Here is a 51,460-nt window from a genome sequence, read left to right on the forward strand (position 1 = left end):
CCCCGTTTCCGGTCCCGGGCGGACGCGTGTCATGCGCGTGATCCTCACCGACGCGGAGCTCGACCACACGCTGGGGCTGCCCCGGCTGCGCGAGGCCGACGAACTGGAGATCGTCGCCACGGCCACGGTCAGGGAGGCGCTCACGCGCGGGCTCAGGCTGCAGGAGGTGCTCTCCCCCTACGCCGACCTCCGCTGGCGCGACCTGCCGCAGGACGGCTCCGTGTCCCTCACGGGCGGGGTGCGTGTCCAGGCGGTCCCGGTTTCCGATAAGCGGCCCCGCTACGCGGCCGCAGAGGCGTCCGCCTCCGGCTGGGTGGTCGCCCTGCGGTTCACCGACCCGGTAACCGGCGGGACGTGCCTGTACGCCCCCGCCTTCGGTGTCTGGTCCGCCGCGCTCGAGGAGGCCATGGCCGAGGCCGACTGCGTGATCGTCGACGGCACTTTCTGGGACGACGAGGAGCCCCGCCGTACCGGGATCTCCTCCCGCACCGCGACCGAGATGGGGCACCTGCCCATCGAGGCGACGGCCGAACGGCTCGCCCGGCTTCCCGGGCGGTGTCTCTACACGCATCTGAACAACACCAACCCCCTCGTCGATCCGGATGCGCCCCAGCACAAGAGGCTGGCCGAACTGGGCGTCGAGGTTGCCGCCGACGGAATGGTGATCGAGCTTTGAACGCCGAATCCTGGACACCCGCCGAGTTCGAGGCCCACCTGCGGGCCGTGCCCGAGGCGCGTTACCACCACCTCCACCCCTTCAACGTGCGCATGCACGCCGGAGAGCTGACTCCGGAGGAGATCCGCCGGTGGATCCTGAACCGCTTCCACTACCAGCGGCACATCCCGATCAAGGACGCGCTCATCCTCGCCAAGCTTGAGACGTCCGAACTGCGCCGCATGTGGATCCGCCGCATCCAGGACCACGACGGCAGGCGCGCGGGCGAGGGCGGCATCGAGCGCTGGCTCCGCCTGGGCGAGGCCGCGGGCCTGGACCGCAAGGACCTGCTCTCCGGGGAGGGCGTCCTGCCCGGTGTACGGCTCGCAGTCGAGGGATATGTGAACCTCTGCAGGCTGGGAACGCCCCTCGAGGCCGTCGCCGCGTCGCTGACCGAGCTGTTCGCACCCGACATCATGCGGACCAGGATCGACGCCTTCGAACGGCACTACACCTGGCTCGACTCGGACGGGCTGCAGTACTTCAGGGGCAGGATCAGCCAGGGAAGGCAGGACAGCGGGGAGGCGCTCGAACTGGTCCTCGACTGGGCGCGCGGACGGGCGGAGCAGGAGCGGGCCGTGGCCGCGCTCTCCTACAAGTGCGACGTGCTGTGGGCGCTGCTCGACGCCGTGGACCAGGCGTGAGCGGCGGGGCGGAGACGGCCCCCGGCGGGACGGGCGTCGTGACCGGTGGGGCGGAGACGGCCTCCAGCGGGACGGGCGTCGTGACCGGCGAATGGCGGCCGGCCCTCGCTCCCGCGATCATCCTGCGGCACGACCCGGTGCGCGGTGCGGACCTGCTGGTCATGCCGGAGCGGATCGTGCTGCTGAAGGGCGAGGCCGCGGCCGTGCTGCGTTTGTGTGACGGTGCCAGGACCGTGGCGGAGATCGTCGGCGAGCTGCGCGACGGCTTCCCCGGGGCGCCGGTCGCCGACGACGTCGCCGAGTTCCTCGGCCAGGTGCGTGCCGAGGGGTGGGTGCGATGAGCGACCCGACCAGCACGGGTGGGCCGACCGCGCCGGATGACCGGGTGATCCCGGATGAGCCGGTTACGGCGGGTGCTCCCGGGGTCGCGGGCGAGCGGTCCGCCGTATCGGGGGATCCGGGGACCGCGGGCGAGTCGTCTGCCGTACCGGGGAGTCGTGGGACCGCGGGTGAGCGGTCCGCCGTACCGGGAGATCGTGGTGCCGCGGGCGAGCCCGCGCCGCCGTGGGCCATGCTTGCCGAACTCACGCACGGCTGCCCGCTGCACTGCCCCTACTGCTCGAACCCGGTCGGCCTCATCCCGCGTTCCCGCGAACTGGCCACCGCCGACTGGGTGCGGGTCATGGAGGAGGCGGCCGCCCTCGGGGTCGTCCACGCCCACCTGTCGGGCGGCGAGCCGCTGCTCCGCGCCGACCTGACGGAGATCACGGCCGCCGCGGCGCGCGCCGGGATCTACACCCAGCTCGTGACCAGCGGTGTCGGGCTCGACCAGGCGCGGCTCGCCGAGCTGGTCGAGGCGGGGCTGCACAGCGTCCAGCTCTCGGTGCAGGACGCGACGGCCGCGGCGTCCGACCTCATCGCCGGAACCCGTTCTTTCGCCGCGAAGGAGCGGGCTGCGGAGCTGGTCCGCGAGGCCGGGCTGCCGCTTGGCCTCAACGTCGTGCTCCACCGGCGCAACCTCGACTCCATCGAGGGAATCGTTGAGCTGGCCGTCGCCTGGGGCGCCGAGCGCGTCGAGCTGGCCAACACCCAGTTCTACGGCTGGGCGCTGCGCAACCGGCGCGCGTTGCTGCCCACCCGAGACCAGCTCGCCCGCGCCAGGGAGAGCGTCGAGCAGCTGCGCGAACGGGTCAAGGGCGTCGAGCTGATCTGGGTCGTCCCCGACTACTTCGACGGCGTGCCGAAACCGTGCATGGGCGGCTGGGGGGCGATCTCGCTGACCGTCGGTCCCGACGGCTCCGTGCTTCCCTGCCCCGCCGCCTACGACCTGCCGCTGGAGTTCCCGAACGTCCGTGAGCACTCGCTGGCGTGGATCTGGGAGCGATCGCAGGCCTTCGACGCCTACCGGGGCACGGCCTGGATGAGCGATCCCTGCATGAGCTGCTCACGCCGTGACGTCGACTTCGGCGGCTGCCGCTGCCAGGCGTACGCGCTCACCGGTGATGCGCGCCGTACGGACCCGGCGTGCAAGCTCTCACCCGACCACCACCTGATCACCGAGCTGGTCGAGTCCGCAGGCGAAGGAGAACTGGTCTACCGACGCCCCGAACGCCCCGCACGCTCCCCAGCCCACTCCTGACCCGCCCCCTCAGCTGCGCAGTCGTGACTCCGCCGCGTTCCAGAAGCGGATGAGCGCCGCCGCCGTCGTCTCTGGCGCCTCGACCGCGGGAGAGTGGGCGGCGCCGGGGACGACCACGCATTCGGCGTTCAGTCTGTCGGCCATCTCGGCCTGTGTCTCCGGCGGCCAGCCGTCGTCGTGCTCGCCGAACAGGACCAGGATCGCGACGCCGACCTGGGTGAGTTCGTCACAGCGGTCGGGGGCGGAGAGCACCTCCCTGGTCATCATGGACATCCCGGTCGGGGAGTTGGAGAAGAGGCGCTTGCGCAGGAACGCCACGATTTCATCGGGCACCCCGGAGGCCAGCGCCTCGGGCTCCAGCCGGGTGTCCCACATCTGCTCGAGGCCCGCCTCGGGAAGGCTGTCCAGCATGGCCCGGCCCGCGTGCTCCCTGGGGCCGACGATCGCGGCGGGTCCGGTGCTCATCATCGTGTAGGACGCGAACTTGGTGCGGCCGTCGATGACCGCCTCCCGGGTGACCAGCCCGCCGAAGGAATGCCCGACCAGGTGGATGGGCTCGCCCTTGCCGATCAGCTGTGCCAGCACGTCGACGTCGTTGCCGAGCGCCGCGCGAGTGTAGGCCTGGGGGTCCTCGGGGCCGCTTGTTTCGAACTGCCCCCGCATGTCGATCGCGACGACCTGGCGGCCCGACTGGGCGAGCGTCTGCAGGACCGCGATGAAGTCTTCCTTACTACCGGTGAGACCAGGCACCAGCAGGGCGGGCCAGCGTTCGGCGATGCCGCTGCCCGGCATCGCCTCCAACACGGAGAACGCGCCAACCGCCGTTTCCAACCGGCGGACGCGGACGCCTGGAGGCAGGGTCAGAAATCGCGGCGTACTCACGTGGCCCCACGATACCTCTCTTGGTGACATGACTCCGCGCGTCTTGGGGCGTGCGTCCCAGGACGCGAAAAGGGGCGCCACCATCACGGTCGCGCCCCTTTCCTCATGGTACGGCTAGCCCTGGCGGCGGGGACCCCGCTGCTGGCCCCTGACCTGCGGGCGGCGACGGCTCTGCATCCGCTCGGAGGCCGCGGACGGCGCGATCTCGTCGTCGTCGGTCGCCAGGTCCGGCGACTGGAAGATCACCGCGAACGGGCTGGGCGGGATGATCTTCTCCGGCTGGGGGCCGGGCGCGGGCGCCTCGGCGGCCTGCTCGTCCTCCCAGTGGTCCGGCTCGTCATCCCACAGCGGAACCTCGGCAACCGGCTCACGCCTGCGGCGCGGCCTTTCTGCCTCCCCGGTCGCGGGCTCCCTGTGAGCCTGGACCGTCTCCTCCTCGGTGAGGCTCACCTCGGGGTTCAGCCCTGCCTTCCGGGACCGGCCCCTGCGGGACGCGGTCTCGGCGGGCCGGTCGTCACGGATGTCCTTGCGGGGCGTCACATCCACGTCCACCTCCAGCTCGGCGGGTTCGACGATCGGGCTCTGGACCTCCTGCGCCGCGATCGGCGCCGGGGTCTCCTCGACGATGCGGCCCCCCCGTGAACGGTGACGCCTTGGCTCCTCTGCCTGCGGTGCCTCGGTGACGGCCGTCTCCACCGCTTCGACTGCTCTCACGGTCTCCACGGTCTCCGCCTCCGCGCCGGTCCGGCCGCCGCGGGTGCGGCGCCTTTCCCTGGGAGTGCGGGCGGGACGCTCACGGCGCTCCTCCCGCTCCTCGTCGCGACCCCTGCGGGGACCGCGCGAGCGGATGCGGCCCGTCTCGCCGAGATCCTCGACCTCTTCGGCCGCCAGACCCGCCCTGGACCGATTGGCATGCGGTAGCACGCCCTTCGTGCCCTCGGGGATGCCCAGCGCGCTGAAAATGTGCGGGGAGGTCGAGTAGGTCTCGACCGGCTCGGCGAAGTCGAGCGAGAGCGCGTTGTTGATGACCTTCCAGCGAGTGAGGTCCTCCCACTCCACGAAGGTCACCGCGACGCCGGTCTTGCCCGCCCTGCCCGTGCGCCCGATCCGGTGCACGTAGGCCTTCTCGTCCTGCGGGCAGTCGTAGTTGACGACGTGGGTGACGTCGTCGACGTCGATGCCGCGCGCCGCGACGTCGGTCGCGACCAGGACGTCGATCTTGCCGTTCCTGAAGGCGCGCAGAGCCTGCTCACGCTGGCCCTGACCGAGGTCTCCGTGGACGGCCGCGGCGGCGAAGCCGCGCTCCTTGAGTTGCTCGACGACCATGTCGCAGGCGCGCTTGGTCTCACAGAAGATCATCGTGAGTCCGCGCCCCTCGCACTGGAGCAGACGACCCACGATCTCGATCTTGTCCATCCGGTGCGCGCGCCAGACGAACTGGGTCGTCTGCGGTGTCGCCTCGGCCTCGGCGTCGTTGTTCTCCGCCCGCACGTGCGTCGGACGGTTGAGGTAACGCCGGGACAGCGCGACGATCTCGCCCGGCAGCGTCGCGGAGAACAGCATCGTCTGCCGCTTGGCCGGGATGAGCTTGATGATGCGCTCGATGTCGGGCAGGAAGCCCAGGTCGAGCATGCGGTCTGCCTCGTCGAGGACGAGCGCGTCGATCTGGCCGAGGTCGAGGTGCTTCTGCTTGACCAGGTCGAGCAGGCGGCCGGGAGTGCCGACGATCACGTCGACGCCCTGCTTGAGCGCCTCGATCTGGGGTTCGTACGCGCGCCCGCCGTACACGGTGAGAATCCGTGAGCCGAGCTTGCCCGCGGCCGTCACCAGGTCCTCGGTGACCTGTACGGCCAGCTCACGGGTCGGCACGACGACCAGCCCGCGGGGCTTCTTGCGGTTCTTCCTGGGCTTGCCGACACGCTGCAGCATCGCCACGCCGAAGGCGTAGGTCTTGCCGGTGCCGGTTCGTGCCTGGCCGATGATGTCCTGGCCGTTCAGGGCCAGGGGAAGGGCCATTTCCTGGATCGGAAACGGCGTGGTGATGCCCTCGGTCTCGAGGGCGTCTGCGATCTCTGGTGTGACTCCGAGGTCTCGGAACGTCGTCAGCTTGGCCTGCCTAATCTCCGTTGAAGGCAGTCCTGCCGGGACCACGGGCGCAAAAGTTTCCCCGTGCCGTGTCCTCGCGGAAGGGCTAGCCCTCTCAATGCCATCAGCGACCGCTGCGGCGTCATGCCGACTTTGGGGGCTTCCAGGAGCAGATCTCCTGGATTAACACAGGGCGGTCGCACTTTCACAGAGCAGTGTACTCGATACCACAACGCGGAACCGATTTCTTAGTATTCCAGCTGAATCGGCAGGCGCCGCAACTCATAGGCTGCCTGCATGAGTGATTCCCCTCCCGGCGTCGCCGACCTGCTCGGAGTGCTCGCCTACGCCGAGCTGACCGCGTTCCTCAGACTGGCCGAGGACGCCACCCGGCATGCCCCGACACTGACCGACAGGGCCGCGCTCGGCGACCTGGCCGCGACCGAGTACGCCCACTTCCGCCTTCTTCATGACAGGATCGCCTCGCTCGGGGTCGACCCGGAGGAGGCGATGGCTCCCTTCGTCAAGCCGCTGGACGCCTGGCACGCCCAGACATCGCCGGGAGACTGGCTCGAGGCCCTGGTCAAGGCCTATGTCGGCACGGGGATCGCGCTCGACTTCTACCGGGAGGCGGCCGCCCACGTGGACGAGGAGACGCGCGCGCTCGTCGACGAGGTGCTCGTGGACGAGGGACGCTCCCAGTTCGCGGTCGACCGCGTCGGCACGGCGATCAGGGCGGACCCCAGGCAGGCGGGACGGCTCGCCCTGTGGGCCAGGCGGCTGGTCGGTGAGGCGCTGAGCCAGGGGCAGCACGTGGTGACCGCCAGGCCCGAGCTCGCCGCGCTGTTGGTCGAGGCGGCGGGGGAGGACATCACCCGGATGTTCGGCAGGCTCACCGAGGCGCACGGCAAGCGGATGGCCGCGCTCGGCCTGACCCCCGGTCCCTGAGAATGTGGCCGTGCTCGGTCTGACCCCTCCCTGAGGGGGGTCGCGTTCGGCCTGCCCCCGGTCCCTGAGGGTTTCGTGTCCCGGGCCCGGGGGCCCGGGACCGCAGTGGGCGACGCGGGCGGGCGGAGAGTGAAGCGTCCCGGTGAGACCCGCGCGTCGGGGCACCAAACGGTTGTACCGTGCGAGGCATGAGGGCCTCGCGCCGCTACGGCAGTTCCTTGACGAGATGTGGACCGAATCTCTGGACGTCGCGTCCGGTGTTGCGCAGGGGGAGCACCGACTGTCCGGCGATCCCCGCGGAGGGGCATCCCGCCCGCAGAGCCCGCCGCCCGCGTGGCTGCGGGCTCGGGGAACGGGACGAATGCCCCGGTGGGTGCTGAGACGTCGCCGAAGCCGGCGGGTGTCACGGCCTGCGGTCGCCGGAAGCGGGTGACGTCACGGTGTGGCGGGTCCGAGGACGGGCGACGGGCTCACCGGGTTTCCTGAACGGCCGGTCCACGGGCCGCGCCATGGTCGATGTGGGGGCACGACCTGGCGCGAGCCGTATCGGGACCGTCAGAGAGTGCCGCCGAACCCGACGGGGCGTGTCTCCTCTTCGCCGATCTCGATGAAGCCGAGTGAGATGATCGGGACGATGACCCTGCGGCCCTTGCTGTCGGTGATGGAGAAGATTCCACGGTCGGCGGCGAGGGCCTTGCCGAGCTCCTCCTCGACCTGGTCGGCCGAGAGGTCCGTCTCCACCACGAGCTCACGATGCACCGAGCGCACACCGATCTTGATTTCCATGTTGCTCCCTTTCGACGAGGGTTGCTCGTCCCATGGTCGCCCCATCGGGGGCACGACGCGCCGGTTGATCGCGTCAAGCGAACAGCCGGATCAGTGATCGGTGGTCGTCCGGGGGAATCCGGAGATGCCACGCCAGGACAGACGGGCGATGAGCTGGGTCGCGGCGTCCTTGGGAATGGAGCCGTTGCTGCTGATCCAGTATCGCGCGCTGACCTCGGCCATGCCGACCAGGCCGACGCCGAGCAGGCGGGCCTCGTCGCTGGAGCAGCCGGTGTCCTCCTGGATCACCTGGCTGATCATCTCGGCGCTCTCGCGCAGGTTGCGCTCGATGCGCTGGCGGACCGGGGCGACGTTGCGCAGGTCGGACTCGAAGACCAGGCGAAAGGCCTCGCCCTGGCCGGAGACGAAGTCGAAGAAGGCGCCGATCGCGGCCTGGACGCGCTGTTTGTTGTCCGTGGTCGAGGCGAGGGCGTCGCGGCAGCGGGCGATCATGTCGTCGACGTGCAGGTCGAGCAGAGCCAGATAGAGCTCCTGCTTGCCGGGGAAGTGCTGATAGAGGACCGGCTTGCTCACTCCGGCGCGCTCGGCGATCTCGTCCATCGCCGCCGCGTGGTAACCGTTCTCGACGAACACTTCCTGTGCCGCGCTCAGCAACTGGCGGCGGCGGGCCAGTCGGGGCAGCCGGGTGCCCCGGGGCTTGGCGTCCGGGGTAGTCGTCACGGCGTTCTCCTCGCGGGTGCTCATGCTGTCTCGCAACATCCTACGCGCGGGTAATCCAGGTCAGCGATAATCCTCCTCGTCAAGGCCCACGGCGCGGCTCTGCTCCGTCGCGTCCGCCGGATTGGCGTCCTGTGGGATGTGGTCGGGCCAGTCGTCGCCGTCGTCGCGCAGGGGGCGGTGCTGCTCGGCCGCGTCCGCCTCCGGCGCCTCGATGTCGAGCTCCTCAGCGAGGGTCTCGTCGGGCTCCTCTTCCGCGCCCTCGCCACGAACATCCATCTCTGACATTCGCCCTCCCTGACCGTTCTTCGCCGCTCTTCCGCGAACGTCGGACATCGTCAGCGTACGACCTCGCACACCGCCTGCCGAGAAAGGCAGGGCATCGGATCCCCCATGGCGGGTACCTGGCCCATTGGTAAGTGTTTGCATCCACCCGGCAATATTTCCGAACGTGAGTGCGAAACTTGAGGGGAAGCTCCAAACCAGGGAGACGCCATGCGGAGCATCTGGAACGGCGCGGTCTCGTTCGGTCTGGTCACGATCCCGGTCAGGATGTACACCGCGACCGAGCAGCGCAACGTCACCTTCAACCTGGTGCACCGGGAGGACGCGGGCCGGATCAGGTTCCGCCGGTTCTGCTCCGCCTGTGAGGAGGAGGTCCCCTACTCCGACGTGGCCAAGGGATACGAACTCCCGACCGGCGACATGGTGGTGCTCGACGGTGACGACTTCGAGGACCTGCCGCTGTCCACCTCGCACCGGATCGAGGTCCTCCAGTTCAGTCCTGTGAGCCAGATCGACCCGATCCTGCTGGGCAGGTCCTACTACCTGGAGCCCGAACCGGGGGCCGCCGGGCCGTACACCCTGCTGCGCGACGCGCTCGAACGCTCGGGGCGGGTGGGGATCGTGAAGGTCGCGCTGCGGCAGCGCGAGTCGCTCGCGGCGCTGCGCGTCAGGGACGGGGTCTTCGTGCTGGAGACCATGCTTTGGCCCGACGAGGTGCGTCCCGCCGACTTCGCGTTCCTTGAGGAGGAGGCTGAGGTCAGGCCACAGGAGCTGAGGATGGCCGAGTCGCTGATCGAGAGCATGGTCGCCGACTTCGACCCCTCGCGCTACCGCGACGCCTATCGGGAGGCGCTTCAGGAGGTCATCGAGGCGAAGGTCGCGGGAAGGGAGGTCGTCTCCACGGGGCCGCCGCCTGAGCAGGGGCCGACCGCCGACCTGATGGCCGCGCTGCGGGCCAGCGTCGAGGCCGCCAAGCGAGAACGTCCCGCCTCCCGTGACGCCGGGCGGGAGCCTCCCGCCGTGTCCCGGGGGGACAGGGGCGCTGCAGCGGGGGCGGGCCGTGACGCCGGGTCCGGGGGAAAGGGCGGCGGGCGGGAAAAGCCCCCGGGAGGAAGAAGGGCGCCCCGTACGGCGTGAAAGGCCGCGCGAGAAAGCTGTCCGCGCACGGCGAGGGCCCCGGGGACTTCGAGAGTCCCCGGGGCCTTCGCCGAATTTCCGCGAGAATCACATTTCACGTTTATCCGGAAAGCGAAGTTTAGAGTTCGGCTCCCGAGTGCCCGCGTTCCCTTTTCGGCCTTTGCTCTCCGTGGAGAAACGTGGTCGTGGTGAACGCGGGCACCGTGCCCCTCCGCCATGGGCCAGGAGCTTGTCGCGACCGTGAATCCGGATGCGCGCGGTCAGGTGGTGCGGCCGCGCGCCGCGGTCAGGGTAGAGCGCGTCCCGGTTCGTCGGTCAGACGTCCCGAGAGTTACTGGAGCGCACCGCGCTCCCGCTCGTGCTCCCTCTCGTTGTCGTTGTCGTTGTCGTTGCGGTTCCGTGCGGCGCCGCCGCCACCGCCACCGCCACCGCCGGCGCCGACGTTGTTGGTGTTGATGATGACGAGCCTGCGGTGGTTGCGCCTGCAGTTGCGGCCCCAGCCGCCGCCCCAGCCCCAGCCGTGCCGACGCCAGCCGCAGCCGCCGCCGCTGACGAAGCCGATGCTGGTCTGGAAGCCGGAGACGACGGTGCCGGCGCTGGCGCCGGTCGCCGTGGTCGCCGCGCCCAGGGCGACAACTCCGCCCGACAGTGCGGTGCTGATCGCGAGCCCTGCCAGAACGCTCTTGAACTTGGGCATTGCGTTTCCCCCTTGAAAGGATCGGTTGCCCCTGCTCTCAACATTTTCCGGAGTAGTTGGAAAATGTCCCGGATGGCCGTTAATGGGTCATCCTTCGCACTCTTGATTTCCGCCGGTGTCGGGCAGTAAACGATGATCGGCGGCTTTTACCCTCTCCTTATCTCTTTATTGACGACGTTGGACTCTTATTAATTGTTTTGATGCGATAAGTCTTTAATGTCGCTTTTGTGGGCATGTTGTACGGCGGGGAGCTATCGTCAGAACGGAGGACGAACAAGGGGGGAAGCGTGGTTGCCGAGCCGATTCCGAGCTGGCCGGGAGAGATGGTCGACCTGTCGGTTGACCAGGGGAACCAGGGGAAACAGCGTGTCCACGTGCGGTCGACCCCGCACGGGTCCACGGAGTCACCCAGGGAGACCGCCGTCTACGTGCACGGTCTGGCGGGCTCGGCGACCAACTGGACCGACCTGATGGGCGAGCTGTCCGACGTGGTCATCGGCCACGCGATCGACCTGCCGGGCGCCGGGCACTCGCCGGAGCCGCCCGACGGCGACTACTCCGTCGCCGCCCACGCCAGAACCGTCGTCGCGCTGATCGAACGCGTCTCGGACACTCCGGTGCACCTGTTCGGTAACTCCCTCGGCGGGGCGGTCTCCGTGCGGGTCGCCGCGGCCAGGCCCGACTTGGTCCGCTCGCTCACGCTCGTCTCCCCGGCCCTGCCCGACCTGCTTCCCCGGTACGGCCCCGCGCGGGTGGCCCTGTCCGCCGTGCCCAGGCTGGGTGAGTGGGTCGCCGACCGGCTGCGGGCCGTGCCCGCCGAGCGCAGGCTCAACGCCACGCTCGGTCTGTGCTACGCCGATCTCGACAGGATCCACCCGACGCGGCTCAGGGAGGCGCAGGAGGAACTGCGACGCAGGGACGGCCTGCCGTACGCCGCGGGCGCGATGATCGGCTCGGCGCGCGGCATCGTGGCCGAGTACTTCAGGCGTGGGGAGGAGAACCTGTGGCACCAGGCGGCTCTGGTCCTCGCGCCGACGCTGGTGATCCACGGCCGCCACGACCGGCTCGTCAATCCGCGGATGGCCGCCCGAGCGGGGCGGACGTTCCCGCACGTCAGGCTGGTGCTGCTGCCGGACGCCGGGCACGTGGCGCAGATGGAACTGCCCGGCAGGGTCGCCAGGGAGGCCCGCCGCCTGATCGCCGAGACTGCCCTTGTCCCGATTGGGGAATGAGCGGGGCACCAGACTAGGTTGTGAGTGGTGCGTGCTGTGCTAGCCGTACCATCAAGACCCCCTGAAACGGGAGCAGAACTGTGTCGTTGCCACCGCTGGTAGAGCCGGCAGCCGAGCTGACCGTCGACGAGGTGCGCCGCTACTCGCGGCACCTGATCATCCCCGACGTGGGCATGGCCGGGCAGAAGCGTCTGAAGAACGCCAAGGTGCTCTGTGTGGGCGCCGGCGGCCTTGGTTCTCCCGCTCTGCTGTACCTCGCGGCCGCGGGTGTGGGAACGCTCGGCATCATCGACTTCGACGTCGTGGACGAGTCCAACCTGCAGCGTCAGGTCATCCACGGCCAGTCCGACATCGGCCGCCTGAAGGCCGAGAGCGCCGCGGCCAGCGTCAAGGAGATCAACCCGCTGGTCAACGTGATCGTCCACAACGTGGCGCTCACCACCGACAACGTCATGGAGATCTTCTCCGGCTACGACCTGATCGTGGACGGCACCGACAACTTCGCCACCCGCTACATGGTGAACGACGCGGCCGTCCTGCTCGGCAAGCCGTACGTCTGGGGTTCGATCTACCGCTTCGACGGGCAGGCCAGCGTGTTCTGGGCCGAGCACGGCCCCTGCTACCGCTGCCTCTACCCCGAGCCCCCGCCCCCCGGCATGGTCCCCTCGTGCGCCGAGGGCGGTGTGCTCGGCGTGCTGTGCGCGTCGATCGGCTCCATCCAGGTCAACGAGGCCATCAAGCTGCTCGCCGGCATCGGCGAGCCCCTGGTCGGCCGCCTGATGATCTACGACGCCCTGGAGATGAACTACCGCTCGGTCAAGGTCCGCAAGGACCCCGAGTGCGTGCTCTGCGGCAAGAACCCGACCGTCACCCAGCTCCTCGACGACTACGAGGCGTTCTGCGGAGCGGTCTCCCAGGAGGCCCAGGAGGCCGCCTCCGGGGCCACGATCACCGCGGCCGAGCTCAAGTCCCTGCAGGACGCGGGCGAGAACATCTACGTGATCGACGTCCGCGAGCCGAACGAGTACGAGATCGTCTCCATCCCCGGCGCCGTGCTCATCCCCAAGGGTGAGTTCCTCAACGGCTCCGCGCTGGAGAGGCTCCCGCAGGACAAGCGCATCGTGCTGCACTGCAAGTCCGGCGCGCGTTCCGCCGAGGTCCTGGCGATCGTCAAGAACGCCGGCTTCTCCGACGCGGTCCACGTGGGCGGCGGTGTGCTGAGCTGGATCAAGACCGTCGACCCCAGCCTGCCGACCTACTAGGGCGACCGGCGCCCGACGGCCACGCCCCGCTGAGCCAGGTGCTCCGCGGGGCGTCCGCTATTTGGGGATCAGACGGATGAGATCTCCGGTGACCGGATTAAGGTCGAGGGTGTGAACGAGGACCCAGGTCAGCGGCGGCTTGCGTGGCCGATGCTGATCATGGCGTCCACACTGGCGCTGATGTGCGCGGCCGTGGCGGGGGTCGCCTCCAGCACCGCGGTCGCCGAGCTCACACGCGGCCCCGACCGGGCGGAGCTCGACCGGGCCGCCGCGACCGAGATGGCCGGGCGCTGGCTCTCCTGGCCCGCTGAGCGGATCTTCCCCGAGAGCATCGGCTACGCGGCCGAGCAGGGCGGCGAGGAGCGGGCGCGCCGGGTGGGCATCTCGCCGCAGACGCGGTGCGACAGGGCCGTTGACCCCGGGCTGCGCGAGGTGCTGCGCGGGGCGGGCTGCCGGGGGATCCTGCGCGCCACCTATCTCGACGCGCTCCAGGGAGTCGTCGTCACCGTCGGCGTCGCGGCCTTCGCGCGGGAGGAGGACGCCGCCACGGCCAAGGCCGCGCTGCCCAGGACGGGACGCCCCTCGCCGGGCCTGCGGGCGCTGGGTTTCCGGGGCACGGTCACCGACCGGTTCACCGCGGAGGGCAGGCAGGGCAGCCTGGTACGGCAGGCGGGGCCGTACGTGGTGATGACGACGGTCGGCCAGGTCGACGGCAGGCCGGGGAAGGCCGTCGGGGAGCAGCGGCCGACCATCTTCGCCTTCACCGGCGACATCGCCGACCGGATCCTCGCCGCCCTGTCGACCCCAGCACGACCCGTCTGCGGCTCGGGACAGTGGCGATGCTGAGAAGAAGGGCGGCCCCAAGGGGCGCCGTCGCGCTCGCCCTCGTCGCGCTCTGGCTCGCCCCCGCCGTTCCCGCCGCGCACGCCGACGACGTGCGCGGCAGCCAGCGGCAGGTGCTGCGGACCCTGGACCTGCCCGGCGCGTGGCGTGTCTCCAGGGGCCGGAACGTCGTCGTCGCGGTGCTGGACTCCGGGGTCGACTCCCACCACCGCGACCTGGTGGGCTCCGTCACCGAGGGCAGGGATTTCACCGCAGGGGCCAACCCGCCGGGGGTCGCCCCCCCACGGCTGCACGGCACCTACATGGCCTCGCTCATCGCGGGGCACGGCCACGGCCCCGGCGGGGCGAGCGGCGTGATCGGCGTCGCTCCGAAGGCGAAGATCCTGTCCGTACGGGTGATCCTGGAGGACGAGGAACCCGGCTTCCGCGAGTTCAACACCGCGGAGCGGTTCGAGAACGTGGTCGCCAGGGGCATCAGGTACGCCGTCGACCACGGCGCGGACGTGATCAACATGTCGATCTCCAAGGAACTGGCGACCAAGGAGGAACGGGCGGCGATCCGCTACGCGATCTCAAAGGGGGTCGTGCTCGTCGCAGCGGCGGGGAACGAGGGGGCGGGCAAGCCCGGCTCGACCGGCTATGCCCCCTACTCCTATCCGGCGGCCTTTCCCGGCGTGGTCTCGGTCGCCGCGGCGGACCGCCGACTGCGCAGGGCCTCGTTCTCGAACTGGAACCCCTCGGTCCTGGTCGCCGCGCCCGGGGTCGACATCCTCGGCGCCGGGCCCGGCGACGAGTACTGGGTCGGCCGGGGCACCTCGCAGGCGACCGCGTTGGTCTCCGGGGTGGCTGCCCTAATTAAAGCGAAATATCCAAAAATGTCGCCTGCGTTGGTCGTGCAGGCGCTGACCGCGGGCGCGACCGGGCGGCCGAGCGGAGGCTACGACACCGGCATGGGCTTCGGCGTCGTCAACGCCTCCGGGGCGCTCGCGGAGGCCGCCAGGATCTCCCGGCACACCCTCACCGCGAAGGGGACGGGCACCCACGACCCCGCCCGCCCGATGGGGGAGGCGGCCGGGCCGATACAGGTGGTCGACCGGGACCGCGACAGGATCACCTTCTACGGCGTGGTCGCCGTGGTCGCCGTGCTCTGCGCCGTCGCGTCCCTGACGGTGGCCGGACTCTCCGTCCGCCGGATACGCTCGGTGAGCACGCACGTCCGGGCCGGGGCCGTATCGGAGGGCCAGGACGACGAACGCAACGCGACCGCATAAACACACTCCGGCGATAGGGCGGCGGAGCCCCGCGACGTAGCATCGAACTATGTCGAAGCCCGGGCGGTCCCAGGAGCCTGACCGGCGACTGGAAGCCTCGGGACCGCGCACCGGCGGTGACCGGCCTCAGGGCGGTTCCCAGGCGTCGCGCACCGGAGGCTGGCCCCCTCAGGGCGGCTCCCGGGTGCCGCGCGTCACGGGCGTGCGAGCGCGGCGGGCCGTGGGGCCGGGGGCTGTGGGGAGTCCGGGCGGCCCCGCCGAGTCTTCCAGACGGACCAGGGTCCGTGCCTGGCCCGCGGCGGGCCGCGACCGGTTGGCGATCGAGCGCGCCGAGTTGGCGACCCTGGAAGAGGGGATCCGCCTGCGGGTGATCTTCCTGATCCTGATGGGCACCATCCTGGCGATCGCCGCGACCAACGTGCTCGCGGGCGCGGTCGGGCTGTTCCGCGAGACGAGGGCACGCCCGCTGACCGCCGCCGAGCAGGCCCGTTACATCCAGGACGACATCGCGGGACGCTGGCACACGTGGTCAGCGGACCTGATCTTCCCCACCGAGCTGCAGTACGTCGGCCTCGGCCGCGCGCAGCAGTACGCCAGGCGGATCGGGCTCGCCCCCGAGACCTCCTGCAGGTCGGGTCTGGACGCCCCGGTCGGCTCCGTGCTCGCCGAGCACGACTGCCGCACCCTGCTGCGGGCGACCTACGCCGACCAGACGTCCACGTTCGTCTTCACGATCGGCGTCGCCGTGCTCGAGAACGAGGAGAGACGGATCACCGCGACCGGGCAACTGGCGATCGACGACCGGGTGGGGGTGCGGCCCGTCGCGTTCTCCGGAACGGCGAGTGAGCTGTTCGGCGCCGCCCAGCGGCAGCGCAACTCCTGGCTCGGGATCGGCCCCTACATCGTCTTCTCGACGGCCGGTTACGCCGACGGGCGCACCCGCCAGGCGATTCCCTCCGAGGAGATCCTGCACAGCGAGCTGTGGCCGACCGCGCAGGCGATCGCCGGGCGCATCGCCCGTGCCTTGGGCGACGAGCCGAGCGCCGTGCCCCAGTGCACCCAGGGAAACGTGTGTTGAGGCGGAGGCTGTGGGTCGTCGGGGCCGTCGGGGCCGTGGTCGCGGTCTGCCTGGGGGTCTGCGCCCCCGCGGGCGCGGCCGACGTGCGTCAGGACCAGCACTGGGTGCTGGAGAAGATGAAGATCGAGCAGGCGTGGAAGGTCACCAAGGGGGCGGGGGTGACCGTCGCGCTGATCGACGGCGGGGTTGACGATCGGGTTCCCGAGCTGCGCGGCAAGGTGGTCGCCGGGCCCGACATGGGCTCGGCGGCCCTGGACGGGGACGACCAGAGGGCGAACTGGCACGGCACCGCGATGGCCTCGCTCATCGCGGGGGCGGGAAAGGGGAAGGGCGGTCTTCTCGGGACCGCGCCCGAGGCCAGGATCCTGTCCCTGCCGCTGGTCCTGGCGGAGACCACGCCCGAGGGTGAGTTCGTGCCGCCGGAGGCGGACCAGAGGACGCGCGAGGACAGCCCGGTCGCCCGCGCGATCCGCTACGCGGCGGGCCACGGGGCGAAGGTCATCAGCATGTCGCTCGGCGCGTACGGCCCGCACAAGGCCGAGCGCGAGGCGGTCGCCTACGCGCTCTCCCGGGGGGTCGTGCTGGTCGCGGCCGTCGGCAACGACGGCAGCTCCGCGTACACCGTCAACCATGACACCTCCTTTTGGAGCTTCCCCGCGGGCTACTCGGGGGTCATCGGCGTCGGCGCGGTCGACGCGGCGAGCCAGCCCGCCGGGTTCAGCAGTGACAACCTGTCGGTCCTGGTCTCCGCGCCGGGCGTCGACGTGCCCGTGGTGACCCCCGGAGGGAAGTACGACTCCTCGGACGGGACCAGCTCGGCGGCTGCGCTGGTTGCCGGGGTCGCTGCACTCATAAAAGCGAAATATCCGGACATCCCGCCGCATCTGGTCTCGCGGGCGCTGACCTCGACCGCCTCCTCCTCCCCGGCCGCCGGATACGACGACCACGTCGGCTTCGGCGTGGTCGACGCGGGCGCCGCCCTCGCCAAAGCCGGAGAGCTCATGCGCGGCGCGGCGGGGGCGCCGCCCGCCGAGGACCGGCACTTCGGTCAGGGCTCCCTGGACGGAGAACCCGCGAGGCCCGGTGCCGACAGCCTCAGGCTCTGGCTGTACGGCACCGGCCTGGCCGTCGGGCTGCTCGCGTTCGGCTGGGCCGTGGTGACGCTCACCCGCCGCTCGGAACAGACCGGGCGGTTCCCCGGAGAGATCCCCGGGCTGCCCGGCCTCGGGCGGGAAAGGCGCCCTGGGCGGGCCCGAGACACACGCTGGCGGGCATAGGGTGAGCATGAGAGCCGCGGGAGCCCGTGGGGACTGCGAGGCCCGTGGGGGCTGCAGGGCCGCTGTCCGTGCCGCCGCCATCGCGACTACGAGCCGAATTTAATTCGATTCGAACGCTTTTTGGACACTGTTCGGATGCTGTTGGTCTGAAGTCGGTCTTCATGGTCCGGCAACCGTCAAACATTCGCTAAGGTCGCGCATCATGGGGTACGAGTTGCGCGTGGAGCGCCCGGCGCCTCTCGCCTTCGCGGAACTCGCGACTGTGCTGGGGCAGGCGGGGTTCGAGTTCCGTGGTTCGCAGGAAAAGGGCGAAATCCTCGCTCGCTACGGCGACGGGGTCCACGCCATCGCCATATGGGACGGCAATCTCTCGGGCACGCCCGGGTCCGACTGGCAGGTGGCACAGCTCGCCAGGGTCTCCGCGCTGCTGGGTGCCCGCCTGGTCGGCGAGGACGGCGAGTACTACGCGATCCGTGACGGCCTCGTCGAGCAGCTGAACGGCTCGGCGGCCTACGAGTTCGGGAAGATCGACGAGATCCTCGCGGCCGGGCCCTCCGTATGGAGTCAGTAGGTCATCCGACCCCGTACGCCGAGCGGGTGCTCGACCTGGTTGAGCGCATCCCGCGCGGCAGGGTGATGTCCTACGGCGACATCGCCGAGTACCTCGGCGAGGGAGGCCCTCGCCAGGTCGGCAGGGTCATGTCGACCTGGGGCGGCGGCGTGCCCTGGTGGCGTGTCGTGCACGCGGACGGGACCCCTCCTCCCGGCCACGAGGCACGCTGCCTGACCAGGTGGCGCGAGGAGGAGACGCCACTGCGGGGAGAACGCGCCGACATGCGATCGGCAAGGTGGGACGGTCTACCGGAAATCACTACGTAACCGGCTTCTGCGTGGCCCACTAACATTGCCTAGGACAGCGCTCTGTCCGAAAGGCGGTGCCTTCCCCATGGCCACCGGCGTCACGCCCGCCCGCGCAGGCGGCGACCCCGTCGTCGACCGTCTTCGAGCTGTTCAGGATCTCTGCGACCGGGGAGAGCCACTCGAATCGATCGTCTCGGCGGTGCTGGCCGAGGGGCTGACGCCCGCGCAGCGCCGCCGCTTCGACGCCAAGGTGCTGTCCGGTCCGCTCGGCTCCCGCCTGGACCTGGCGGCCAAGCGCGGCGCCGCCCGCCGCCGCGAGTTCGTCACGCTCTTCAAGCCCTACGTCACAGGGGTCGACGCCAAGGTCAAACGCGACCTGCCCGTCGCCCGCAGGATCGCCTTCCACCTGGTGGAGCACCGTACGGTCGACGACCTCGCGGACGGCGACGCGCTGCAGAAGCTCACCACCGCAGCGGCCGAGCCCTCCAGGAGGGTCCGCAGGCGCATGCGCTGGTACGCCAACCTGCCGCTCCAGGACGAGCTTCCCGAGGCCATGTACCGGCTGCGCGCCGCGGACCTGATCCCGATGACGCAGGTCGAGGACATCACCTGGACGGGCGGGCGGCTGCGGATCAGCGGTCACGCCTACCTGGCCGGGCTCTCGGTCCGTGGCCCCCGCTTCAACCGGGCCTCCGTCGTACTGCGCGGCCCCCGCTGGCTGCCGCCGGTACGGCTGCGCACCCGCAGGATCTTTCACCCCGAGGCCACCCACGGGGCCAGTGAGCCCGGCTGTAACTACGACTGGTCCGGGTTCGTCGCCGACCTGCGCCCCTGGCCGCTGCGCTGGCGCGGGGGCGTGCGGTCCCTGGTGCACGGGGTCAGGAGGATGCTCCGCCACCGGGCGACCGTCCCCGACACCACCACCTGGCGGGCCGAGATCGTGATCTGGAGCCGGGGCGCGCGCGCCACCGGTCTGCTCCGCGGCCCGTCGAGCGGGCGCACCGAGCGCCCCGCGGGGCTCGCGCTGCCCGATGGCTGGTGGATACGTCCCGTCTGGACCTCCGACCGCGCCCTCCAGATCGCGCTGCAGCCGACCAGGGCGGAGCTGACCGGGGTCCGTCTCGACGGCGACCGCCTGGAACTGACGGTCTTCCTGCCCGGCAAGAGCGAGGGCAGAGGCCAGGCGCGCCTGGACGGTCACCGGATGTCCGCCGAGTTCACCGTCGTCGAGGAGGGAACGCAGGTCGTCGTGCCGCTCGCCGTGCCCTCACTGCTTCAGGAGCGCGACGGCGGCAGGCTCTGGATCGAACCAAAAGGCGCCCCCGCGGCGCCCGTCATGCTCGGCGGGGCGCGGGAGAGCTGCTCGATCGTCGGCGACAGGGAGATCACCGTGCTGGGCGACCGGCGCGACCGCGTGATCGTCTCCGCGCACCGGATCCGCCCCGTCATCTCCGCCGCGACGTGGGACGACCACGGCGCGCTCACCCTCGAAGGCTCCTACCCGGGCTCGGGCCTGGCCGAGCTGACGCTCAAGCACCGCGGCGGCCTGGCCCACACCGTGCCCCTGGAGCGTGCCGAGGGGCGTTTCTCCGTGCGGTTCACCCCCTCGGCCATGCCCAGGTTCGGGGAGGCCGTGCCGCTGGGCAGCGGAAGCTGGAGCATGACGACCCGCGACCCCTCGGGGGAACTCGTGCCCTTCCGCGTCGACCACGCCAGCCTCGCCTCGCTCGACGAGGACCCGAAGATCCGCGACGGCAGGTTCTACCGCCTGCTCTCCACCCGGTTCGACGTGCCGATGCTGAGTGTCACCGAGGAACGCCCCGACGACGAGAAGGGCGCCGGGGGCCTGTACGCCCTGCAGCGCTCGTTCTATCCGGACCAGCGCACCCGCGAGCTGGACGAGGCGACCGTCTACGTCGCCTACGACGGCCGTCAGTACGAGGGCAACGTCCGGGCAATCTATGAGGAGCGGGTACGGCGCGGCGACGACCGCGAGCACGTCTGGATCGTCAAGGACGGCGCGTTCACCCCGCCCGGCTCCGCGGAGCTTGGGCTCGGCTCCGAGATCCGGCCCAGGGTGGTCAGGGCGGGCAGCCGCGAGCACTACGCCGTGCTCGCCCGCTCACGACACGTGGTGACCAACGGCTTCCTGCCGCAGTGGTTCAGGGCCCGCGACGACCAGACGATCGTGCAGACCTGGCACGGCAGCCCACTCAAGCGACTCGGCAACGACCTGCCGTACATGTCCCGCGACCCGAAGCCGCCCGCCTGGCACCGGCAGGCCGTCGAGGTGCGCGGCTGGGACCTGCTGGTCTCCCAGAGCCCGTGGGCGACCCCGATCCTGCGCAAGGCGTTCGGCTACCAGGGCGAGGTCCTGGAGTACGGCTACCCGCGCAACGACGTGCTCTCCGCCGCCGACCGGGACGAGCTGGCCGCGCGGGTGCGCCGCAGGCTCGGCATCGCCGAGGACGTCAGGGTGGTGCTCTACGCGCCGACCTTCCGCGACTACGACCGCAAGAACTCCTCGCTCAAGCTGGACCTGGCGCGGGCGCACAAGGCGCTCGGTCCCGGCCACGAGTTCCTGATCAGGGCGCACTCCATGCAGGCGACGCCCAACATCCCCGAGGGCCTCGGCCGTGATGTCACGGCTTATCCGGATATAGCGGATCTACTGCTGGTGGCCGACGTGCTGATCACCGACTACTCGTCCGTCATGTTCGACTTCGCCGCGACCGGCCGCCCGATGCTCTTCTTTACCCACGATCTGCAGCGCTACTCCGCCAAACGCGGCCTCTACCTCGACCTCGCCGCCGAGGCTCCCGGGCCGCTGCTGTCGAACGGCGCCGACGTCATCGAGGCGCTCAGGACGATCGACGAGGTGGCCGCCGCCCACGCGGAGCGCTACGAGCGCTTCAGGCACCTGTACGCCCCCCGCGACGACGGCAAGGCCACCGCCCGACTCGTCGACCACGTCTTCACCCCCTGACCCCGTCCTCGCGTACGGGCAAGCCCCGGCGCGCCGCGTTCCACCGGCCGCTCGGGGCTTTCCCCGCCCGCTACCCGCGCCAGGGCATGTGCTGGAGGGTCCAGGTGTTGCCGTCAGGGTCGGCGAAGTGGGCGTAGTAGACGCCGCCGAGGTCCTCGACCGGGGCCACGTCCACGCCGCGCTCGACGAGCGTCGCGCGGGCGGCCTCGATGTCGCTCACCACCAGGTGCAGGCCGCGCAGCGTGCCGACGGGCATGTCGAGGGACGCGATGCCCTCGGTCAGGGTGATCGAGCAGGCCGAGCCCGGCGGGGTGAGCTGGACGACGCGAACCCCTTCCGCGGGCCGTACGTCGACGTCCACGGTGAATCCGAGGCGTTCGGCGTAGAAGTCCCTGGCCCGGTCGATGTCGGCGACGGGCACCGGCACGAGCTCGAGCAGGAGCGCGCCGGGGAGAACGGGTAGCGTGGGCGTTTCCACCGGAGCCTGGACGGGCTGGGTTTCGGTCATTCGAACTGTCCTAACGAGTGCTGGGAGTAAGCCATCCGGCGCACTCCTGGGTGGATGGTGGCTTTCAGGGAGTTTCGGCTCAGGGGGTTTCGGCGAGCAGTTCGGCCAGGCGGTCGTATGCCTGGCTCGCGCCGCGTTCCATGGGCGTGCGCAGCACGCTGTCGCGGACTTCGCGCGACGGGTAGCGGACCGTGGCGGTCATCGCGGTCCGGCCTTCGTGCTCGTCGAAGACGGTGGTGACGAGCGCGGCACCCGCCTCCCAGCCGTCGTAGATCTCGGTCTGGACGAGCCTGCCGGGGGCCTCGACGTCGACGTACACCCCGCCGTGGCCCATCTCGGCGCCGTCAGGGCCTCGCGAGACGAAGCGCCAGGCGCCGCCGGGACGCAGGTCGACCTCGCAGACGACAAGCTGCCAGCCGCGTGCGCCGTGCCAGCGCCGCAGCAGCTCGGGGCGGGTGAACGCGTCGAAGACGAGCGCGCGGGGCGCGGCGAACGTCCTGCTCAGCACGAGCTCCGTGTCGGAGGGCGCGGTCACCGACAGGCCCTCGACGTCATGCCGCGGCGCCGTCACGGAGTCTCCTCCTGTCCGGGTTCGCCGGTGTTTCCCGTGCTTTCCGTGCTTCCCGTGTTTGCGGCGTTGAGCTCGCCGAGCAGGTCGTCCAGGCGCCGGTAGCTCTCCTCCCAGTAGCCGCGATAGTCGGCCAGCCAGTCCATGGCGCTCCTGAGCCGTGCGGCCTCAAGCCGGCACGGCCTGCGCTGCGCGTCGCGCCCACGGGAGATCAGACCGGCGTGTTCCAGCACCTTCAGGTGCTTGGAGACGGCCGGTTGGGACATCGCGAACGGCGCGGCCAGCTCGGTCACCGTGGCCTCACCCCTGGCCAGCCGGGCCAGAATGGCCCGCCGGGTCGGATCGGCCAACGCGGCGAAGGTCGCATCGAGGACATCGGCACCCACGTTGATTACCTTTCGGTTCTATAACCTGTTGGTTTTCTACGTGCTGGGTTCGGGTCCTGTCAAGGGCATGATCGCGCGCGTATGGACAGGGCCTCCGGCCGTACACGGTGATGATCATGTGTCCGGCCAGGGGGAGAGGTGGAGCGAGGCGCATGGGAAGAGTCGTCGCGCAGGCGTAGGTGTCACCTCGTCTACTGCCACGAGACACCCCCGGCCTGACCCCTGAGCTCCGCCTATGCGGTGTGGATCGCGATGAAGGCCAGGAGGGACGAGGCGGTCCGTTGCGGATCCTCGAGCATGGGTGAGTGTCCGACATCGGACAGCAACTCGACTCTCGCGCCCGGAACTGCACGATAGTCGGCGGCGGACGAGGATCGCCACCTCCGGTCCGCCTCGCCGAAGATCACCAGCAGCGGCTTGCCGAGGGACGCCAGCCGCTCGGGGAGCGTGCGCTGCGTCAGGTAGTCCTCGGCTGCCCGCGATGTCGTGGTGAGCGCGTGATAGGTCATGCCGCGCACGTCATCGACGAGCTGTTGCGGGACCTGGTAGCCACGGCGGCTGAACGCGGTGTCCAACCCCTGGCGAACGATCCCGTCGGTCCGCAACCGCCACAGCAGTTGTCCGACGACAGGGACGAATAAGAGCCGGCCCACGAACCCGTCTGAGATGAAGGCGTCCAGACGCGGCCCGGAGTCGATGAGCGCGAGCGCGGTCACCAGGTCGCGTCGTTGCTCGGCCAGAGCGGTGGCGACCGAGCCGCCGGTGGAATGGCCGACCACTACGGCGTGCTTCACGCCGAGCCGGTCCAGTGCCTCGCCGACGCGGCGTCCCTGCTCTGGGATCGCATAGCCTCCGCCGGCCGGTTTGGCCGACCGGCCGTGCCCGAGCAGGTCGATCCGGATGACGCGATAGGACTTCGCCAGCATCGGAACCAGCGGGTCCCACCAGGAGGTCGATGCGGCGAGCCCGTGGATCAGTACCAGCGTCGGCCCATCGTGGGGGCCGTCCTGGCGCACGTGCACGCTCCCGCCGTCAAGAGGCAGGACCGAATTCCCCGTGGCCTCGGCGTCCTGCCGCGAAACCACCACCGCGTTCGCCAGGAGCAGTCCGGCGACCGTGAGGAGGATGACCGATGCGACGATGCGGCGTCTGCGGCGGCTTCCCGCGCGCCTCACGTCTCGCTCCCCATGAGGAGATCGTGGAACGGCGTCGTTCGGCTGGCGGGGTCATCGACCCCCAGGCAAATAATCATGGGCCCACCGTCGCCGTCCGTGCGCGCCGGTGGCTTGAACAAATGTTCCGATCATTCGACCCGCGTAGCATGTGATGATGCGGTCCACCGTGCGCGAACACGCCGATGAGGCTGTGTGGGACGTCGCGCGCCCGGAGCGGCCCAGCCGGGTGGCCGGTGTCAGCATGGCCGGGTTCCGTGACCGCGGCATGGCCACGGCCGGTCATCGGGCGGTCCCGCATCCGGCCGTGACGCTGGCTCTGGAGTTCGGCGCGGGTCCGCTTGTCGTGGACGATGCCGCCGGACGGCGGCGGCGGGGAAGTCTCGTCGCCGGGCTCGGGTTCGGCCTCGGCGGGCTCTGGGTGCGGGGCGAGAACTTCGAGGCCGTGCAGGTGCGCCTGTCCCCGGTGGTCGCACACGCGATTCTGGGCGTCTCCCCGGCGGAGTTGGACGGCGCCGTGGTGGCTCTGGGCGACCTGTGGGGCCGGGAGGCGTCACGGATCGGTGAGCGACTGGGCGAACTCTCCTCGTGGGAGGCACGCTTCGCGTTGATCGACGCGTTGCTCGCCCGCCGAGGTGAGACAGGGGCGCCGGTCGATCCGGAGGTGGCCTGGGCCTGGCGCCGGATCGTCGCCGGGCGTGGCCAGGTCCGGATCGACCGACTGGCGGCCGAACTCGGATGGAGCCGCAAACGCCTGTGGTCCCGGTTCCGCTCGCAGATCGGCCTGCCGCCCAAGAGCGCCGCCAAGCTGGTCCGCTTCGACCACGCCGCCCACCGCCTGGCCGTAGGCGAGGACGCGGCCAGAGTCGCGGCGGAGACCGGCTACGCCGACCAGTCCCACCTGCATCGCGACGTCATGGCGTTCACCGGGGTGACCCCGGCGACCATGGCCGGGGAGCTGTGGCTGGCGGTCGACGACGTCGCATGGACCGGCCACAAAACCCCCGGCCAAGGCCTACGCCTCTAACAGCACTCACCATCTGTCTTGTGGATGTGGATGGAGTGGGTCTGGCGGGCATGGGAAGGGGTGCCCGGCCGGATGTGGGGTCCGGCCGGGCACCGGGGTCCGCACCGGCCGGGGGAAGGTGTGGTGCGGACGAGGGACGCGGCTCCCGGGGTGGTTCGGGAACCGCACGAGGGGTGCGGCCCAGGCCCCTCCTCCCAGGCCGCACGATCATGGGGTACGGCGGCGCGGAGCCGTACCGGAAACCTCGGTCACGACCCGAGGTGGTCTTCAGCGGGCCAGGCGGGGCTCACGCGGCCCTGCGCTCGGGAGGGCGTGCCGCCTCCACGTCCCGCATCCGCTCCCGCACCCCCTCTGCGGTGGTTCCCTCGACGATCACCGGCCCCGGGGCGGGCCAGGTGGCGATGGCGTAGAAGCGGCGGTTGCCCAGGCTGTAGAGCACGACCCAGGCGGTACAGGAACGTTCCAGAAGCTCTGCCTCGGCACGCGCCGGGCCGTCCCACACCCTCCTGTGGACGGGGGCGTACGGCAGGCCGCTGCGGTGGCGCCCCGGCGTGCGGGGTGGACGAGGCCGGATCACGAGGTCACCCGCCGGGCGATCTCCTCCTGCCGGTCCACCTCCGCCCGGACCTCGGAGAGGGTGTCGGCGTCCACCGCCGGGTCGGCCCCGGCCCGCATCGCCGCGATGGGGAACGGCGTCTGCCGCAACGCCCAGAACCGCCCCGCATCACTGATGATCAGCCGCCACCCGGGAATCGTCTGCTGGGTCGGAATGGACCTAATATTCTCCATGGATCGCACTCCTTTGCGATCAAGGACCCGTCGTCGGTGTCAGATACCGATGGCGGGTCCGCTTTTTTGACGGGCTTTCTGTCGTGCTCGTGCAATAGTGGAGTCGGCTTGGCGAGAAATTCCAGGACTTCGTTGGGGGAGTGGTTCGCGTCCCCCAATCGCCTCCAACCCCCGGAGTGAGGAATGCCGCGAGCACCAAGGCCGGTCGACCCGACTACGTCACCCTGGCATCTCCTGGGGGCGACGATCCGCCGGTGGCGCGATGCTGTCGATATGACGCAGCGTGGTCTCGCCGACAAGATTCATGTGGATCACACCATGATCTCCGCGTGGGAACACGCCGCATCACGTCCGGATATATCCGCAATTCGAGCGATTGATAGAACTATAGAGGCAGGCGGGACGCTTATTGCGTTACATTCCGTTGTTGTTGAGCTTGACCGTATGCGTACTCTGTCAGAAAAGGGAAATTCGGCAGAGGAGGACGCCATGGAACGCCGTAGGCTTTTACAGCTCGCCGCGGGCACAGCCTTGGGCACACTCGGCGTATCCGGCGAGCCCATCCGTCGCCTTCTCGACCTGTCGCTGGGGGCCGGGTTTCGCTCCATAGAGGAGTGGGACCTGGCGTGCGCCGACCACCTCCACGCTTTGCGCACCCGTCCGCCTGCGCAGGTGGCCGCCGATCTGATCATTGACCTCGCGACGATCCGGGAGCAGATGGACGTCTCCTCCCCGACCGAGGTGACCGCGCTGCACCGCACCACGTCCGCGCTAGCCGTTGTCCACGCCAATGTGTTGACTCGGCTTGGTGAGCACAGTGCCGCGATTCGCTGGTCGCGCACCGCTCGTCAGGCGGCGGACGTCTGCGGTGATCTCCAGCTTCGTCTCCTGGCGCGTGCGAAGGAAGCGGGCCAAGGCTTGTACGGCCAGCGCGATCCGGAGATCGTGCTTCGACTCGTGCACTCCGCTCAACGAATCGCCGGAGAGCCCACGATCGATCTGCTGACCGCCCAGGCGAAGGCACTGACGCTGCTCGGTCGGCATGATGAGGCGCGCACGACGCTGGATGCCCTTCACCGACTCGCCGAGCGAGGCATCGCCGCTGATCCGCAGGGGTTCTGGAAGCCTGATCAGCTCCACTTCGCTGAGAGCTGGGTCTATGCCGGTGCGGGTGATGAGAGGAAGGCGAGCAAGGCGCGAGACGAGGTACTCAGGTTCGCTCCTGAGTACCAGTATCGAACGAACGTCATATTGCACCGGGCATGGTCCATGATCGCTCAAGGGGGCATCGACGAGGGAGCACGACAGGCGGCGTCGACTATCGATGGTCTCTCCCCGGCGTATCGCAGCACGATGATCTTGGAGACAGGTCGGATGGTGCTGCATGCCGTACCCGTAGAACAGCAGGACCGGCCCGCTGTAGGGGAGTTCCGGGAGGTCCTTGCCGCCGGAGCCGCATAAACGCCTGACCGGACACGCTGTTACTTCAATGACCCGTCCCACTCACCAGGCCGAGCACCGCTCATCGGCGCCGACCCGCTCCGTCTCGCCGCTCGCCGTACCGGCGCCCGAACGGCTGCGCACGCGGTGAGGGAGGGGTACACGCGTGGTGGGGGAGGGGTTGTGCGCGCGGGGATGACGAGGTGATTCCGCTGGCCGGTCTCGCTGCGCGGAGTACCGCGCGGGAAGGTGAGTTCCCTTGCAGTCCCGTACGGCACGAGCCTGTCGGGAAGCGGGCATCTCCCCATATCGGTAGCGACTATTTCACCGCGAACACTGCGACCATCTCACCACCAAACCAGCGACCATCTCACCACCAAACCAGCGACCATCTCACCACCAAACCAGCGACCAACTCACCACAACATGTCACGATGGACGGCCTCACCGGCCGAACTAAGATTCGGCCTCGGACTTCCAAGGTCTATGGAGAAAACGCATGAGTGATGTGGGCACCGGCACCGGCAAAGTGGTCGTGAACAGGGCGATGTCGCTGGACGGCTTCATCGCCGGCCCTGGCCACGCGATGGACTGGATCGCCGATTACCTGACTGCGGACGCGGTCCCGGAGGTGATGGCGGCCACGGGCGCCATGCTCATCGGCCGGGGCACGTACGAGGTCGCCAAGCGTATGGCCGCCCAGGACACCGCCTACGACGGGGGAGCACAGTTCGTCCTCACCCACGAGCCTCCCGACGAGCCGGACCCTGCCGTCACATTCCTCACCTGTGGACTTGAGGAAGCCGTTGCCACGGCACGCAGCGCTGCGGGCGACAAGAACCTGGAGATTCTCGGTGCCGACATGGCCGCCCAGTGCCTACAGCGCGGGCTCGTCGACGAGATCCTGGTGTATGTCCTACCGGTGCTCCTCGGCGACGGTGTCCGCTTCTCGCCCCCAAGCCTGGACAGGATCGAGCTGGAACCTTTCAGCAACACCCAGTCGGGCGCCGTCACGACGCTCCGCTTCCGCGTGCGAAAGTAAGCGCGGCACTCCAATTGTCCGGTGGGCGTCCCACCTGCGAGGCTGTGAGGGCGGGACGTGCTTTCGAGGAGTTGGTGGCCGAGGCGGAGCCGGTCGAGGGGTGGGACTTCTCCTGGCTGGAGGGCCGGGCGACCGAGCGGCGTCCGTCATGGGGGTACCAGCGCCTGATGAGCGCCCGGCTCGCCCGGGCCACCGCCGTGCTGGACGTTCAGACCGGCGGCGGGGAGGTGCTGGCGGGCGCCGAGAAGCTGCCTCCGACGATGGTCGCCACCGAGGCGTGGCCGCCGAACGTGGCCAAGGCCACCAGGCTGCTCCATCCGCGGGGCGTCGTGGTCGTCGCGGCTCCCGACGAGCCGCCGCTGCCGTTCGCCGACGAGGCGTTCGACCTGGTGGTCAGCCGTCATCCGGTGACCGCGTGGTGGAGGAGATCGCCCGGGTGCTCCAGCCGGGCGGGACGTACCTCGCCCAGCACGTCGGCCCGGCCAGCGTGTTCGAGCTGGTCGAGTACTTCCTCGGACCGCAGCCCGAGGAGATCCGCCGTGGGCGCCACCCGGACAACGAGACCGCCGAGGCCAGGAAAGCCGGTTTCGAGATCGTCGACCTGCGCCTGGAGCGGTTGCGGATGGAGTTCCTCGACATCGGCGCGGTCGTCTACTTCCTGCGCGAGGTGATCTGGATCGTGCCCGGTTTCACCGTCGGCCGTTACCGTGACCGGCTCCGCGAGCTGCACGAGCAGATCCAGGAAACCGGCCCGTTCGTCGCCTATTCGTCCCGGTTCCTCATTGAGGCCAGGAAATCGGCCTGACCCCGGTCTGACTCCGGCCTGACCCCGGTCTGACCCCGGCCTGGACACGGGGGGCTCCGCTCGTCGGCCCCGACCGGGGTGTCAGGGGAAAATCACACGTCATCGCCCTCGAAAGGCCCGCCCGTTCCGGCTGTCCGGACGGAACCCTGCCATGCCGTACCGGCGGACTCGGCACGATCATCACCCGGGATCTGGTGGAATGACGAGTTGTGAGTGGTCAGGGCTGGCGGTTGGTGCGTCGTGTGGGTGCGGGGAGAGCTGTTGCCCCCGTGCTTGACGAGCACCAGCGGGCCGTGGTCACGCACGAGGGCGGCCCGCTGCTCGTGCTGGCGGGGCCCGGCACCGGTAAGACGACCACGATCGTGGAGAGCGTCGTCGACCGCGTCGAGCGCAGAGGCATGGACCCCGAGCGGGTGCTCGTCCTCACCTACAGCCGCAAGGCCGCCGAGGAGCTGCGCGAGCGCATCACGGGGCGGATGCGCCGCACCACCCGCACCCCTCTCGCGCTCACCTTCCACAGTTACTCCTACGCGCTGCTGCGCCGCGAGGCCGTCCACCGGGGAGAGGCGGCGCCCCGGGTGCTGACCGCGCCGGAGCAGCTTCTTGAGGTCCGCCGTCTGCTTCACGGCGAGCTGGAGGACGGTGCCCCGCTGTGGCCCGAGGACGTGCGTGAGGCGCTCAAGACCCGGGGCTTCGCCCAGGAGTTGCGCGACTTCATGGCCCGCGCGGCGGAGCGGGGTCTCGACGGCGAGGACGTCGTCGAGCTTGGCCGTACGCACGGTCGCGCCGACTGGGTGGCGGCTGGCCGGTTCGCCGACCGCTACCAGGCCAGGTTCGATCTCGACCTGGAGCCGGTGCTCGACTACTCGGAGCTGATCCGCGCCGCCGGGGGCCTGCTCACCGACCCCGAGGTACGGCTGCGCGAACGGTCCGCCTACGACGCCGTCTTCGTCGACGAGTACCAGGACGCCGATCCCTCCCAGGAGTTCGTGCTCCAGCAGCTGGCGGGGGAGGGCCGCGACCTGGTGGTGGTCGGCGATCCCGACCAGTCGATCTACGGCTTCCGTGGCGCGGACGTGCGCGGGATCATGGAGTTCCCCGACCGGTTCAGGAGCAAGGACGGAGAGAAGGCTCCCGTCGTCGCCCTGCGCGTCTGCCGCCGCAGCGGTCACGAGCTGCTGAAGGCCTCGCGGCGGGTCACCGGCCGCCTGCCCGCGCCCCCCGGCGGCGCCGGGCACCGGGAGCTGAAGGCCCTGCCGGACGCGGAGCCCGGTGACGTCAGGGTGCTGGTGACGGACGGCGCCGCGCAGGAGGCGGCGCTCGTGGCCGACACGCTGCGCAGGGCGCACCTGCTCGACGGTGTCCCCTGGTCACGCATGGCGGTGCTGGTGCGCTCCGCCTCGCGCCAGGTGCCGCTGCTGCGCCGGGCCCTGGTCACGGCCGGGGTGCCCGTCGTGGTCGGCGGCGGCGAGCTACCGCTGTTCCAGGAGCCGGGGGTGCGACCGCTGATCAGGCTCATCCAGGTCGCGCTCGACCCGGAGATCCTCGACGAGGCGATGGCGGAGGAGCTGCTGACCGGGGCGCTCGGCGGGACCGACATGATCGGCGTGCGGCGCCTGCGCAGGGCCCTGCGGATCGCCGAGCACGAGGCCATGACGAACCCGGACGAGCGCGACCTCGACCGCGACGTCAACCGCGACCCCAGCCCCAACCGCGACCCCAGCCCCAGCTCCAACCGCGAGCGTGACCTCGACCCCGCCCCAGGCATCGACCGCGACGCCGATTCAGACCGTGACCCCGCCTCCGATCCCGACCGTGACGTCGGTCCCGGCCTCGCCCCCGATCATGATCTCGACGTCGAGAGCGTCTCAGAGCACCTCCCCGAGGAGCACCCGGGGGAGCGTGACGGCTCCGGGCCGCGTTCCTCCGGCGCGCTGCTCGTCGCCGCGCTGAAGGACGAGCGGGAGCTGATCCGCGTCGAGCCGCACGTCGCGCTCCCCGCGGAACGGCTCGCCCGGCTCATCGCGGGCGCCGCGGACGCCGTACGGCACGGCGGCACCGCCGAGGACGTCCTCTGGGGCGTCTGGAACGCCACCGGGCTCGCCGAGAAGTGGACCGAGACGAGCGTCTCAGGCGGCTACCGGGGCACGATGGCCGACCGCGACCTCGACGCGGTCGTCGCGCTGTTCGACCACGCGGCCACGTTCGTCGACCGGCTGCCGCACGCGGGCGTCGAGGTGTTCGTCGAGGACCTGGTCGCCCAGGAGATCCCCGGTGACTCCCTCGCCGAGCGCGCCCCGGACAGCGAGTCGGTGCGCATCATGACCGCCCACCGCTCCAAGGGCCTTGAGTGGGACGTCGTGGTCGTCGCGGGCGTCCAGGAGGGGGCGTGGCCCGACCTGCGGCTGCGCGGATCCATCCTGAGCACCGACGACATGGTCGCCAGGGCTGCGGGCTCCGAGCACGAGAACCCCGCAGCCGTCTCCGCCGCGCTCGCCTCCCAGCTCCTGGCGGAGGAGCGCCGCCTGTTCTACGTCGCGGCCACCAGGGCCAGGAGGAAACTGGTCGTCACCGCCGTCGGCGGCGAGGACACCGAGGAACGGCCCTCCAGGTTCCTCGCCGAGCTGGCCCCCGGCGAAACGGGGGAGACGGTCATCGACGAGCGCTCCCGCTGGCTGAGCATGTCCGCCCTGGTCGCCGACCTGCGCTCGGCGGTCTCCGACCCGACCAGGCCGGACCCGCTCCGCAGGGCCGCCGCGGAACACCTGGCCAGGCTCGCCGCCGCCGGAGTGCCCGGCGCCCACCCCAACGACTGGTACGCCCTGACGCCCATCTCCGACGACCGCCCGTTGAGCTGGCCCGACGACATCGTGCGCATCTCGCCGTCCGCGGTCGAGAGTTTCACCAAGTGCGGCCTGCGCTGGCTGCTGGAGACCTCCGTCGGCGCGGGCGGCACCGACGTCGCCAGAGGGCTCGGCACGGTCATCCACGCGCTGGCCGTGCTGGCGGCGACCGGCATGCCCACGGAGGAGACGCTCGGCAAGCGCCTCGACGACGTCTGGCACGAGCTGGACTTCGGCGGCGCCTGGTACAACCGCAAGCAGCGCAAGGTCGCCGAGGAGATGGTCGCCAAGTTCGTCCGCTGGCACCAGGACAACCCCAGGGAGCTGGTCGGCCTCGAGGAGGCGTTCACCGCCATGGTCTCCGAGGGCGTGCAGATCAAGGGGCGGGTCGACCGGGTCGAGCGCGACGGCGAGGGCCGGGCGGTGATCATCGACATCAAGACCGGTAAGAACGGCCCCAAGGACGTCGACCTCGAACGCCATCCCCAGCTCGGCGTGTACCAGCTCGCCGCGCTGCTGGGCGCCTTCGAGCGGCACGGGATGACCGAGCCCGGCGGCGCCGCCCTGGTCCAGGTCGGCGACGCGGCGGGCAAGAAGGGCGCCAAGGAGCAGATCCAGACCCCGCTGTCGGAGGACGCCGAGCCCGGCTGGGCCCGCGACATGGTGGACACCGTGGCGATCGGCATGTCGGGGCCGTTCTTCCGGGCGAAGGTCAACGACGGCTGCCGCACCTGCGCCGTTCGGGCGAGCTGCCCGGTCAGCAAGAACGGAGACCAGGTGTGCTGAGCCGTACCGCGGCGTCGCGGGGATTCCTCCGGCACGGCCGTACTGCCGAGGCGCAGGGGCGTCCCGGGGCCGGCCGTGTCGCCGAGGTGCGGGGATGTCCTGGGCCCGGCCGTACCACCGCCGTCCCCTCTGGCGAGGCTCCGTGCTGAACCCGATCCAGCTCGCCGCCAAGCTGGGCATCCTCCCCCCGACCCCCGAACAGGCCGAAGTGATCGAGGCCGGTCTCGAACCGATGGTCGTGGTCGCCGGGGCGGGGTCCGGCAAGAGCGAGACCATGGCGGGGCGGGTCGTCTGGCTGGTCGCCAACGGCCTGGTCCGCCCCGAGCAGGTGCTCGGCCTGACCTTCACCAGGAAGGCCGCGGGGGAGCTGGCCGTCCGCGTCCGCGAGCGGCTCAACAGCTTGGTCGCCGTCGAGCAGGTCCCCGCCGACCTGCTGGAGGGCGAGCCGACCATTTCGACCTACCACGCGTACGCGGCCAGGCTGGTCACCGAGCACGCCCTACGGGAGGCGCTGGAACCCACCATGCGCCTGGTCAGTCCCGCCGTCGCCTGGCAGCTCGCCGGGCGGGTCGTCAGCGGCTACGACGGGCCGATGGAGCAGATCGAGTGGGGACCGGCGACCGTCACCCGCGCCGTGCTGGAGCTGGCCGGGGAGCTGGCCGAGCACCTGCGCACCCCGCGGGAGGTGCGGGAGGTCGGCGTCTGGCTCGCCGAGAGGTACGGCAGGCTCCCCGGCACACCGACCCAGCTCCAGCGCAAACCCCTGGCCACGCAGCGGGCGAGGGAGCAGTTGCTGCCCCTGGTCGAGGCCTACGAACGGCTCAAGCGCAGCCGTGAGGTCGTCGACCACGGCGACCAGATGGCGCTGGCCGCCAGGATCGCCGCCAAGCACAGCGAGGTCGGTGAGATCGAGCGAGGCAGGTTCGCCGTCGTGCTGCTGGACGAGTACCAGGACACCAGCCACGCCCAGCTCGTCCTGCTCCGCTCGCTGTTCGGCAACGGCCACCCGGTGACCGCGGTCGGCGACCCCTGCCAGTCCATCTACGGCTGGCGCGGCGCCTCCTCGGGCAACCTCACCCGCTTCCCCCGTGACTTCAGGACCGCCTCGGGGGAGCCCGCCCCGATCCGCCGCCTGTCCGTCAGCTTCCGCAACGGCGACGCCGTACTCGACGTCGCCGCCAGGGTGCAGATCCCGCTGCGCCTTGAGGCCAGGGAGGTGCCGGTGCTGGTGCCCGGCGGCAACCGCGTCGAGCGGGGGCGGGTGGTCGCCGCCTTCCACGAGACCGCCGACGACGAGGCGGAGTGGATCGCGGACGGCATCGGCAAGCTGCTGGGCAGTGAGAGTGCCCCGGACGGGTTGCCGTGGGGCGACGGCGAGCGCAAGAAGGCCAAGCAGAGCGCCTGGGGCGGCCCGCAGTGTCTGCAGCCCCACGACGTGGCGATCCTGGCCCGCAAGCGGTCGCAGTTCCCCGCGCTGCGCAGGGCGCTTGAGGCGCGGGGCATCCCCGTCGAGGTGGTCGGCCTCGGCGGCCTGCTGACCGTGCCCGAGGTTGCGGACATCGTGGCGACGCTACGGGTGATCTACGACCCGACGGCCGGAGACGCGCTGGTCAGGCTGTTGTCGGGGCCCCGCTGGCGGATCGGCCCCGCCGACCTGAAGGAGCTGGGGGAGCGGGCGCGCGAGCTGAACCGGGAGACCCGTGAGGACTCGCCGGGAGTGGCCGACCCCCTCGATCAGGTCGTCGCGGACATGGCCGAGGAGCGCGGCAGCCTGGTCGACGCCCTCGACGAGCTGCCGGACCGTCCCGAATGGCAGGACCTGTTCTCCGCCCTCGCCCGGGTTCGTCTGGTCGCCCTGGCCCAAGAGCTGCGGATCCTGCGCGCCCACACCGGGCAGCCGCTGCCCGACCTGATCGTCGAGATCGAGCGCAGGCTCGGCCTGGACATCGAGGTCGCGGCCAGGGGGTCGGCCGTCGGCGTGTTCGCCGCGCGGGCGGACCTGGACGCCTTCCTGGACGCCGCCGCCCGGTTCGCGGGCGACTCGGAGGACCCGACGCTGGGGGCGTTCCTGGCGTTCCTCAAGGCGGCGGACGAGGAGGAGAACGGCCTGGACGCGGGCAGGGTCGGCGAGAGCAACAGCGTGAAGCTGATGACCGTGCACGCCTCGAAGGGGCTGGAGTGGCCGGTCGTCGTGGTGCCCGGCATGTCCCAGGCGGTCGCGAAGTCGGGCGGCCTGACCGTCGGCACGATGTTCCCCGCCAGGCCCGTCGTCAGCCCCAAGTGGACGGAGAACGCGCGCAAGCTGCCCTACCCGCTGCGCGGCGACGCCTCCGACCTGCCCAGGCTCGGCGGTCTGTCCAAGGAGGAGCTGGGCGACTTCGACGAGCGCTGCCGCGACCGTGACCTGCTTGAAGAACGCCGCCTGGCCTACGTCGCCGTCACGCGCGCCCACTACCTGCTGATCGCCTCCGGCTACCGCTGGGGCAGCGCGACCAAGCCGCTCGACCCCTCCGACTTCCTGCTGGAGGTCCGCGACACCTGCGGCCGGGTGGCCGTCTGGGCGCCGGAGGCCGAGGAGGGGGCGACCAACCCGCTCCTGGCCGACCCCGCCGAGTCCGAGTGGCCGGTGACCCCGGAGGGGTTGCGGTATGAGGCCGTACAGGACGGCGCGGCCATGGTCGAGGCCGCCCTCGCCGCCCTGGGCACGTCCTCTCCTGGCCCGGCCGCTTCCGGCTTGGTCGCTTCTGGTTCGGCCGCTTCCGGCTTGGCCGCTTCCGATTTGGCCGTGCCCGTCGCGCACGCCGGGGCCGTACCGGCCGGTTCCCGGACGGCCGCCTCCGCCGTGGCCGTGCCCTTCCCTGACGATCCCGGCGCGGACGGCTCCGTCTCGGAGGGCGAGAACGTTCCCTTCCCCGAAGCTCCCCGGGACGAGGATGTTCCGTTTCCCGAGGACCACGGCGACCCCGGGCACTACGGCGATTACGGCGACTTCGAGAGCCTCTCCGAGGCGCCACCGGACCGGGGACAGGCCTCCTTCCCGGCGGACCGGCCGGGCCGTGGACAGATCTCCCCTCCGGCGGACCGGCCGGACGAGAGGTCCGGCGTCCCCTCCACCGGGCGGTACGGCCCGGCCGACGACGCCCCCGCCCGCCCCACCCCCGAAGGCGAAAACGAGCAGGGACCTGAATACGGGCCTGAAGGCGAGCACGGGCCCGAAAGCGAGCCCGCGGCGGAACCCTCCACGGCTCTCGCGGAGCTGCGCGGATGGGACAGGGAGCGGGCGAAGGCCTGGGAACGCGACATCGAGCTGCTGCTCAGGGAACGCGAGCTGAACCGGCGGCGCGGTCCCGGCCGGGTCGAGCTGCCCACCCACCTGACCGTCTCCTCCCTCGTCACCCTGGCTTCGGACCCCAAGGCCCTGGCCCGCCAGATCCGTCGTCCCGTGCCCAGGAAGCCGGCCCCGCTCGCCCGCAGGGGCACCTCCTTCCACAGCTGGCTGGAGTCCCGCTGGGGCCAGCAGCGGCTGATCGACGAGCTGGACCTGCCAGGCTCCTCCGACGATGTCGACGAGGCCGCGGACGTCCAGCTCGACGAGCTGCGCGAGCGGTTCGAGGAGAGCGACTGGGCGGGCAGGGAGCCGATGGACATCGAGGTCCCGTTCGAGACGATGATCGCCGACCGGCTGGTCAGGGGCCGGATGGACGCGGTCTTCGAGACCCCGGACGGTGGCTACGAGGTCGTCGACTGGAAGACCGGCAGGCCCCCGAAGGGGAAGAAGGCCGAGGCGGCGACGGCCGTACAGCTCGCCGCCTACCGCCTGGCCTGGTCCCACCTGGCCGCCGTCCCCCTTGGCCGGGTGAGCGCCGCCTTCCACTACGTCCGCCTCAACAAGACGATCCGCCCCGTCAACCTCCTCGACGAACGCGGCCTGATCGCCCTCATCGAGTCGGTCCCCACGATCAGCTGACCCGGTAGCCGCGCATCGTGACCCTCGCGGGCATCACGCTCCACGCTCGGGCCGCGCCCTCAGAGGACTCCCACCTCCTCCGTCCCCGGGCGGGTGTCCGCCGATCCGGATGGCCGGCCGGTCCCGGCGCGCGAGGCTCTGAAACCCGCAGCCTCATCTCCGATCGGCTGGGCCGGGGACCGTCTTCTACGGGTTCGCGGGTGCGGCGGCCGTCGTCGTGCCCGCGGAACCCTCCAGGAAGCGGCCGAGGCGCCGCAGCCCCTCGGCGACGCGTTCGGCGGGGATGGCACCGTAGCCGAGCACCAGACCGGCCTGGGACGCGCCTTCGGCACAGTAGTCCGCCAGGCTCTCGACGGCGACGCCTGACGCGTGTGCCTTCTCCAGCACCCGGGCGAGCCCGGTGGGCACGTCCGGCCCGAGCATGGCGAGCGCGTCCGGCCTGAGCCGGGCGCACAGGTGCAGGCCCGCGGTCGACGGCACCAGGTCGAGCAGGTCGCCGAGGTCGTCCCGCAGCGCCGCGAGGATGCGCTCGCGCCGGGCCGCGTAGACGCGGGTCGCCTTGCGGACGTGCCGTGACAGCTCGCCCGAGTCGATGAAGCGGGCGAGCGCCGCCTGGGCGGTGTGGTCGCCGTGCCAGTCGGTGAGCCGCCTGGCCGCGCGTAGCGCGGGCCGCAACGAGGCCGGGGCGACCAGGAAGCCGAGCCGCAACATCGGCGACAGCGTCTTGGAGAAGGTGCCGACGTAGACGACCCGGCCGTCCCGGTCGAGACTCTGCAGAGGTTCGAGAGGACGCTCGCCGAAGCGGAACTCGCTGTCGTAGTCGTCCTCGACGATCACGGCGTCGTGGCGCGCGGCCCATTCGAGCAGCGCGGCCCGCCGCGCCAGTGACATCGGCGTGCCCAGCGGGAACTGGTGTGACGGCGTGACGTACACCAGCCGGGCGTCCGCGGGGAGCGCGCTCACGTCGAGCCCCTCGTCGTCGACGGGCACCCCCACGACCTGGGCGCCGAGAGAGGCGAACAGCAGCCGTGCCAACGGATAGCCGGGTTCCTCGACGGCCACGCGGTCGCCCGGTTCGATCAGGACCCGACCGACGAGGTCGAGGGCCTGCTGCGCGCCCTGGGTGACGAGGACGTCCTCCGTGTGGGCCCGGACGGAGCGGGAGACTCCGACGTACCGGGCGATGGCCTCGCGCAGTCCGGGGTGTCCGGTGGGCTCGCGGTATCCGGCCGTCCTGACCGCCGAGACGCGCAGCTCCCCGGCGACGAGACGGCGCCACGTGGCGAGTGGGAACAGCTCGCCGTCCGGCCTGCCGACCCGAAAGTCGTAGACGGGCGGCGGGCCGGTCGAGGGGCCCGGGGAGTCGGGGGAGTCGGAGGAGAGGTCTGGTGACAGGTTGGGGGAGAGGGAGTCCCAGAACGCCCGGGGACGCACGCCACGGCCCTGCGGCGCGGCCCGCGGTTCGGCGCGGGTGACCGGTTCCGGTCCCACGAAGGTGCCCGCCCCGACGCGGGCGACGAGGAAACCCTCGGCCGTCAGACGTTCGTAGGCGACACAGACCGTGTTGCGCGCCACGTCGAGGCGGCGGGCGAGCTCCCGGGAGGGCGGCAGACGCTCTCCGGGGCGCAGCCGACCGTCCAGGATCGCGTCGCGTAGCTGCCGGTAGATGCGGAAGGCCAGGTCACCCGGGCCTTCCAGGCTGACGTGCAGGTCCACGTCCCGACACTACATTGGCGCTTTCAGTTTGCGGGAAATTGGCACTTCTGTGGAGCCAATGTGAGGCCGTTGAATGATCCCGACGGATGAGGAAGCGGCCGAGGAGTACGTCCATGACCATCGCCGACATGTGGTTCGACCCGAAGTGCCCCTGGGCGTGGAACACCTCGCGCTGGCTGCTCGAGGTGGAACGCGTCCGCGATGTGGAGGTCCGCTTCCACGTGATGAGCCTGTGGCTGCTCAACGAGGGCCGCGAGGGGCTGGAGGAGTGGTACGAGCGATGGCTTGCCGACACGCTGGGGCCGGTGCGCGTGCTCGTCGCCGCCGAGCAGAAGTACGGCACGCCGATCTTGCGCGATCTCTACACCGCCTTCGGTAACCGGATCCACCACGAGAAGGCGCTGATCGGCCGTGACCTGTACGTCGGCGCGCTGGCCGAACTGGGCCTCGACACGGACCTCGCCGACGCGGCCGAGACCGCCGACCACGACGACGCCCTTCTCCTGAGCCACCGGGCGGGCCTCGACCCGGTTGGTGAGGACCTGGGCACCCCGGCGATCCACGTACCCGGGCCCGATGGGCGGCCCAACGCCTTCTTCGGCCCGGTGGTGAGCCCCGTGCCCCGCGCTGAGGCGGCGGGCAGGCTCTGGGACGGCGTGCTCCTGGTCTCGGCGACGCCGGGGTTCTCCGAGCTCAAGCGCAGCCGTACCGGATCCCCCCGCGTCGACTGACCACCCGGGAGCGGCACCGTCCCCGGGCCGCGTCCGAACCTCCACATTCCATACACAACCCCTCTTTGACCTGGCCGCTTGAGGTGATTACCGCTTCATGGACGGCAGGAGTATGACTCAATTACCCTCATGGGTATGACCAAGCGGATCACGATCTCCCTGCCGGACGACCTCGCCGACGAGGCGCAGCGGTCCGGCAACGCCTCTGGTTACATCGCCGACGCCCTTCGGGAGCAGCGCCGGATCAAGGACGGCCTGGCGGCGTTGGAGCGCCTGTGGGGGGCGGGCTGGCAGGACGACATCACCGACGCGGACAGGGAGCGCGCGAACCGCCTGTTCGGCTCCGGCGGGGACGTCGACAGGGACGTCGCGTGACCTTGGAGGCCGAGGGCCTGACCGGTCACGTCCTCGACCTCGACGCGGTTCACCACCTGCTCGACGTCAAGAGCAACTACGGCCGCGAGGTCGTCCGCCAGTCGGTGCTGCGCAACACCACGCTCCTGCTGCCCGCGACGGCCGCGCAGTGTGTGGCGACCTTCCGCCCGGGCCAGGCGGAGGCCCTGCTGGCGGTGCCGGTGGTGACGATCGGGAGCCTGGAGGCCGCCGACGTCACGCACGCGGCCGGGCTGGGCCCGAAGATGGCGGCGAACCTGGAACGGCACGCCTCGGGCCCCGCGACGGGAACCGAACTCGTGGCCCTCCTCGCCGCAGCCCACGCCGTGGTCCTGGCCGAAGCGCGCGGCGGCTGGCGCATCATTACCTCCGCCCCCCACCTGTACGACGACATCCCCGACGTCCGGCTCGAAATCCTGCCCTGAGGCGTTCGGCGAGCGAAGAACGTCTTGCCTGTCAGCTCGATTGCTCGCGTGACTCCGCCGGGCCAGGCGAAGCGGTCATGGAACTCCCGGCCCGTGCGGGGCGGAGCGATCACGCGGCGATCAGATGGTGAGCGATGGACGACGGAACCGGAGGGAGGCGGCGTCACCGGTTGACCAGAAGGCTCAACACCGCGGGTTCCGTGGCCGGTGAGTCGGTGGTGAGCGTGCGGTGAACCGTAGCCGTCACTGTTGAGCCATCGCCGGGTTCACACCGAGAACCGGCTACCGATCGAGGAGCCTCAGATGGATGGTCTGGCAGGAAAGACGGCGCTGGTGACGGGTGGGTCGCGGGGTATCGGCAGGGCGGTCGCGTTGCGGCTGGCAGCCGAGGGCGCTCTGGTCGCCGTCCACTACGGCGGCAATGACGCGGCGGCCAAGGAGACCGTGGCGCGGATCGAGGAGGCGGGAGGCCGGGCGTTCGCCGTCCGGGCCCGGTTCGGCGACGAGGACGCGGTGGACCGGCTGTTCGAGGGCCTGACCGAGGGGCTGGCGGGACGTGGCCTGGACATCCTGGTCAACAATGCGGGCATCGGTTCGAGCAGCCCGATCTCGCAGATCACCCCGGAGGAGTTCGGCAGGCTGCTGACGATCAATGTGAGCACGCCGTTCTTCGTGATCCAGCGTGCGCTGCCGCTGCTGAACGACGGCGGCCGCATCATCAACATGGGCTCGGTGGCCAGCCGGGTCGCGATCACCGTCCAGATCGGCTACACCGTCAGCAAGGCGGCGCTGGAGTCGATGGCCCCGTCGTTGGCCAATGAGCTCGGCAGGCGTGGGATCACGGTGAACACGGTCGCGCCTGGCGTGGTGCGGACCGATTTGACCATGGGTTACACCTCCATCCCGGAGGTGGTCGCCGGGATGGAGGCGATCACCGCGCTGGGGCGGCTCGGCGAGCCGGAGGACGTCGCCGACGTCGTCGGCTTCCTGGCGGGCCCCCAGGGCCGGTGGGTGACCGGCCAGACCATCGACGTCTCGGGCGGAACCTACCTCGGCCCCATCGCATGATCAGTGCTGGTGGATGATCGCGGCACGCGATCCGGGCGGTCATATGTGATCGAAGGTGGATCGATGTCCGCTTTCATCATTTTGCCCCTGATTGAGTTCCCATTTCCCGCGACGCTCGGAGCTGGACGAGGTGTCAATGCAAGTGAAGGCGTGCCGGTCTCAGCCGTATCGCTCGACGAGCGCGTTGCCGATCGAGGCCAGGTGGTCTCGCACACCTGGAGGGCCAGTCACCTCGAGCCATTCGACCAGCCCGGCAAGCTCGCCGGCGAGCGTGTACTCGTTGCGGCCGCGGATCACGACCTCGATGCGGCCGTCGGTCGTGGAACCTCCCACCTCGAGCCGATCGCCGAGCCCCATCCGGAGCAGGCCTATCCCGTGGGGCGTGCATACCGCCTGGATCTCGAGGGGCGTTCGCCTGCGGTCGACCTCGTCGGCGATCTCGCGCCAGCTCTCGGCAAGGTCGAAGTCCTCGGGGCGGTGCACGGGATCGTCGGTCGGGTCGGCGGACGACACGCGGTCGATCCGGAAGGTCCGCCGACCGGCCTCGGTGTTGGAGACGAGGTACCACGACGGACCTTTGGCGACGATGCCCAGCGGGTGGACGGTTCTCTCGGTTTCGACGCCTTTGCGGTCGACGTAGCCGAGCCGCACCTGGACGCCGCGGATCACCGCGTCTTGGAGTTCGTCGAGGAAGCGAGGTGGTCGGTGCTCGACCCGACTCGACCCCCATCGTTGCGGGTCCATGACCAACGACGACGCTGCTGCCTCGGCCTGCACCCGGAAGGGCTCCGGCAGGGCATGGACGAGCTTGCGCAGAGCTGCTTTCACGGCCGGCGTCGCAGCCGAGGCCTGGCCGGCAACCAGGAACAGGGCGCGGGCCTCACTCGAGGTCAACCCGGACAGGTCGGTGCGGGCGCCGCCCACGAGGCGCCAGCCGCCGCCTCGGCCCTGCATGGAGTACACGGGCACCCCGGCCATGGCCAGGGCGTCGAGGTCGCGGCGGGCGGTGCGCTCGGAGACCTCCAGCTCTCGGGAGACCTCTGCTGCTGTCACCTGCTCGCGCCGTTGCAGCAGGAGGAGGATGGCCACCAGCCGGTCGGTTCGCATGCCGACGACACTTTCACATAAAACCGGTCATGGGTTGACCGGTTTTGGTCGGCAGGATGGCGACATGACCTCACCGGCGAGTCCCACTGCCCACGACCGCATCGGCCCTCGGCCTGTCAGGGGTGCGCCGACGCTGTCTTCGGGAACCTTCGCCGCCTGATCACCTCGAAAAGAAAGAGAGGAAATGCAATGTTCGATCCAGCCGATTTCCCCGAGCCCGCCCTTGTGTCAGTCAACGGTGTGGAGCTTGAGGTCTTTGAAGCAGGCCGACAGAATGCGGGGAAACCCATTGTTCTCTGTCATGGCTGGCCGGAGCACGCCTTTTCCTGGCGCCATCAGATGCCTGCCCTTGCCGCAGCGGGCTACCATGTCATCGTCCCGAACCAGCGGGGTTACGGGAACTCATCCCGCCCGGCCGAAGTGACAGACTACGACATTGAACACCTGTCGGGTGATCTCATCGCACTTCTCGATCACTACGGATACGAGGATGCCACCTTTGTCGGTCATGACTGGGGTGCAATGGTCGTCTGGGGACTGACCCTGCTGCATCCGAACCGTGTAAACAAAGTGATCAACCTGAGCTTGCCTTACCAGGAGCGCGGAGAAAAGCCCTGGATCGAGTTCATGGAAGATGTGCTTGGCGGCGACTTCTATTTCGTCCACTTCAATCGGCAGCCAGGCGTCGCGGACGCCGTGTTCGAAGAGAATACCTTCCAGTTCCTTCGCAACATGTACCGGAAGAACGAGCCCCCCAGGGAGCCTCAGCCGGGTATGGCACTGATCGATCTCGCCAGAGCGGAAACGCCACTCGGTGATCCCGTCATGAGCGGCAGCGAACTGGCCGTTTTCGTCTCCGCCTTCGAATCAACAGGGTTCACGGGCAGTGTGAATTGGTACAGGAACCTTGACCGCAACTGGCGCTTGCTGGCGGACGTGGACCCGATCATCCAGCAGCCCACGCTCATGATCTATGGCGACCGGGATGTGATCTCGAAGTCTGAAAGACTGACAGATTTCGTACCTAATGCGGAAGTGGTCAGCCTGGATTGCGGTCATTGGATCCAGCAAGAGAAGCCGGAAGAAACAAACCAGGCGATTCTAAAGTGGCTGGACCAGCGGGATGCCACCTAGCGCGTGTTTCAGGAGTGCTGTGGGCCAGTCGCCCGACGGCCGTGACCGGCTGGCCTACAGAAGCATGTGTCGGTCATAGATAAACAGCGAGGTCTCCGGTAGACCGTTCAACGACCAAGAAGAACGAAACCGGAGACCTCGTGGCCACCATACCTGCGGCGAGGTGGCACGACCTGACCGACGCGCAGTGGGCGGCGCTACAGCCCCTGCTGCCCCAGGGCCGGAAACCAGGGCGTCCACCGAAGTGGGACAAAGGAGCCGCCCGGCGGCGTCGATGACGAGCCCGCCAACCACGCCCTGGGCCGTTCCCGCGGCGGCTGGACGACCAAGCTGCACCTGGTCTGCGAGCAAGGCCAGAAAGCCCTCGTCGTGGTGGTGACCGGTGAGCGGCGCGGCGACAGCCCGCAGTTCACGAAGGTCCTGACCTGTATCCGGGTGCCGCGCCCGGGCGGCGGGCGACCTATGACCCGCCCTGGTCGGGTGTTGGCCGACAAGGCGTATGGCTCGAACGCCAACCGGGAGCACCTGTGACGGCGCGGAATCAAGGCGACGATCCCGATCAAGGACGATCAGGCCGCCAACCGGCGCAGGAAGGGGCCGAAGGGCGGACGACCACCGACCTTCGACCCCAAGATCTACAAGCAGTGCTACGCCGTGGGGTGCGGTATCAACCGACTCAGCGGTATCAACCGACTCAAACGAAACCGCAGCCTGGCTACCCGCTACGACAAGCTCGCCGTCCGCTACCAGGCCACCTACAACATCGCCGCGATCAACGAATGGCTCTGACCCACTTATGAAACACGCGCTGGGCCGGTCGTTCATGGCCGGGGTCGTTCGAGATTCGAGAATGATGCCCGATGTCTCGGGGGTACGGCGGTGCGGTCGCGGACAGAGGTGGGGTGTTTACGAATCGTGCCCCCCGGTCACGAGAACCCGCCGGTCACGAGAACCCGCCGGTCACGAAAACACACACGGTGGACGCGGAGTGTGTCCGCATGTGCGCGGACCAGGCCTTTTGGCGAATAATTCTGAACAATAAAACAATGCATCGCTATTGACATATGCTGAAGTTGGCGCATCGAGATGCAATCACCCGATCAATCACTTGAAATGCATCAAGTCAATATCTTGTGATAAATCTTACAATAAGCATGATTTGTGCATTTGCGTGTGATCATTGCCGATGAATCGCCCCCTGAGGGCGTATCCGTACCGATCGGAGTTCATCGGAATGCAGCTCAGGCGAAACCTCTCCCTGGCCGCCGCATGGATCCTCGTCGCGGTCGGCCTGGTCGCCTCACCCCCCACGGCATCGGCCGCCACGCCGCCAGGCGACGGTCACTCCCGCGTCGTGTCCGACGTCTTCCCCGGCGCCAGGCTCGGTGAGCGCGTCGGCCCGGCGGCCCTCGCGCCGAGCCAGGACAAGGCGCGGGTCAGCCCGCAACTGGTGGCCTGTGACGGCGACGGCACCAGCGGCAAGCGCGTCGAGGCCCTGTACGTGCGCGAGGCGTCGATGCCGGACCGCTACACGCAGTTCCTGCCCATGTTCCGGGCGTGGCTGGCCGACGCCGACGACCAGTTCAACGACGCCGCCGCCACCTCCAACCGCAGCCGGCACATCCGGTACGTCACCACGGCGGTGACCGGCGGCTGCGCCCCCGTCGTGCGCAACGTGGTGGTCCCCGCCGGTTCGCTGGTCGACTTCGCCACCAGCAAGACCGCCCTGCAGGCCCTCGGCTACACCAGCAACGACCGGCACTACCTCATGCTCACCGAGGCCACGGTGATCTGCGGCATATCCGACATCAAGAACGACGACTCGACCGGAGCCGCCAACCTCAACAACGGGCTCGCCTTCTCCCGGGTCGACGCCAGCCCCAACTGCTTCGGCGCGAACGCCGTCGCCCACGAGCTGGCGCACAGCTTCGGCGCCGTGCAGCTCAGCGCGGCCCACGCCGACGGCGGCTGGCACTGCCTCGACCAGTGGGACCTCATGTGCTACGGCGGCACGCCCACGTGGAGCTGCCTGAAGTGGAACGACTACCGGCTGCCCGACTGCAACCGGGACGACTACTACAACGCGGTCCCCACCGCCGGAAGCTACCTGGCCACGCACTGGAACGTCGCCGACAGCGCCTACCTCATCGCGGGCGCGACGGCCGACAGCGATCCGCATCCCAAGACCGGTAACACCTACGTCATAACGAACGCCTCCACCGGAGGCGCGCTGGAGCCCATCGGCGCCTCAACCGGGGCGCTGGTCGAGCTGAGCCAGCGCACCCGTGTCGACACCCCCAGCCAGAAGTGGCTGATGGGCTACAACACCGGGCTGCAGTTCATCAACGTCGGCAGCCGCCTGTGCGCCGACAGCTCCTACAGCGGCACCACGCCCGGCACGACGCTCCTGCAGTACGCCTGCAACGGCCAGGACGGCATGCGCTTCGCCTATCTGCAGACCGGCACGAACACCTACGCGATCTTCGACTGGCTGTCCGGGCTGGCGCTGACCGCGGGCGCCACCTACCCGTCGCCCATCACGCAGCAGACCTACACCGGCGCGACCAACCAGCAGTGGGTGTTCAACCAGGTCACCGACAGCTCGCCGGTCAACAACAGCGTGTACTACCTGCAGGGGTCTGGCACCCGCGACAACGCCGAGCCCGCCGGAGGCTCGACCGCCTCGGGCGCGCTGATCACGCACAACGCGCCGTCCGGCGCCACCAGCCAGCGGTGGACGCTCCAGGCCAGCGGGTCCTACTGGAAGCTGGTGAACGTCAACAGCTCCAAGTGCCTCGACCTCGTCTCGGCCAGCACGTCCACCGGCATCCAGATCAGGCAGGCGACCTGCGGTGCCGCGACCAGCCAGCAGTGGACCCCCCAGAAGGTCGCGGACGGGACCTTCTACCTGGTCAACCGCTTCAGCGGCAAGGTGCTCAACACGCCGGTCGGCAGCGGTACCACCCTCGACCAGCAGACGGTCACCGGTAACACCGACTCCGGTGCCGGAATCGTCGCGGGCAACGAGATCTGGTACCTCAACCCGATCTGATCCCGGCCCGATCCCCGAGCCCCTTCCGACCCGTGCGGGCCGCCCGTTCCCCCCCGGGCGGCCCGCACGGCCCATGAGGGCCTGTCCGGTTGCGGACGTGAGCCGACCGCGGTCCCGCGTTTACGGTTTTCCGCCATGGAGGTGGGAGGTTCGCCACCATGGTGGCCGTCCCGGCGCCTGCCTAGCGTTGCCGGTGTGATCAGTCTCAGAGGTTTGGGTAAACGCTACGGTGCCCGGACGGTCGTCGACGACCTGTCACTGGAGGTGAAGCCGGGCGCCGTCACCGGCTTCCTCGGTCCGAACGGGGCGGGAAAATCGACGACGATGCGCCTGATCCTCGGGCTCGACCGCCCGACAGCCGGTACGGCGCTGATCGGGGGCGTGCCGTACCACCGGATCAGGAACCCGCTGCGGACGGTCGGCGCGCTCCTGGACGCACGCGCGCTGCATCCCGGAAGGAGCGGGCAGGCGCACCTGACGGCGATGGCGCGCAGCAACGGCATCGCGCGGAGCCGGGTGGCCGAGGTCCTGGAAACGGTCGGGCTGGGGGAGGCGGCGCGCAAGCGGGCCGGTGCGCTGTCGCTGGGCATGAGCCAGCGGCTCGGCATCGCGGGCGCCCTGCTCGGCGACCCCGAGGTGCTCATGTTCGACGAGCCCGTCAACGGCCTCGACCCGGACGGCGTGCGCTGGGTACGCCACCTGATGCGCTCGCTGGCCGACGAGGGCAGGACGGTGTTCGTCTCCAGCCACCTGATGAGCGAGATGCAGCTGACCGCCGACCACCTCGTGGTGATCGGCAAGGGGCGGCTCATCATGGACGCGCCGCTGGCGGAGGTCATCGCGCGCAGTTCCCTGACCGCCGTGGTCGTCCGTACCCCGCACGCGGCCGGCCTGTCGGCGCGGCTGGACACCGCGGGAATCCGGTGGGAGCGGCTCGGCGAGAACGAACTGGTCGCCACCGGTGTCGCGATCGAGCGCGTCGGCGACCTGGCGCACGAGGCGGGCATCCGGCTGCACGAGCTGCGCACCCGAGAGGCCTCGCTGGAGCAGGCCTACCAGGAACTGACCGCGGGCAGCGTCGAGTACGGCGCGCGGAGGGCGGGAGCGTGAACATGTGGCTGAGTGAGCTGAGGCAGGCGACCGGTGCCGAGTGGGTGAAGCTCCGCTCGGTCCGTTCCACCTGGTGGTGCCTGGTCTGCGCGACGGCGCTCATGGTGCTGAGCGCGCTGACGCTGGGCGCGGGGACGGCTACGGACATGGTGCGCGACGGCGCGGGCAGGCCTTTCCCCGCGAGCCAGCCGGTGACCTCGGCGACATCGTTCGCCCAGTTTGCCCTGGTCGCGCTGGCAATGCTGGCGATCACCTCGGAGTACGCCTCGGGGAGCATCAGGACGACCCTGCAGGCGACGCCGATCCGCGGCCGGGTGCTCGCCGCGAAGGCACTGGTGCTGGTGCCGGTGACGTTCGCCGCGGGAGTGCTGTCCGGAGGCGTGGCGACGGTGGCCGTCTACGTGGTGCTGTCCGCCGACGTGTTCGGAGGCTACGTGGCGCTGCCGCTCACGGAGGTCGTCCCCGAACTGCTGAGCGTGGGTCTCTTCTTCGCCCTGGTCTCGGTGACGACCCTCGGTGTCGGCGCCGCGATGCGCGGTTCGGCGGGCACCCTGAGCACGGTGTTCATGCTGCTGATGGGCGTTCCGCTGCTGCTGATGATGGCGGGCTCCCGGATGGCCTTCGAGGTCTCCCTGCGCATGCCGATGTTCGCCGGTCTGGCCTTCATGGGCAGCACCGACACCCCGATCGGCGGTCCGGTGCCCTATTCGGCACCGGAGGGACTGGCCTGGCTGCTCGCGTGGACGGCGGTCGCGGTGGGCGCGGGCTACGCCGTACTGCGCCGGCGCGACGCTTGAGCCGACATGACGCCTAGACTGCGCAACCGTGTCAGGTAACCGGATCGCCCGCACCCTGGCCGGGGTGCTCGCGGGCATGGTCCTGGGGATCGTCGAGCTGGTCTTCCTCTGCGTGGCCTGGCCCGCCTGGCTGCTCCCGGCCGTACGGCCCGCCGCCGACCGGGGCCTGGCCCGACTGATGACCCTCGAACGGGCCCGGCTGGCCAGGTGGCTCGACCACGACACGACGCGGTGGCCGGAGCACGGCACGGAGCGGCCGGGCGGCGGCTACGGCTTCATCGCCGTCCGCGCCCCGCTGGGCGTTCTCGCCGGGTACGGCTGCGCGGCGGGTCTGTTCCTCACCGGCCTGTTCCTGTTCGGCGGATTGTGGGACCTGGCCGGGGGCGGGTCCCAGGCCGTAGCGGTGAACCTCCCCGGCGTTCGGCTGGTCACCAGCAGCGGTGTGCTCGGCCTGACCGGCGCGGTGGTCCTGCTGGTCCTGGTCGTGTTGGGGATCCTCGCCACGGGGATCGCGGAACGGCGGCTGGCCGACCACTTCCTCGGACCGGGCGAGCAGGAAATGATGCGCAGGCGCATCGCCGAGCTGACCGCGACCCGCTCGGGCATCGTCAGAGCCGTGGACGACGAACGGCGCAGGATCGAACGCGACCTGCACGACGGCGTGCAGCAACGGGGAGTCGCGCTGGCCATGCTGCTCGGCCGCGCCCGGCACAGCTCCGACCAGGCCAGAACCGCCGAGCTGGTCACCCAGGCGTACGCCGAGTCGCGCCAGCTCCTCGACGAGCTGCGCAGCGTGGCCTGGAGGATCTACCCGACCGCCCTCGACGAACTGGGCCTGCAGGCCGCGCTCGCGGGCGTCGCCGAGCGGTCGAACGTGCCGGTCACCGTGCACTACGGGCTGGCCGAGCGTCCTGTCTCCGAGGTCGAGACGGCCCTGTACTTCATCGCCCGTGAGGCGATCACCAACGCGGTCAAGCACGCGGGCGCGCGTGACATCCTGATCGTGTTGACCGAGGATGGGCGGGCGGTGAGCGTGGCGATCTCAGACGACGGCGGGGGCGGAGCCGATCCTTCGGGCTGCGGCCTCTCCGGGCTGGCCAGGAGGGTTTTCGCGCTCGACGGGACGTTCACCGTCGACAGCCCGGAGGGCGGACCCACCAAGATCGTCGCGACACTGCCGAAGGACGTGCTGTGCGGCTGATCCTGGCCGACGACTCGGTGCTGCTCCGCGAGGGCCTGATCCGGCTGCTCGACGACGCCGGACACGAGGTGGTCGCGGCCGTCGGCGACGCGCGGGCGCTGCTGGACGCCGTCGAGCGGCACCACCCCGATGTGGCCGTGGTCGATGTGCGGATGCCGCCGACGCACACGAACGAAGGGGTGCGCGCCGCACTGGAGATCCGCGAACGCTGGCCCGGTGTCGGCGTCCTCGTGCTGTCGCAGTACGTGGAGAAGACCTACGCGGCCACGCTTCTCGCCGGAACCACGGAGGGACTCGGCTATTTGCTCAAGGACCGGGTCTCCGAAGTGGCCGACTTCCTGAGCTCCCTCGAACGGGTGTGCGCGGGCGGGACGGTCTTCGACCCGGAGGTGGTGCGCCAGCTGCTCGCCCGCACCACCCACGCCGACCCGCTGAGCAGGCTGAGCGGACGCGAGAGCGAGGTGCTCAGGCACCTGGCGCAGGGCTTCGCCAACGCGGCGATCGCCGAGCGCCTGCACGTGTCACTGAGTACCGTCGAGAAGCATGTCAATGCCATCATGGACAAGCTCGGCCTGCCGCGCGATTCCGGCTACAGCCGCAGAGTGCTGGCGGTCCTGCGTTATCTCGACGGCTGACGGCCCATCCCGATGTCGGAGCCTCGTACGGCCGGACTGTCTCATCACCCTGAGAACAGCCGAGACCGAAACCCGCTTCAGGACGCGGGTTTTACCCCACTGGCCTGCGACTTCACATTTCCTTTTCGATCGGCGGGCGGTTTCGCCTGGGGGCGCCGGGCCGTACAGGAAGTGTGAAGCGTTCCGGTGCAGGCTGCTCTCCGTGGCGGTGGACAGGGCCGCCCTCATCAGGAAGGCTCGTGAGATGGGCATCAGGATCACCCGGTTCTTCACGGTCGGCGCGCTCTCGGCGAAGGCGATCGCGGCCACTCCGATCGGTTCCGCGAACGTCGCCGCCTGCCCCCCGGAAGGGGCGTACGGCGAGGGCGACAGGGGTTACGGCAACCGCGGGTAGCCGTGGCGGGGCGACCTCGACGCCCACCGGATCACCCGCCGCGCGTCGGCGCCGTTCGTATCCGTTCGGTGCCCGGGAGTCCCGGACCCGGCCACGGCTTTCCGTAGGAGCCGCGAATCGGAAAGGGCGAATCCGGCCGAGACAGTCTAAAAGGTCGCGAACTGGCTGAGGCCGTTCTGAAGCTGTGAACCATACGGGGATTGGTTCGTGGCCTGGCTGAAACGGCGGATGCCGTACCCGGGGGACCCGGGCACGGCATCCGTTGTCATCTTGTCATCCCTCAGCGGGACTCAGGTCGCCGGCGACACATCGCTGAAAGCCGTGCAGTTCACCGGGTAGGCCGGAGGCCCGAGAGGCGCTCCAGGCGCGAAGAAGCCTCCGACCACCGGAACCGGAAGTCCGATCAGGCACCTCGCCTGGGCGACCTGCCCGCTCGAGGTCTGTGCCGTGATGGCGAGGTAGGGAAGCGCGCCTTCGGTGACGACCGCCGTGGAAACGGATCTCACATCCGCCGGATAGCCGGTCAGGGTGGAGATGTCATGCCAGGCGGGCGTGGTCCGAGGATCGCGGACCTGAAGGCCCCCGTTGCTACGCAGGGACACGTCCAGCTTGTCGAGCAGCAGGAACGTCGAGGAAATGGACGACTGCGTCGCCCCTCCCGCAGGTCCTGCCGGTCCCGCGGGCCCCGCCGGACCTGTGGCACCCGCAGGTCCTGCCGGTCCCGCGGGCCCCGCCGGACCTGTGGCACCCGCCGGACCTGTCGCTCCCGCCGGACCTGTCGCTCCCGCAGGTCCTGCTGGTCCTGCTGGTCCTGCCGGACCCGTCGCGCCAGTAGCTCCAATAAGTCCAGACAACCCGATGGGTCCGATGGGTCCTGTGGGTCCTGCTGGGCCGGTGAGTCCTACAGGGCCGACTGGTCCGACGGCTCCGGTGGCTCCGGTTGCTCCGGTGAGTCCGATGGGTCCTACAGGGCCGACGGCTCCGGTGGCTCCGGTGAGTCCGATGGGTCCCACTGGGCC

General features: G+C 70.1%; 46 protein-coding genes and 1 pseudogene (1 of these 47 cut by a window edge). 33 read left to right on the forward strand and 14 right to left on the reverse strand.

What is annotated here, in order from left to right; genetic code table 11:
• The 4 genes in view from AB0395_RS01050 to pqqE are tightly spaced (each overlapping or abutting the next) and all read left to right on the forward strand, a layout consistent with a single transcriptional unit that may run on beyond the window.
• Positions 1 to 676, forward strand: partial view of an MBL fold metallo-hydrolase gene (locus AB0395_RS01050; protein WP_366275789.1) — the 3' portion only. 272 nt of this gene lie to the left of the window's left edge; only the last 676 of its 948 coding nucleotides appear in the window; its start codon lies beyond the left edge, outside the window; its stop codon occupies positions 674 to 676.
• A complete protein-coding gene (gene pqqC / locus AB0395_RS01055) occupies positions 673 to 1,359 on the forward strand; it encodes a pyrroloquinoline-quinone synthase PqqC (RefSeq protein ID WP_366275790.1) in 687 nt (228 codons plus the stop codon). Before AB0395_RS01050 ends, pqqC begins: the two co-directional genes overlap by 4 nt.
• A complete protein-coding gene (pqqD, locus tag AB0395_RS01060; RefSeq protein ID WP_366275791.1) occupies positions 1,356 to 1,700 on the forward strand; it encodes a pyrroloquinoline quinone biosynthesis peptide chaperone PqqD in 345 nt (114 codons plus the stop codon). Before pqqC ends, pqqD begins: the two co-directional genes overlap by 4 nt.
• Positions 1,697 to 2,998 carry a pyrroloquinoline quinone biosynthesis protein PqqE gene (pqqE, locus tag AB0395_RS01065; protein ID WP_366275792.1) on the forward strand — a complete coding sequence of 434 codons (1,302 nt, stop codon included), beginning with the start codon at positions 1,697 to 1,699 and terminating at the stop codon, positions 2,996 to 2,998. Before pqqD ends, pqqE begins: the two co-directional genes overlap by 4 nt.
• Before the next feature lie 9 nt (positions 2,999 to 3,007).
• On the opposite strand, the gene AB0395_RS01070 is transcribed toward pqqE, so the two are convergent.
• The gene (locus AB0395_RS01070) at positions 3,008 to 3,880 is read right to left on the reverse strand and encodes an alpha/beta hydrolase (RefSeq protein WP_366275794.1); all 873 of its coding nucleotides are present in this window, start codon (positions 3,878 to 3,880) and stop codon (positions 3,008 to 3,010) included.
• Positions 3,881 to 3,994: 114 nt separating this feature from the next.
• Positions 3,995 to 5,896: a DEAD/DEAH box helicase gene (locus AB0395_RS01075; protein ID WP_366275795.1), complete on the reverse strand. Its 1,902-nt coding sequence runs from the start codon at positions 5,894 to 5,896 to the stop codon at positions 3,995 to 3,997.
• A 366-nt stretch (positions 5,897 to 6,262) separates the two neighbouring features.
• Between AB0395_RS01075 and AB0395_RS01080 the strand changes: the two genes are divergently transcribed.
• Positions 6,263 to 6,913, forward strand: coding sequence for a ferritin-like fold-containing protein (locus AB0395_RS01080; protein ID WP_366275796.1), 651 nt, complete (start codon positions 6,263 to 6,265; stop codon positions 6,911 to 6,913).
• A 555-nt stretch (positions 6,914 to 7,468) separates the two neighbouring features.
• Here the strand turns inward: AB0395_RS01080 and AB0395_RS01085 are convergent.
• From AB0395_RS01085 to AB0395_RS01095, 3 genes are all read right to left on the reverse strand, one after another.
• Positions 7,469 to 7,699 carry a DUF3107 domain-containing protein gene (locus tag AB0395_RS01085; RefSeq protein ID WP_366275797.1) on the reverse strand — a complete coding sequence of 77 codons (231 nt, stop codon included), beginning with the start codon at positions 7,697 to 7,699 and terminating at the stop codon, positions 7,469 to 7,471.
• A gap of 90 nt (positions 7,700 to 7,789) precedes the next feature.
• Positions 7,790 to 8,419: a TetR/AcrR family transcriptional regulator gene (locus AB0395_RS01090; RefSeq protein ID WP_366275902.1), complete on the reverse strand. Its 630-nt coding sequence runs from the start codon at positions 8,417 to 8,419 to the stop codon at positions 7,790 to 7,792.
• Between the two features lie 60 nt (positions 8,420 to 8,479).
• Entirely contained in the window at positions 8,480 to 8,704 is a 225-nt protein-coding gene (locus AB0395_RS01095) for a hypothetical protein (RefSeq protein WP_366275798.1), read from the reverse strand.
• Positions 8,705 to 8,911: 207 nt separating this feature from the next.
• Here AB0395_RS01095 and AB0395_RS01100 point away from each other — a divergent pair, with 207 nt between their 5' ends.
• On the forward strand, positions 8,912 to 9,838 hold the full coding sequence (locus tag AB0395_RS01100; RefSeq protein WP_366275800.1) for a Ku protein: 927 nt from the start codon (positions 8,912 to 8,914) through the stop codon (positions 9,836 to 9,838).
• 331 nt (positions 9,839 to 10,169) lie between these two features.
• On the opposite strand, the gene AB0395_RS01105 is transcribed toward AB0395_RS01100, so the two are convergent.
• Positions 10,170 to 10,535 (reverse strand): hypothetical protein, encoded by a 366-nt coding sequence (locus AB0395_RS01105; protein WP_366275801.1) that lies wholly within the window; start codon positions 10,533 to 10,535, stop codon positions 10,170 to 10,172.
• 287 nt (positions 10,536 to 10,822) lie between these two features.
• Here AB0395_RS01105 and AB0395_RS01110 point away from each other — a divergent pair, with 287 nt between their 5' ends.
• From AB0395_RS01110 to AB0395_RS01150, 9 genes are all read left to right on the forward strand, one after another.
• Positions 10,823 to 11,767 carry an alpha/beta hydrolase gene (locus tag AB0395_RS01110; protein ID WP_366275803.1) on the forward strand — a complete coding sequence of 315 codons (945 nt, stop codon included), beginning with the start codon at positions 10,823 to 10,825 and terminating at the stop codon, positions 11,765 to 11,767.
• Positions 11,768 to 11,847: 80 nt separating this feature from the next.
• Positions 11,848 to 13,029 (forward strand): adenylyltransferase/sulfurtransferase MoeZ, encoded by a 1,182-nt coding sequence (gene moeZ / locus AB0395_RS01115; protein ID WP_366275805.1) that lies wholly within the window; start codon positions 11,848 to 11,850, stop codon positions 13,027 to 13,029.
• Between the two features lie 111 nt (positions 13,030 to 13,140).
• Entirely contained in the window at positions 13,141 to 13,875 is a 735-nt protein-coding gene (locus AB0395_RS01120; protein ID WP_366275806.1) for a hypothetical protein, read from the forward strand.
• Positions 13,869 to 15,143, forward strand: a complete 1,275-nt coding sequence (locus tag AB0395_RS01125; RefSeq protein ID WP_366275807.1) for a S8 family serine peptidase — start codon at positions 13,869 to 13,871, stop codon at positions 15,141 to 15,143. The genes AB0395_RS01120 and AB0395_RS01125 overlap by 7 nt, the downstream gene beginning before the upstream one ends.
• A 49-nt stretch (positions 15,144 to 15,192) precedes the next feature.
• The gene (locus AB0395_RS01130; protein ID WP_366275809.1) at positions 15,193 to 16,221 is read left to right on the forward strand and encodes a hypothetical protein; all 1,029 of its coding nucleotides are present in this window, start codon (positions 15,193 to 15,195) and stop codon (positions 16,219 to 16,221) included.
• Positions 16,215 to 17,498: a S8 family serine peptidase gene (locus tag AB0395_RS01135; RefSeq protein WP_366275811.1), complete on the forward strand. Its 1,284-nt coding sequence runs from the start codon at positions 16,215 to 16,217 to the stop codon at positions 17,496 to 17,498. The genes AB0395_RS01130 and AB0395_RS01135 overlap by 7 nt, the downstream gene beginning before the upstream one ends.
• Positions 17,499 to 17,700: 202 nt before the next feature.
• Positions 17,701 to 18,069: a hypothetical protein gene (locus AB0395_RS01140; RefSeq protein ID WP_366275813.1), complete on the forward strand. Its 369-nt coding sequence runs from the start codon at positions 17,701 to 17,703 to the stop codon at positions 18,067 to 18,069.
• Positions 18,057 to 18,377 (forward strand): MGMT family protein, encoded by a 321-nt coding sequence (locus AB0395_RS01145; protein ID WP_366275814.1) that lies wholly within the window; start codon positions 18,057 to 18,059, stop codon positions 18,375 to 18,377. The genes AB0395_RS01140 and AB0395_RS01145 overlap by 13 nt, the downstream gene beginning before the upstream one ends.
• Before the next feature lie 67 nt (positions 18,378 to 18,444).
• Positions 18,445 to 21,345 carry a CDP-glycerol glycerophosphotransferase family protein gene (locus AB0395_RS01150; RefSeq protein ID WP_366275816.1) on the forward strand — a complete coding sequence of 967 codons (2,901 nt, stop codon included), beginning with the start codon at positions 18,445 to 18,447 and terminating at the stop codon, positions 21,343 to 21,345.
• Positions 21,346 to 21,415: 70 nt separating this feature from the next.
• On the opposite strand, the gene AB0395_RS01155 is transcribed toward AB0395_RS01150, so the two are convergent.
• From AB0395_RS01155 to AB0395_RS01170, 4 genes are all read right to left on the reverse strand, one after another.
• Positions 21,416 to 21,853 (reverse strand): VOC family protein, encoded by a 438-nt coding sequence (locus AB0395_RS01155; RefSeq protein WP_366275817.1) that lies wholly within the window; start codon positions 21,851 to 21,853, stop codon positions 21,416 to 21,418.
• 79 nt (positions 21,854 to 21,932) lie between these two features.
• Entirely contained in the window at positions 21,933 to 22,424 is a 492-nt protein-coding gene (locus AB0395_RS01160; RefSeq protein ID WP_366275819.1) for an SRPBCC family protein, read from the reverse strand.
• Entirely contained in the window at positions 22,421 to 22,807 is a 387-nt protein-coding gene (locus AB0395_RS01165; protein ID WP_366275820.1) for a metalloregulator ArsR/SmtB family transcription factor, read from the reverse strand. The genes AB0395_RS01160 and AB0395_RS01165 overlap by 4 nt, the downstream gene beginning before the upstream one ends.
• Before the next feature lie 233 nt (positions 22,808 to 23,040).
• Entirely contained in the window at positions 23,041 to 23,982 is a 942-nt protein-coding gene (locus AB0395_RS01170) for an alpha/beta fold hydrolase (RefSeq protein WP_366275822.1), read from the reverse strand.
• A gap of 154 nt (positions 23,983 to 24,136) precedes the next feature.
• On the opposite strand from AB0395_RS01170, the gene AB0395_RS01175 reads away from it, so the two are divergent.
• The gene (locus AB0395_RS01175) at positions 24,137 to 25,006 is read left to right on the forward strand and encodes a helix-turn-helix domain-containing protein (RefSeq protein WP_366275824.1); all 870 of its coding nucleotides are present in this window, start codon (positions 24,137 to 24,139) and stop codon (positions 25,004 to 25,006) included.
• Between the two features lie 286 nt (positions 25,007 to 25,292).
• Here the strand turns inward: AB0395_RS01175 and AB0395_RS01180 are convergent, their stop codons facing one another.
• Complete coding sequence (locus AB0395_RS01180) at positions 25,293 to 25,583, reverse strand: hypothetical protein (RefSeq protein ID WP_366275826.1); 291 nt, start codon at positions 25,581 to 25,583, stop codon at positions 25,293 to 25,295.
• Positions 25,580 to 25,795 (reverse strand): hypothetical protein, encoded by a 216-nt coding sequence (locus AB0395_RS01185; protein ID WP_366275828.1) that lies wholly within the window; start codon positions 25,793 to 25,795, stop codon positions 25,580 to 25,582. The genes AB0395_RS01180 and AB0395_RS01185 overlap by 4 nt, the downstream gene beginning before the upstream one ends.
• Positions 25,796 to 25,978: 183 nt before the next feature.
• On the opposite strand from AB0395_RS01185, the gene AB0395_RS01190 reads away from it, so the two are divergent.
• The 5 genes and pseudogenes from AB0395_RS01190 (at position 25,979) to AB0395_RS01210 (ending at position 36,678) form a co-directional block, all read left to right on the forward strand.
• Positions 25,979 to 27,256: a helix-turn-helix transcriptional regulator gene (locus tag AB0395_RS01190; protein WP_366275829.1), complete on the forward strand. Its 1,278-nt coding sequence runs from the start codon at positions 25,979 to 25,981 to the stop codon at positions 27,254 to 27,256.
• Between the two features lie 478 nt (positions 27,257 to 27,734).
• Positions 27,735 to 28,277 carry a dihydrofolate reductase family protein gene (locus tag AB0395_RS01195; protein WP_366275831.1) on the forward strand — a complete coding sequence of 181 codons (543 nt, stop codon included), beginning with the start codon at positions 27,735 to 27,737 and terminating at the stop codon, positions 28,275 to 28,277.
• A 44-nt stretch (positions 28,278 to 28,321) separates the two neighbouring features.
• Positions 28,322 to 29,082: pseudogene (locus AB0395_RS01200) on the forward strand (class I SAM-dependent methyltransferase).
• A 269-nt stretch (positions 29,083 to 29,351) separates the two neighbouring features.
• Positions 29,352 to 32,711 carry an ATP-dependent DNA helicase gene (locus AB0395_RS01205; protein ID WP_366275833.1) on the forward strand — a complete coding sequence of 1,120 codons (3,360 nt, stop codon included), beginning with the start codon at positions 29,352 to 29,354 and terminating at the stop codon, positions 32,709 to 32,711.
• Positions 32,712 to 32,805: 94 nt separating this feature from the next.
• Positions 32,806 to 36,678: a UvrD-helicase domain-containing protein gene (locus AB0395_RS01210; protein WP_366275835.1), complete on the forward strand. Its 3,873-nt coding sequence runs from the start codon at positions 32,806 to 32,808 to the stop codon at positions 36,676 to 36,678.
• 186 nt (positions 36,679 to 36,864) lie between these two features.
• Here AB0395_RS01210 and AB0395_RS01215 read toward each other — a convergent pair whose 3' ends face one another.
• The gene (locus AB0395_RS01215) at positions 36,865 to 38,394 is read right to left on the reverse strand and encodes a PLP-dependent aminotransferase family protein (protein ID WP_366275837.1); all 1,530 of its coding nucleotides are present in this window, start codon (positions 38,392 to 38,394) and stop codon (positions 36,865 to 36,867) included.
• Positions 38,395 to 38,507: 113 nt separating this feature from the next.
• On the opposite strand from AB0395_RS01215, the gene AB0395_RS01220 reads away from it, so the two are divergent.
• From AB0395_RS01220 to AB0395_RS01235, 4 genes are all read left to right on the forward strand, one after another.
• A complete protein-coding gene (locus tag AB0395_RS01220) occupies positions 38,508 to 39,125 on the forward strand; it encodes a disulfide bond formation protein DsbA (protein ID WP_366275839.1) in 618 nt (205 codons plus the stop codon).
• Positions 39,126 to 39,260: 135 nt separating this feature from the next.
• Positions 39,261 to 39,500, forward strand: coding sequence for a hypothetical protein (locus AB0395_RS01225; protein WP_366275840.1), 240 nt, complete (start codon positions 39,261 to 39,263; stop codon positions 39,498 to 39,500).
• A complete protein-coding gene (locus AB0395_RS01230; RefSeq protein WP_366275842.1) occupies positions 39,497 to 39,943 on the forward strand; it encodes a hypothetical protein in 447 nt (148 codons plus the stop codon). Before AB0395_RS01225 ends, AB0395_RS01230 begins: the two co-directional genes overlap by 4 nt.
• A 303-nt stretch (positions 39,944 to 40,246) precedes the next feature.
• Positions 40,247 to 41,011, forward strand: coding sequence for an SDR family oxidoreductase (locus AB0395_RS01235; protein ID WP_366275843.1), 765 nt, complete (start codon positions 40,247 to 40,249; stop codon positions 41,009 to 41,011).
• Between the two features lie 159 nt (positions 41,012 to 41,170).
• On the opposite strand, the gene AB0395_RS01240 is transcribed toward AB0395_RS01235, so the two are convergent.
• Positions 41,171 to 42,118: a WYL domain-containing protein gene (locus tag AB0395_RS01240; RefSeq protein WP_366275845.1), complete on the reverse strand. Its 948-nt coding sequence runs from the start codon at positions 42,116 to 42,118 to the stop codon at positions 41,171 to 41,173.
• Positions 42,119 to 42,307: 189 nt separating this feature from the next.
• On the opposite strand from AB0395_RS01240, the gene AB0395_RS01245 reads away from it, so the two are divergent.
• The 8 genes from AB0395_RS01245 to AB0395_RS01280 all read left to right on the forward strand — a co-directional run bounded on the left by AB0395_RS01245 (position 42,308) and on the right by AB0395_RS01280 (position 50,441).
• Positions 42,308 to 43,252 (forward strand): alpha/beta hydrolase, encoded by a 945-nt coding sequence (locus AB0395_RS01245; RefSeq protein ID WP_366275847.1) that lies wholly within the window; start codon positions 42,308 to 42,310, stop codon positions 43,250 to 43,252.
• A gap of 654 nt (positions 43,253 to 43,906) precedes the next feature.
• On the forward strand, positions 43,907 to 44,041 hold the full coding sequence (locus AB0395_RS01250; RefSeq protein ID WP_366275848.1) for a hypothetical protein: 135 nt from the start codon (positions 43,907 to 43,909) through the stop codon (positions 44,039 to 44,041).
• A 445-nt stretch (positions 44,042 to 44,486) separates the two neighbouring features.
• On the forward strand, positions 44,487 to 46,304 hold the full coding sequence (locus AB0395_RS01255; RefSeq protein ID WP_366275849.1) for an RICIN domain-containing protein: 1,818 nt from the start codon (positions 44,487 to 44,489) through the stop codon (positions 46,302 to 46,304).
• A 195-nt stretch (positions 46,305 to 46,499) separates the two neighbouring features.
• The gene (locus AB0395_RS01260; RefSeq protein ID WP_366275850.1) at positions 46,500 to 47,414 is read left to right on the forward strand and encodes an ATP-binding cassette domain-containing protein; all 915 of its coding nucleotides are present in this window, start codon (positions 46,500 to 46,502) and stop codon (positions 47,412 to 47,414) included.
• On the forward strand, positions 47,411 to 48,211 hold the full coding sequence (locus tag AB0395_RS01265) for an ABC transporter permease (protein WP_366275851.1): 801 nt from the start codon (positions 47,411 to 47,413) through the stop codon (positions 48,209 to 48,211). Before AB0395_RS01260 ends, AB0395_RS01265 begins: the two co-directional genes overlap by 4 nt.
• A 28-nt stretch (positions 48,212 to 48,239) precedes the next feature.
• Positions 48,240 to 49,412, forward strand: a complete 1,173-nt coding sequence (locus AB0395_RS01270) for a histidine kinase (RefSeq protein WP_366275852.1) — start codon at positions 48,240 to 48,242, stop codon at positions 49,410 to 49,412.
• Entirely contained in the window at positions 49,403 to 50,047 is a 645-nt protein-coding gene (locus tag AB0395_RS01275) for a response regulator transcription factor (protein ID WP_366275853.1), read from the forward strand. The genes AB0395_RS01270 and AB0395_RS01275 overlap by 10 nt, the downstream gene beginning before the upstream one ends.
• Before the next feature lie 202 nt (positions 50,048 to 50,249).
• Positions 50,250 to 50,441, forward strand: a complete 192-nt coding sequence (locus AB0395_RS01280) for a hypothetical protein (RefSeq protein WP_366275854.1) — start codon at positions 50,250 to 50,252, stop codon at positions 50,439 to 50,441.
• Positions 50,442 to 51,460 lie beyond the last annotated feature (1,019 nt).

Source organism: Streptosporangium sp. NPDC051023, from assembly GCF_040689595.1.
GTDB lineage: Bacteria > Actinomycetota > Actinomycetes > Streptosporangiales > Streptosporangiaceae > Streptosporangium.

Excerpts from the sequence above, each read along its gene's own strand:
- AB0395_RS01125 (WP_366275807.1), top strand. The coding sequence starts at position 13,869 with ATGCTGAGAAGAAGGGCGGCCCCAAGGGGCGCCGTCGCGCTCGCCCTC.
- AB0395_RS01195 (WP_366275831.1), top strand. The coding sequence starts at position 27,735 with ATGAGTGATGTGGGCACCGGCACCGGCAAAGTGGTCGTGAACAGGGCG.
- AB0395_RS01140 (WP_366275813.1), top strand. The coding sequence starts at position 17,701 with ATGGGGTACGAGTTGCGCGTGGAGCGCCCGGCGCCTCTCGCCTTCGCG.
- AB0395_RS01155 (WP_366275817.1), bottom strand. The coding sequence starts at position 21,853 with ATGACCGAAACCCAGCCCGTCCAGGCTCCGGTGGAAACGCCCACGCTA.
- AB0395_RS01235 (WP_366275843.1), top strand. The coding sequence starts at position 40,247 with ATGGATGGTCTGGCAGGAAAGACGGCGCTGGTGACGGGTGGGTCGCGG.
- AB0395_RS01085 (WP_366275797.1), bottom strand. The coding sequence starts at position 7,699 with ATGGAAATCAAGATCGGTGTGCGCTCGGTGCATCGTGAGCTCGTGGTG.
- AB0395_RS01220 (WP_366275839.1), top strand. The coding sequence starts at position 38,508 with ATGACCATCGCCGACATGTGGTTCGACCCGAAGTGCCCCTGGGCGTGG.
- AB0395_RS01105 (WP_366275801.1), bottom strand. The coding sequence starts at position 10,535 with ATGCCCAAGTTCAAGAGCGTTCTGGCAGGGCTCGCGATCAGCACCGCA.
- AB0395_RS01210 (WP_366275835.1), top strand. The coding sequence starts at position 32,806 with ATGTCCTGGGCCCGGCCGTACCACCGCCGTCCCCTCTGGCGAGGCTCC.
- AB0395_RS01185 (WP_366275828.1), bottom strand. The coding sequence starts at position 25,795 with ATGGAGAATATTAGGTCCATTCCGACCCAGCAGACGATTCCCGGGTGG.
- AB0395_RS01225 (WP_366275840.1), top strand. The coding sequence starts at position 39,261 with ATGACCAAGCGGATCACGATCTCCCTGCCGGACGACCTCGCCGACGAG.
- AB0395_RS01145 (WP_366275814.1), top strand. The coding sequence starts at position 18,057 with ATGGAGTCAGTAGGTCATCCGACCCCGTACGCCGAGCGGGTGCTCGAC.
- AB0395_RS01095 (WP_366275798.1), bottom strand. The coding sequence starts at position 8,704 with ATGTCAGAGATGGATGTTCGTGGCGAGGGCGCGGAAGAGGAGCCCGAC.
- AB0395_RS01240 (WP_366275845.1), bottom strand. The coding sequence starts at position 42,118 with ATGCGAACCGACCGGCTGGTGGCCATCCTCCTCCTGCTGCAACGGCGC.
- AB0395_RS01190 (WP_366275829.1), top strand. The coding sequence starts at position 25,979 with ATGCCGCGAGCACCAAGGCCGGTCGACCCGACTACGTCACCCTGGCAT.
- AB0395_RS01150 (WP_366275816.1), top strand. The coding sequence starts at position 18,445 with ATGGCCACCGGCGTCACGCCCGCCCGCGCAGGCGGCGACCCCGTCGTC.
- AB0395_RS01080 (WP_366275796.1), top strand. The coding sequence starts at position 6,263 with ATGAGTGATTCCCCTCCCGGCGTCGCCGACCTGCTCGGAGTGCTCGCC.
- AB0395_RS01130 (WP_366275809.1), top strand. The coding sequence starts at position 15,193 with ATGTCGAAGCCCGGGCGGTCCCAGGAGCCTGACCGGCGACTGGAAGCC.
- AB0395_RS01175 (WP_366275824.1), top strand. The coding sequence starts at position 24,137 with ATGCGGTCCACCGTGCGCGAACACGCCGATGAGGCTGTGTGGGACGTC.
- AB0395_RS01075 (WP_366275795.1), bottom strand. The coding sequence starts at position 5,896 with ATGGCCCTTCCCCTGGCCCTGAACGGCCAGGACATCATCGGCCAGGCA.
- AB0395_RS01100 (WP_366275800.1), top strand. The coding sequence starts at position 8,912 with ATGCGGAGCATCTGGAACGGCGCGGTCTCGTTCGGTCTGGTCACGATC.
- AB0395_RS01245 (WP_366275847.1), top strand. The coding sequence starts at position 42,308 with ATGTTCGATCCAGCCGATTTCCCCGAGCCCGCCCTTGTGTCAGTCAAC.
- AB0395_RS01255 (WP_366275849.1), top strand. The coding sequence starts at position 44,487 with ATGCAGCTCAGGCGAAACCTCTCCCTGGCCGCCGCATGGATCCTCGTC.
- pqqE (WP_366275792.1), top strand. The coding sequence starts at position 1,697 with ATGAGCGACCCGACCAGCACGGGTGGGCCGACCGCGCCGGATGACCGG.